Source organism: Scandinavium manionii (assembly GCF_024764775.1).
Lineage (GTDB): Bacteria > Pseudomonadota > Gammaproteobacteria > Enterobacterales > Enterobacteriaceae > Scandinavium > Scandinavium manionii.
The window spans coordinates 115,343-173,013 of record NZ_JALIGC010000033.1 but is presented as its reverse complement, the minus strand read 5'-3'; the positions used below and the strand labels follow the sequence as shown (position 1 = coordinate 173,013).

Sequence of the window (57,671 nt, the reverse complement as noted above, 5' to 3'; positions counted from 1 at the left end):
GTTGTTTGTCTGAAACCCCATCGGCTGGCACCGCTGTTGCTGATTCTGTGCGTTGCACAATTTTTACTCATGGCGGGCGTAGGCCATGCGGCGATGCGCGATGGCATTGTTGGCGGGTTGCAGCGGATGAATCACGCGGTGCACCTTCTGTGCGCGGGTGCCTGGTTTGGTGGCCTGCTGCCGTTCCTGTACAGCCTGCGCCTGGTGCGGGGCCCCTGGCGCACCTCGGCTATCAATACCATGATGCGTTTTTCCCGCTGGGGCCATCTGGCAGTAATTGGGGTGATCCTGAGCGGCATGGCTAATGCATGGCTGATTCAGGGGCAACTGGTGACGGATACGGCCTATGGGCGTCTGCTGTTGGTGAAATGTGCGTTAGTGGTGCTGATGGTGGTAATCGCCCTGGCGAACAGGTATGTTCTGGTGCCGCGAATGGCGACAGACAGACAGCGCATACAGACGCTGTTTGTGCGCACTACGCAGGCGGAAATGATTTTAGGGGCTTTGGTGCTGGCGGCGGTAAGCCTCTTCGCAACCTGGGAACCGTTCTGAATTAAGTGGCAGGATCATGAAAAAACTCGTTTTATCAATGTTGTTATTGGCAACAACTGGAACCGCACTGGCGGCGCCGCAGATTATAACCGTCAGTCGTTTTGAGATGGGTAAAGAACAGTGGGCATTCAATCGTGAAGAGGTCATGCTGACCTGTCGTCCGGGCAATGCACTGTATGCCATAAACCCCAGCACGCTGATGCAATATCCGCTGAATGAAGTTGCTGAGCAGGAAGTGAAGGAAGGGAAGAGTAACGCCCAACCGATTTCTGTGATCCAGGTCGACGATCCGGCGCATGAAGGCCAAAAGATGAGCCTGGCACCGTTTATCGCTCGCGCTGAAAAGCTCTGCTGAGCTGGAACGCTAACTGATTGACATACAATAAAAAACCGCAAGTTTTTCTGATGAAAGCTTGCGGTTTTTGCGTTTTGTGACGCTTTGCTCACGGTTTTTTTCTGACCACTTTTGTCGCGGACTGGAAAACCTGGCATGGTCATCTATTCTTAAAGGGCAAGGCGATTTTAGCCTGCATGAATGCCAACTTTTAGCGCACGGCTCTCTCCCAAGAGCCATTTCCCTGGACCGAATACAGGAATCGTATTCGGTCTCTTTTTATTTGTAAGCCACATCAGCGACTTACAGCATCAGCGTGAAAATTCCCCTCACTTTCACGACCGACCTATTTTCTTTTATATCACATCAAAATCGGTCTTAACATTTTTTTTACACGAAAAATGCAGATCGTCTCGTCCTCGTTTTGCCGTTTATCCAGGCATTGTTTGGTCATATTTTCTGGCTTATGTCCGAACAATGGTTGGGCAAAATCTTTACTACACGCAGGCGTTTCTCCGTTCTGGAGAAAACCTCTTTGTACCAGGAGTGGACCTTACAGATTCGCCTACCACCGCCTCAGTACATCTCTTATGGCAGGGGAATAAGAGTCAGGTAACATTCATCAACATTTCGTTCGCCAACGAAGCATCAATTATTTCTCTCACTATAGTGGGGTCGCTCACAATGAGGAGATAGTTATGATTGCAGTCCTTTTTGAAGCAGAAACAGTTCCAAAACATCAGGCAAGGTATCTACAACTTGCGGATGACCTTCGGCCCGAGCTCGATAATGTAAAAGGCTTCATTTCAATCGAACGGTTTCGGAGCCTGAGTACCGAGGGAAAAGTTCTCTCGCTTTCGTGGTGGGAAAACGAAGAGGCAGTACTCGAATGGAAAAAAAACATGCGACATCAGGCGGCGCAACAAGAGGGACAGCAAACAATCTTTTCCCATTACAGAATAAGAGTCGCGAATGTATTGCGCGAGTATTCGTCAGAAAACAGGAGTGGTCAGAATGTATGATATTCATGTCGTTTTTGACAACTTGCCGGGCGGCCTTGCGTTGTTGGGTTCTACGCTTGGTCAGCACGGGATTGGGCTTGAAGGTGGCGGAGTTTTTACCACAGACCAACAAAGTCACGCTAAGCGCTGTTGCTAACATTGCTCCCTCAACAGCAAGTGCTCACCTGGCAAAACTCCTGCAAAACAAGCTGGTAAGTTGTTTATCTCAGGGGCGTCATCGTTATTACAGGCTGTCTGGACAAGACATTGCTGCACTACTTGAAACCTTGATGGGGGTTTCAATGAAAACAGAGCCAAAGTTGAATACCAGAACTCCGGTACATTTGCGTAAGGCGAGAACGTGTTATGACCATCTGGCGGGTGAAGTGGCGGTAGGTATATATGATTTTATGGTCGAGCAGGCGTGGTTACTACCTGAGCGTGATGTATTGTCATCCTTAGGAATCAAGAAGTTTCAGGGGCTTGGTATCAATTTTATTCCTCAAACCAGGCGCAAGTGTGCGTGCGGGTGTCTGGACTGGAGTGAGCGGAGGTATCATCTTGGCGGAAGCGCAGGCGCGGTGTTGCTGGCGACATTCGAGCAAAATCAGTGGATATCCAGAGTGAGCGGTTACAGAGAAGTTCTCTTTACCGAAAGTGGGATAAAAGCGTTTAAGAACGTCTTTAATCTCACAATATGATGTTTGTGAAAAACCGCTAAAGTGAGTCTCTCTTTCTGAAATATTCCGGCATCCGTACGTATTAGCCCCCCGCCTGGAACTGAGAGTACAATCGCTAAGTTAATGCTTTAGTCCGCTCCTCGCGCATTCGACGCAAGTGCGCTTCATGCTTGAAGCGGAAATCATTCTTCAGGTTAAATCGATAAGATTAATGTGGCAGTACCAACTGTCCATCCCTCTTGTCTCAGGCCTCTGCTAAACTGAATGGTGAATCTCATTATGAGCAGGAGGATGTATGGGTTTAATCAGTTTCGTAAAAGAAGCGGGTGAAAAGATACTCGAGGCGGTCACCGGTACGGCACATGCCGCGGATCAAAACGAACTCCTTAAAGAGCACCTCAAGAAGAATGGATTACAGGATGCCGATAAAATTGATGTGAAGGTTGAAGATGGTAAAGCTGTTGTTACCGGCGAAGGTTTAAGCCAGGAAGCAAAAGAAAAAATTCTGATTGCTGTCGGTAACGTGGCAGGGATTGCAGGAGTGGAAGATAACGTTACGGTAAAAGATACGGCTACAGAAAGTCAGTACTACACGGTGAAAACCGGCGATACCCTGAGTGGCATTTCTAAACAAGTTTATGGTGATGCTAATCAGTACAACAAAATTTTCGATGCCAATAAACCTATGTTGAAAAGCCCCGATAAAATTTATCCTGGTCAGGTTCTTAGGGTACCAAAATAAATTTAACACATCCGCTATCCCTTGCGTTCTGGCAATACAGGTAATGGTTAGCCGTTGCTCTTAAGAAGCTGCTGTCACCCCTGTTGTGTGTAAAACCCACGTTGAGCTTCTGGATAACAGTATGTTAAGTGGTCTGACAGGCAGCGGTTCTCTGCTTAGGTGCATCCGTGTAACGCTGCGATTAATGGGCTCTATTTGAATAGAGCCCATTATTAACTATAAAGCGATTTGACCGTTATCAATATGCCATTCGCTGAACGGCTTCGGTCGCCCATAGTGATAGCCCTGTGCAAGCAGACAACCCATGGCGTGTAATTTATCACCCGTTTCCTGATCTTCAATCCCCTCAGCAACTAAGGGAACGCCAAAGCTTTTTGAAAGACTCAACACGGAATTTATCACCGATTCGCTTCGGCTATCTTCCATTACACCACTGACAAACTGGCGGTCAATTTTAAGTTGATCAAACGGGAGCGTATGCAGATAAGAAAGACTGGAATAACCTGAACCAAAGTCATCCAGGGAGATAGTGACGCCGATTTCACGTAAGACATTCAGATGTCGGCAAGTATTGGTTCCACTGCCAACCAAAACACCCTCGGTAATTTCGATGCAAAGATTATAACCCTGTAATCCATGCTGTCGGAGTGACTCAACCACTACTTCTGCGAACTCATTCGCTTGTAGCTGGATGGGGGAGATATTAATATGCAGTTTGAAATCTTCGCAGTTGCCGCGAGCCATCAGGGCGGCCAGCTCGCGGCAAGCATTGTTAATGATCCATTCACCCAGTGGAATTATGAGGCCTGTATCTTCCGCTATTGTGATAAATTGATCCGGCGGCACATTCCCCAGCACCGGGCTTTCCCAGCGCACCAGACATTCACCTTCGCGACATTCCGTATTTCCATCCAATCCAACAATTGGCTGCATCACAAGATAGAACTCTTCGCGCTCAAGTGCGTGGCTCAGTTGTTCATGTAGCTGAATATGCAGCAGTCCGGAGGCATGCATGTCCGGAGTGAAAAGGGTTACTTTGCCATTACCCTCGCGGCGGGCATGATGCAGGGCGATGCCCGCATAGCGTAAAACTTCATCAAGGTTTTCAGGTGTTAGAGCTTCCTCCGCCAGACCGGCGTTACCTTCGATACGCAATTCATGTTGGCCGATATTTGGCATATCCTTAATACTGAAGAGCGAATGTGCTTTTTGCTTCCATAAGCTGAGTTGCTCCACCGTTTTGACGGGAGGGAGAATAACCACAAGCTTATCCATGCGTTCACGGCAAATGATGATGTCTTCCGGGAAAGTATCCGTGATGCGTGAAATCATATATTTCATTAATGAGCGGCCATAATCCTGGCCCAACAGGTTAGTAAGCGAAGAGTGATTACTAAGATGGACCAGCATCAGAACGCTACGGTTATCCAGGTATTCAGGATGATGGCGCAACCCGGATATCGTCAGAGAGCCGGTTTCGACATCCTTCTCCAGCATAGGGTGCGGAAGCTTTTCAGCCGGTGTGACTTTCTCACGGCTCGGTAGGCGGGTCGGTCGATTCTTCATGACGTATAGCTTTTCGTCGGCGATTTGACAATCCTTGGCAAAATCACCGGTAAATTCCTGGATGCCATATGAGCACGAAATTGGGATAGTAATACTGTCATATTGAAAATGTTTGAGCTTTTTCTGTGCCTGCTGCATTAGCGCACTGGCTGACGAATAGTTACACCATGGCATCAGCAGCAGGAACTCGTCTCCCCCCATGCGAATAATCGTATCAGAAGCTCGCAACGTCCTGATTAGCGTATCAGAGAAATACGCCAGAGAAAGGTCACCGACATGATGCCCGTAGGTGTCATTGATATCCTTGAACAAATCCAGATCCACCGCCACGATTATCCAGGATTCATGTGCGGACATAGAGTTGATGATGACCTCCCCGCCTTCCCGGGAGAATGCACGGGTCAACGAGTCGTAGCTGAGTCGTTTCAACATGTTCATGATATTGCGGTACGCATTTATTGACGAAGCGAAAAAAATCAGCAGGATAAGATTAGTAAAGACGAATCGCCATGGTCTGTGGTGCAGGACATTATATACACCGACCTTCGCGTTGATGATAAAGCCCGCCGTAAATGGTATTTGCACAATTGGGAAAGGGGTATAATCTATTTTTGTAGGCGTTATCGCCAGATCTGGACCACCGCGTCTGCTCTGCAGAGTAAGTTGATAAGAGGAGGGAGTGATACCGGTTTGGATGAAGTATTTATTAAACAACTCAGACAGGTCTTTGGAGGTATAATCGGTGGAGATAATTCCTTCAATGCTGCTTTTATTATAATTTAGATTGTTTGAAATAACAGGCACGCTGAACGTAATAACCGGAAGTCCGGTTAGTGAATCGGTATAAACATCGCTGTAAAGACGTTCTGATACCAGAAATGCTTTTTCAGCTTTAACTTTCCTGGAGACTTCGTCTAAATATGAACTGATTGCCAGGTGAGGTGATGTGAATTTATATCCGTTTTTCTTTACCGCTTCAAAACTGTATGCGTAGTTAAGATTCGCGCTGAAGAAATAAGTCCAGTAAGATGTTTTGTTTTCATCACTAAGGCTATTCCAAAATGAATTGAGAATCGCAGATATTTTTCGATCGTTAACGCTCACCTCACCAGAGGCAAACATTATATGTTTCTGATACAGTGATGGGTCTAATTCATTTTCTTTGAAATTAACGCTGGAACCCAATTTCCCGGCAATATCATTACTGGAAAGAGCAACAAGATCCCCAAGTGCCGTCGAGATATTTTTATTTTTCTCAATATTTTGATTGATTACGACAGCTACGTCAGAGATGGCGAAGCGTGCGCTGCGAATCATGTCAAGATAAGAAAGTAATAGCAGAGCGGCATTGACTATCAAAATGATAGCTAACAAAGAGAAAATGAGAGCTCTTTTCTCGATTTTGAACGCGTTTATAGTTTTCATCAAATGAAGGATACAAACCCAATGGTATTTCACAAAAGATAATGCTAACACTGCAGTAATGTCGCCCCCCAATAAATCCTGTTTATTTCTGGATGGCGACGATAAATTTTACCCATAAATAAATTGTCACAAATAATTCACGCACCCATAAACATTTCGCAATACACCGTTAACACGAAATTAATGCGCTGGAGCGTTAAAACGTAATGAGTTCGAATTCCAACTGCATCTCGTATTTAATGCTCGGTGAGAATTTAAATTCGAATGACTGAGCGGTATTGGAGGGGGGAGCTTTTTTGATCAGGACATGAAATATTAAACAGCATTAAACATGTGGCGTTAGTTGTATCTTGAAATGTATGCTCTTAAAAAACGCAAAAAAAACCCCTTCGCTTCGCAGGGCAAAGGGGAAAAGCTTGCAATGAATATTATATTTTCGGACTCACTTTTGCGGCTTTACAGGGATATGCAGCACCGCGAGGTGGTTTGGTCTGAAAGTTGCGCGTCCAGGGATGTGGAGTCAGTCAGACCTGAAACGTAATACTACGTGCTGTCAGGAAGAAGCAACCCGCCGCACTATGTTTCGCAAAGAATGGTATGCATCAAGGTGATTTGATTCAAATACCATCTTGTTTAATTTTGAATATGCGTAACCGTAGGGATTATTCAGGCGTGACGATATCGGGGTAGAGAAGGGTTTCAAGGTAGCTGACCATGACCCAAATTTGATCGCTCAAAATGAACCAGATGCCCAGCCCAAGTAAAACCAGCACCAGAATTGTCAGGGCAATTTCGATTTTGCTCATAGCCAGGAAGTACCGCCAGCGAGGTATCAGAGGAATACCTCATGATGATAGCGAAACATCATGGGCTTGTGCAATTGCCATGGGCGAAAGCCTCTGCCAATGTACGGCAGAGACCAACGTAAATGTACTTACGCGTGGGGGAAAAGAGCTTTGTACTGAGCGGCCATCTCATCAAGCAGCGCAAAGCGGCGGCGGTACTCTGCACGTTTTTTGCTGGCAATATCTTCAAGAGATTTACGCTCCTGTGCCAGGGGCAGCTGCCAACGGAATGGGTCGCTTTTAACGCCGTCTAACGATGCCCAGAATTCGTCGTAGCTGGCATGGAAATGACGGCCTTTACTGAAGCGGTAGCGAAGGGCGCGGAACACGTGGCCATTATCGCTGACGCCGGAAAGCGTGGTTATCCCGCACTCGGCAGCCATCAGGCCAAAGAATTCAACCAGGATGCGTTTAGGGAAAAGCCCGTAACAGGCGCGGGTGGCGTGCTTAATCACGTCATGAGAAATGCTGCGACGCGGCCCCTGCAGACCACCGACAATAAGCTCCCAGCCATTGTTGCTTCGGGCGACACTGAATGTTGTGCTGGCCAGTACCGTATTGTCTGCGTCACAAAACCACAGCGTGCTTTCCCCTTCTCGTTCGGCCTTACGCGCGCAGGAGGCGTATAGCGTGAATTGCGTACCCTCTTTGCCCTCAAAGCTCAGCAACGCTGTAGGATCCGTGGCGGTTAATGCCGCGGCAAACTGGGTGCTTTTAAGCGAGTCAATAAACTGATAATGACCGATGATAGCTTGCGTCCGCTGCATTGATGATAAACCGCGTGCAAGATACTGGCGGTGTGTTTTGCTGGGCAATGTGACCTGCGCATTCAGCAGGCGCATGAAGTCAGGGCGTTGGCCGAGCGTGTCGAGCATCAGTCGGGTTGAGCGATAAAAAATCATCGTGCGCAGCAAAAACTTCAGACGGTAGTCAGCTTTTTTCCAGATGGGGGCGGGGGCAAGTTTGCCACTGACCAGTTCGGAAATAAGATGCGCGCGCAGTTCAGGTGAATAGGCGGAGTGCAGGGTGTTGTCCGACATGATAATAACCTCATCATTGTTCTGAAGGTATTCTAACGGTCGGTACGGTTAATCTTAATGCGCCCACAGACTTTATTCCGCGCTCGTTTATCCTTGATTTAGGTTTATCAAAAAGCCTAAGGCAATCTGGTGAACCCTCTATACTTAAATCAGGGGGCAATGCTATGTATCAACGAATTGACGGCAAGGCGTGGCGACATATTTGGCTGATTGGCGATCTGCATGGTTGCTTTAATTTGCTGATGCCGAAACTCCAGACCCTGAAATTTAATCCCTGGCAGGATGCACTCATATCTGTCGGCGACCTGATTGATCGTGGGCCCGACAGTCTCAAATGCCTTGAACTCATTCATCAAAAATGGTTTTTCGCTATTCGTGGAAATCACGAGCAAATGGCGATGGATGCGCTTGAACATCAGCAGCTATCGCTGTGGGAATTGAATGGGGGAGAGTGGTTCGAGCACTGCACTGCGAGCGAGCAGGCAGAGGCGCGACGTCTGCTGCAAACCTGTCATCAGTTGCCGTATGTCATCGAAGTGGATACCGAATCAGGCGTGCATGTGGTGGCTCATGCCGATTATCCGGCTATGCATTATCAGTGGCAGCAGGATGTAGACTGGCATCGGGTACTTTGGGACCGGCAGCGCCTGAGCGACCATCTGGCAGGGAATCACGCCCAACTTGATGGTGCGGATCACTTCTGGTTTGGGCACACGCCGTTAAAACACCGTTATGATGCGCTTAATCAGCACTACATCGATACCGGTGCGGTGTTTGGCGGTGAGCTGACGCTGGTCCAGCTTCAGTAATTACAAGTCGCTGTATTCCTGGGCCGGACGCCAGAAACCGTCAATAAAATCCTCAACCGGGAAGCAACCGCCATGTCTTAATCGCTGAACGTCCATAGCCCGTTCGCACTGCGGCTCGGTGTTGTAAACATCCACCACAATATCTTCGCAGCCACCATCGAGATAACAAATAAACAAAACCAGAGCGAACATCGCATCCTCACACTTTTGCGTGGTGTCTTAAGTGTAAGAGAAATAAGCGGAAGGGGAAATAAATAACCCGCCTGTGGGCGGGTTCCTTTTGAATCAGGCTAAGCGCATGACCCAGGCATCGGACTTACTGTCATAGTGTTTGCGGTATAGAACAGAGTGTTCCCCATCGAGAATGGCGGGAACGCTGGTATCGGCATCCCATGCATCGAGTTGCATGCATAAATCAGGGTCAGATTTACAGGGAATGCTTAACGTTCGCTCCCCTTGCTGCTCGCCATGCAGCTCGCCGTCATCAATTTCAAAGGCGCCGATTCGTACGCTGGTTTTGGTCATAATGCTCTCCGGTTGTCTGCTTTGTTGTGGTATGACCAGTTAGGTCTTCCCATTTTTTAGCGTAGACAAGGGCGAGCATTTTGCCAGTCAGAACGTGCTTATTTTTGGCTCCGCGTTACGCTTTGGCAGCGAACAATTTTCCGTCCCGGACCAGTTCACGTGGATAGCTATTCTTGAGGCGCGACCCGACTTTTTTCGCCAGTCCCAGCGGATGTCCCTGAAAGGTCACAATAACATCATCACGTGTTGGTGGCGTTTCCGGCCAGACATCGCGTCCGCGATACCACTCTTCGGCTTCCGTCTGCGTCAGTTCGAAACGCGCACTTTTTTCGCTCGCCAGAGCGATAACGGCTTCGTGCTGCCAGCGGAATCCTTTGTTGAAGGTTTCGGCCAGACGCAGGCCGATGCGAGAAAAACGCACTTTGCCCAGCAACGGCTCAATCTCTGCCGGGAACAGCCAAATCTCTTTATCGCGCTGCCAGAGATTCAGATTTTCTTCCCAGTGCAACCCTACGGCGGCGGCAGCTTGCTTCACCGCCAGAGATTCGCGAGTCCGCATCGGCATAAAGGGGAATTTGCCGACTTTGTAGCCCGGTGCGGGCAGGGCTTCAATGGCCGCGGTTTTTTTCAATCGTGCGACAAAGAATCCTTCGCAATCGAAAATCTGTGGGAAGACGTGCAGGAAACCTTCGGGCGTCAGCGCCTGGGTTGCGCCGTCGAATAGCGTGTCGAGTGGCATGATTTCGACCGCCTGGGGATAGCGTGCCAGCAGCCAGCTCATTACGTCCTCGTTTTCGTCACGGTTCAGTGTGCAGGTGGAATACACCAGCGTGCCGCCGGGGCGTAGCGCATGAAACGCGCTGTCGATGAGCTCGCGCTGGGTCTGGGCTATTTCGAGATTGCTTTCCTGGGACCAGTTTTTCAGCGCATCGGGATCTTTGCGCACCACGCCTTCACCGGAACAAGGGGCATCGAGCAAAATGGCGTCGAAGCTCTCTGGAAGCGCAGCGCCGAATACCCGGCCATCAAAATGGGTGAGGGCAACGTTGTTGATCCCACAGCGGCTAATATTGGCGTGCAGGACTTTAACCCGGCTGGCGGAAAACTCGTTGGCCAAAATAGCCCCTTGGTTCCCCATTCGCGCGGCAATCTGCGTGGTTTTTGAACCCGGTGCGGCGGCAACGTCCATCACCCGTTGAGGCTGATTGTCATCAGCAAACAGCGCGGTGACCGGCAGCATTGAGCTTGCTTCCTGAATGTAAAACAGGCCGCTCAGGTGTTCGGCCGAGCTACCAAGCGGTAGGGCATCTTCGTCTTCGCGCTCAATCCAGAAACCTTCTTCGCACCACGGTATGGGCGTAAGTTGCCAGCCGTACGGTGCAACCAGCTGCAGAAAATCCGGGACAGAAATTTTGAGTTTATTAACACGGATACTGCGGCGCAGCGGGCGCTGGCAGGCGGCGATAAAATCGTCGAAGGAGAGATGAGTCGGCATTGCTGCACGCATCACCTCAAGAAAGGAGTCAGGAAGATAAGCCACTAAACGCACCAGATTCATAAACGGGTGCGCAGTTTAGCACAGCGACTCCGGCTTCTTACAGCCGGAGTCGCTCCGCGTTTAGCGCGGTAGTGCAGTGCCCCACTCACGCCACTCTTTCGGTTCCGCGTCCTGCAACAGGAAGTGTTTATTTTCCTGCGCTTTCGGCGCGAGAGGCGTGCCTGGCGGCGTGGCAAAGGCTATGCCACCGCGGATGAACTGATTGAAGGTCCCGGTTTTCACTACGCCGCCGATGATACCGAAATCGAGGCTGTAACCTGACGCCAGCCAGAACACCGAGTTATTGCGCACCAAATGTTGATAGCGTTGGCTGATACGCAGGCCCACCATCACGCGGTCTGAGAGTGAACCCAGATGCAGGCCGGTTACCGTCCCGACTTCGATGCCGCGGAACAGAACCGGCGTGCCGATGCTCAACGATCCGGCTTCCGGCGCTTCGACGATGATGCTCAGGCCGTCGAGGTAACGGGAATCGGTGATGGTTGCTTCCTGCAGCTCAAAATCGCGGCGTGGATTGCTGCCCCGGCCCGGTTCAACGTTGATGTACGGCTGCAAAATGGTGTCCAGATGCTCAACGCCTGCCGCTGAAATCTGCGGCGTGACTACTGAGAACCGAGTGCCGCTGCGGGCAAAGGTGTTCACATATTCCGGATACAGCACCGCTTTGGCCTGCACTTCGTTGCGGGCAGTAATCAGCGTCAGGGTTTGAATCTGACCGATATCAATGCCCAGATAACGAATCGGCATACCTTCGGCAAGCTTACCGGCATCGAAAGTGTGCAGGGTAATTTGCCCACCCACGGCGCGGGCCGCAGTTTCAGAAGGATACAGAATACGTTTATCGCCTTTACGCGCGCCGGCACCTGCGCCGGTCAGATTGTCGAAGCTGATAGCGCCGCGCAGCGCACGGGAGAGTGGGGCGGCCTGAACCGTCAGCCCGCTGCCGTTCAGCTGTACTTTTGCACCACCTTCGGCCCAGAACACGCTGTTTTGCGTCAGAAGCTGACGGTATTCCGGTTTGACGTGCAGGTCGATATCAAACGCGTTTGCACGTGGGCGAACGGTGATTACTTCACCGACCTCAAATTTACGATACAGCACGACAGAACCGGCCTGAACGTCTGGCAACGTGTCGGCAGTGAGCGTCATCGTCGTTGTCGGCAGTTCGCCCAGACTGTTTTCAATCGCTTTCTCAAGATTGGCAAACAGCGGGTAGTTCTGTTTCATTGGGCCTTTTTCGCCCGGCAGAACACGAATGCCACCGCTTATCCATTCGCTGGCGCTGGCACCGAGGAATTCAATACCGTCGAGGCCGACTTTGACGTCTACGCGGCTGTTGACCACGAATTTGCTGTCGCCGTGTACCAGGTCGCGATATTGCGGATCGATGGCGACAGAGAAAGAGACTCCTTTGTTGTTCAGTGTGCGCTCAAGCACCTGACCAATTTTTATGCCGTGCAGAATAATGGGCTGCCCGGCCTCGACGCCGTAAGACTCCGGCGCATTCAGGGTGAGCGTGGCAACACCAGGTTCCTGCAACAGCGTTTTATCGGCAGGAACGACCACGAAATGACTGCGCGGTTCGCCTTCACCAGGCACCAGTTCAAAGGTGCTGCCGGTGAGCAAGGCGCTGAGATTCGTATTCTCAAGTGACAGTTTAGGATTACGCAACTCAATGCGGGTTTTGTCGCGCAGTAAATTCACCACGCTCGGATCGACGGTCATTTCACCGCTCACCGCACCGCCCGGATTGAGATCCAGTTTGGTCAACTGTCCGACTTCCAGGCCCTGATACATCAAGGCAGTTGAACCCGCTTTCAGGCCAGCGCCGTCAGGAAGGTCTAGTTTGACGATCACGCCTCGCTGGCTGTGGGCCAAATCGGCGTACAGGCCAAACTCATCGTTCTGCGCAGCGGCTTTTGAATCTTCGGGGGAATCAAAGGCAATCGCGCCATTAACTAATGCTGCCAGACTTTCAAGCTGCACCTTCGCGCCGCTCAGGCTGACATCGGCTTTAATTCCAGAGACGTTCCAGAAACGGCTACCTTTTTTCACCAGATTGGTGAAGCGGCGGTCGATCAGGATATCGATTGTGACGCCCTGTTTATTGGCGTTAATCGCGTAATCATATACGCGCCCGACCGGAATTTTACGGAAGTACACCAGCGAACCGCTATTGAGCGAGCCCAGATCCGGAGCATGAAGATGGATCATCAGCTCGCCATTGTTCAGGCGATATTTCGGCTGCGTATCCAGCGCCGTAAAGTGATCTTTCTTCGCCCCTTTACCGGGCATCATGCCGATATAATTGCCGCCGACCAGCGCATCCAGACCGGACACGCCCGCCAATGACGCTTTGGGTGTGACGAGCCAAAACTGCGTTTCTTCACGCAGCGCATCTTTCATATCGCCTTTTATGCTGGCCTTCACCTCAATGCGATTGAGATTTTTGGCCAGGCTAATTTCCTGAACGGTCCCCACTTCGACACCCTGATAACGGACAGGGGTGCGACCGGGGACAATACCGTCAGCTGAGATGAAATCAATAGTGACCGTTGTGCCACGATCTTCAAAACTGTTCCAGATAAGCCAGCCAGCAATGAGCAGGGCGATTACCGGCAACAGCCAGAAAGGGGAAATACGGCGTTTTGTTTTAATTCTCGCCTCAGTCGGTGAAGCGGGCGTTTCCTGACTCATGTGCATCCCAAAGTAAGCGGCTGTCCAGCCATTCAACAGCAAGAATAGTCAATATTACCGCAGCACCGAAATAAAACGCAGCGGGTCCCATTGTAAAAGCAAGTAACTGATCGCGATTGATAAGCGACATCATCAGCGAGATGACGAACAGATCAAGCATCGACCAGCGACCAATCCAGGTGACAAAGCGCAACAGAAGTATTCGGGTTCTGAGTCCCTGTTCACATTTGAAGTGAATCGACAGCAACAGGGTAAGCATCACCAGCACTTTGGTAAAGGGCACAAGAATACTGGCGATGAAAACCACGGCCGCAACCGGAATGTTACTGCTCCCAAGCGAAATGATGCCGGAAAGAATGGTGTCTTCCTGACGCGCGCCGTTTACGTAGATGATGGAAATCGGGAGCAGGTTCGCCGGAAGCAGGAAAATTACCGAGGCAATCAGCGCGGCCCAGCACTTCTGCAGACTGTTAGCCCGACGGTGGCGCAACGGGATATGGCAGCGGCGACAACGCCCACGAGAATCAGCGAATCCGGTATGGTGGCAGCCGAGGCAAACCTGTAAACCAGGGTCTGCACGCTGGGCTGGGCGCTGCGGATAAAAACGGTCCCAAAGCTGTTCCACGTTAAGGTGGATGAGCGTCAGAATACTCAGCAGCACCAGCGATATGAAAGCAATCAGGCCAACACCGGGCTGGAGAAACGCGTAGTCCTGAACTTTGATGGAAGCAACGCCCACGCCGACCAGGTAGATATCGAGCATCACCCACTCTTTGAGCTTTTCGAGCATCAGTAGAACCGGGCGAAGATTCATACCGAGAATATTACCCAGCCATAAATAGGCAATGGCGATAACCAGCACCAGCGGTGCGCCGACGCTGCAAAACAGCACCATCGCAGCGGGAATGGGGTCGCCCTGACCGGTCATTTGCCAGATGCCCTGCAACAGGTTCGCATCGATACGCACGCCGAGCAGATGTAAACGCAGCAGCGGCTCGCTCCATGCGAAGGGCATCAGCAGCAGCATGGTCACCGCCATTGCCGCCAGACGCGTTAATGACCAGTCACGCCCGTCACGAATTTTTGCGTCACAGCGTGGGCAATATGCGCTTTGTGACGCTTTGACCACGGGGAGGGTAAAAAGCATGTCACATTGCGGACACCGGTGATATTCCACGGGCGCAAGCGGGTTGCCAATCGCGTGGACGGTGATTTTTTTGCCCGGCGAAATTTGAGAAGCTCTTAGTGCCATTTATTAGCTTTTGAAATGAATGTATAACTCTATCTTAACCTATGAACGGATTCATCTTGAGCCCGAACGCATTTAATGCTTATTTTATTAGGCTATGCGTCGGCATTGACCGGCTTCGAACTAAGTACATAAGTGATTGAATAATGAGCGAATCAGAATTTTACGCGGATCTTAACCGCGATTTTAAGGCATTAATGGCAGGTGAAACCAGTTTTTTAGCCACACTCTCTAATACCAGCGCGCTGCTGTTTGAGCGTCTGACCGATGTTAACTGGGCCGGTTTTTATCTCCTTGAGGGCGAAACGCTGGTTTTAGGTCCATTCCAGGGAAAAATTGCCTGCGTTCGTATCCCGGTTGGCCGCGGGGTTTGCGGTACGGCGGTGTCGGAAAATCGCGTTCAGCGTGTGGAAGACGTCCACGCCTTTGCCGGTCACATCGCCTGTGACGCAGCAAGCAACTCCGAAATCGTGCTTCCTTTGGTGGTTAACGGAAAAATTATTGGCGTGCTGGATATCGACAGCCCGGAGTACTCCCGTTTCAGCACTGAAGATGAACAGGGGCTCCGTGAGCTGGTTGCTCACCTCGAAAAGCTGCTTGCGGCCACCGATTATCACAAATTCTTTCAGCCTGTCGCAGGATAATCAACGGATAACGTAGCATTTACCGATGGCGTCATTATAATGACGCCTGTTCATGCCCGCGGTATGTTGGCTACGTCCGTTGTAATCAGGAAATTTCATGGAAAATCAACCTAAGTTGAATAGCAGTAAAGAAGTTATCGCATTTCTGGCCGAACGATTCCCACAGTGTTTCAGCGCTGAAGGTGAAGCACGCCCACTGAAAATTGGTATTTTTCAGGATCTGGTAGCGCGCGTTGAGGGTGAAATGAACCTCAGCAAAACCCAGCTTCGTTCCGCCTTACGTCTTTATACGTCCAGCTGGCGCTATCTGTACGGCATCAAAGCGGGTGCAACCCGCGTTGATCTCGACGGGAACCCGTGCGGCGAGCTGGATGAGCAGCATGTGACTCACGCGCGTCAGCAGCTTGAAGAAGCGAAGGCGCGTGTGCAGGCACAGCGTGCAGAACAGCAGGCTAAAAAACGTGAAGCTGCCATTGCGGCAGGTGAGCCAGTTGATGCCCCACGTCGTGAGCGCAAACCGCGTCCAGCTGTACCACGCAAAGATGCAGGGGCTAATAAACCGCGTCAGGCTGCTAAACCCGCTGCGGCAAAAGCACCACGTCCGGCACGTGAAGAGCGTCTTACACCGGTATCTGACATTTCTGAACTGACCGTTGGCCAGTCTCTGAAAGTCAAAGCGGGTAACAACGCAATGGACGCTACTGTACTGGAAATCACCAAAGATGGCGTTCGTGTACAGCTGACTTCTGGTATGTCAATGATTGTACGCACAGAACATTTGATGTTCTGAAACGGAGGCCGGGCCTGGCATGAACAACTTTTTTAAGGTCACCGCGCTCGCTGGCATGCTGTTAATGGCAGGCCAGTCGTTCGCCGTGGACGATATTACACGTGCTGACCAGATTCCAGTTCTTAAGGAAGAGGCCCAGCATGCAACGGTAAGCGAGCGTGTAACGTCTCGCTTTACCCGCTCCCACTATCGCCAGTTCGATCTCGACAACGCGTTCTCGGCGAAAATTTTCGACCGTTACCTTAATCTCCTGGACTACAGCCACAACGTGCTGCTGGCCAGCGATGTTTCCCAGTATGATGCCCGTAAATCGCAGGTCGGTGACGAACTGCGCAGTGGCAAACTGGATGTTTTCTACGATCTTTATAATCTGGCGCAAAAACGCCGCTTTGAGCGCTATCAGTACGCGCTCAAAGTACTTGAGCGTCCGATGGATTTTACTGGCAACGATACCTTCAATCTTGACCGCACCAAATCGCCGTGGCCAAAAGATGACACTGAGTTGAACGCGCTGTGGGATGGCAAAGTCAAATATGACGAGCTGAGCCTTAAGCTTGCCGGTAAAGACGAAAAAGAAATTCGTGAAACGCTGACCCGTCGCTACAAGTTCGCGATTCGCCGTCTGGTTCAGACCAACAGCGAAGACGTGTTCTCTCTGGCGATGACCGCGTTTGCACACGAAATCGATCCGCACACCAACTACCTTTCCCCGCGTAACACCGAGCAGTTCAACACCGAAATGAGTCTTTCTCTGGAAGGTATCGGGGCTGTGCTGCAAATGGATGACGACTATACCGTGATTAATTCCATGGTGGCGGGTGGTCCTGCGGCGAAGAGTAAAGCCATTAGCGTTGGCGATCGTATCGTCGGCGTTGGCCAGACCGGTAAAGGGATGGTTGATGTTATCGGCTGGCGCCTGGATGACGTTGTCGCCCTGATCAAAGGGCCGAAGGGTAGCAAAGTGCGCCTGGAAATTCTGCCTGCCGGTAAAGGAACGAAAACCCGCACCATCACGCTGACTCGCGAGCGCATTCGCCTCGAAGATCGCGCCGTGAAGATGTCGGTGAAAAACGTCGGCAAAGAGAAAGTTGGCGTGCTGGATATTCCTGGTTTCTACGTGGGTCTCACCGATGATGTGAAGGTGCAGCTGCAGAAACTGGAAAAACAAAACGTTACCAGCGTCGTTATCGATCTGCGTAGCAACGGCGGTGGAGCACTGACCGAGGCGGTATCGCTTTCTGGTCTGTTTATCCCGTCTGGCCCGGTAGTGCAGGTGCGTGATAACAACGGCAAGGTACGCGAAGACAGCGATACCGACGGCGTTGTGTATTACAAAGGCCCACTCGTCGTGCTGGTTGACCGCTTCAGCGCGTCTGCATCTGAAATCTTCGCGGCGGCTATGCAGGATTATGGGCGCGCTCTGATTGTCGGTGAGCCTACCTTCGGTAAAGGCACCGTGCAGCAGTATCGCTCGCTGAACCGCATCTACGATCAGATGCTGCGCCCAGAGTGGCCAGCGCTGGGTTCTGTGCAGTACACCATTCAGAAGTTCTACCGCATCAACGGCGGCAGTACTCAGCGTAAAGGTGTGACGCCAGATATCATGATGCCAACCGGCAGCGAAGAGACAGAAACCGGTGAGAAGTTTGAAGATAACGCTCTGCCGTGGGACAGCATTAATGCTGCGACCTACGTCAAAACGGGCGATATGATGCCGTTTGGTCCAGAACTTCTGAAAGACCACAATGACCGTATCGCGAAAGATCCGGAATTCCAGTACATCGTCAAAGATATTGCCCGTTTCAATGCGCTGAAAGAGCGCCGCAATATCGCTTCACTGAATTACGCACAGCGTGAGAAAGAGAATGAGGAAGATGACGCGACGCGCCTGGCCCGCATTAACGATCGTTACAAACGTGAAGGCAAGCCACCGCTGAAGAAACTGGACGATCTGCCGAAGGATTATCAGGAGCCCGATCCGTATCTGGATGAAACGGTCCATATCGCCAATGACCTGGCAAATATGGAAAAAGACCGGCCCGCGGTAACACCAACCGCCAGCAAATAACCCCCCAACAGGCACATGAAATTGTGCCTGTTTTTTTTCTTTCTAAAGCGTGCGTCAGCGAGATGCAACACAATGTAAAGTTGTGTTTTTCTCGTGACTTAGCGACCTCTGATAGTTGAAAATTGGCGTAAGACCCATACCATATGGGTAATCGCATAGTGCGTTTTGTTACAACGAGGTTAAAGAAAATTATGATGCGAATCGCGCTCTTCCTGATGACCAACCTGGCGGTTATGGTCGTGTTTGGGCTGGTGCTAAGCCTGACAGGAATTCAGTCTAGCAGCATGACGGGCCTGCTTATCATGGCGCTGCTTTTCGGTTTTGGTGGCTCGATTGTGTCGCTATTAATGTCGAAATGGATGGCGCTGAAATCGGTAGGTGGTGAGGTTATAGAACAGCCGCGCAATGAAACTGAGCGCTGGCTGATGAACACCGTCGCGCAGCAGTCTCGCCAGGCGGGTATTGCCATGCCGCAGGTTGCAGTGTATCACGCGCCGGATATCAACGCCTTCGCGACCGGTGCACGCCGTGATGCGTCGTTGGTTGCCGTGAGTACGGGCTTGTTGCAGAACATGAGCCGTGATGAGGCCGAAGCAGTCATCGCGCACGAAATCAGCCACATCGCCAACGGTGACATGGTGACCATGACCCTGATTCAGGGCATCGTGAACACTTTTGTTATCTTTATTTCTCGTGTTATTGCGCAGATTGCGGCCGGTTTCCTGGGCGGCAACCGTGATGAAGGTGAAAGCAGCAACGGTAACCCGCTGATTTACTTTGCGGTAGCGACAGTGCTGGAGCTGGTGTTCGGTATTCTCGCCAGCATCATCACCATGTGGTTCTCCCGTCATCGAGAGTTCCACGCCGATGCCGGTTCAGCCAAACTCGTGGGCCGCGAGAAAATGATTGCGGCGCTTCAGCGCCTGAAAACCAGTTACGAACCGCAGGAAGCCAGCAGCATGATGGCGTTTTGTATCAATGGCAAAGCGAAGTCCATGAGCGAACTGTTCATGACGCACCCGCCGCTGGACAAACGTATCGAAGCGCTGCGTAGCGGCGAGTACCTGAAATAACGAATTCACAGCACGACCCTTAAAGCAAAGCGCCGCTCAGCGGCGCTTTTTTTACGCCTGGATCAGGGGACAGCCCGAGGCTGGGCGACGCGAAGGCCACTGAAAATGGCGGCGATAACCGCAAGGGATCCTGCCAGTAAAAGCGAAGTGTGCGTCCCGTGCGTGCCAAACAGATTAAACATTAACGCCACCAGTGCTGCGCCAGTACTTTGCCCCAGCAGACGAGCAGTACCTAACATTCCGCTTGCGCCACCGCTGCGATTACGCGGCGCAGACGACACAATGGTGTGATTGTTCGGAGACTGGAATAACCCAAAACCGGCCCCGCACAGCATCATGCGCCAGACAATGTCGATATCCTGTGGCGAAGAGGGCAGCAGTGCCAACGCGAACAGCCCGCATGCCATTACCGCCAAACCCAATGCACCGAGGAAACCGGCGTGAACCTTTTCGATGAGATAACCTGCAATTGGGGCCATTACCATGGTGGCCAACGGCCACGGCGTCAGCAGCAGACCGGTTTCAACTTCACTGCGGCCCATAACCGATTGCAGGAAGAAAGGCAGTGAAACCAGGGCCAGCATTTGAGCGCAGAAAGAACAAATCGAGGTACAGATAGACAGTGAAAATAGCGGAATACGTAGCAAATCAACCGGCAGTAGCGGCACCGGCAGCTTCAACTGGCGACGCACAAAGAAAAAGCCGATAACCAGCATTGCCACCACTTCACTCAGCACCAGTAGCAGAGACTGCCCTTGGGCAAAGCTGCTGAGTGCCGTTATCAGTAAACCGAAGGTTAAAGCGTTCATGACCGCACTCGGCAGATCGAAACGTGATGCCTGGCTGCGGGCACCGTTAGACGGCAGATAACGCATGGCCAAAACAAACGCCACGATCCCGATCGGGACGTTAATCAGGAACAGCCACTGCCAGGATGCCACGGATAAAATTGCTGCGGCAATAGTTGGTCCTGCGGCAGAGGAAACGGCCACAATAAACGAGTTGATTCCCATCCCGCGACCGAGAAAGCGCTGCGGATAAATGAGGCGTATCAACGCCGTGTTGACGCTCATCAACGCAGCGCCTCCCAGACCCTGCGCCACGCGGGCTAGCGTCAGCATTTCCAGGGAGTGCGAAAGGGCGCAAATCAGCGACGTGCAGGTGAAGACCACCAGGCCGCATTTGTAAATTCGGCGATAGCCGAACATATCGCCGAGAAATGCCAGGGTCAGCAGCGAGATAACAATCGCGATTTGGTAGGCGTTAACTATCCAGATAGACGCGGCGGGAGAGGCGTTAAGGTCGGTAGCAATAGTGGGAAGGGCGACGTTGGCAATGGCACCGTCAAGGACGGCCATCGAAATACCAAGCACGATCGTCAGAATGGCGCCATAGCGTTGCGGCAATGGCAAACCATCAGGAGCTGTTTTTTCCATGTGAAAAATGCGTCTTTAATGAAATCATTATGCAGATAATGATTTTAGCATTGATTATTCGGCAGTATGTCGCAGATTTGTAACGAAGATGCAGAAGAGTGATTGCGGCGGACGGCGCGCGAAATTATAATAAAAAACAGTTCTGAATTTTATAAAACAGTCGCGATGAGGTGATAAATGGCAGTTGCAGATTTGGATAAACAGCCAGATTCTGTCTCTTCGGTGTTGAAGGTTTTTGGCATTTTGCAAGCGCTTGGCGAAGAGCGTGAGATAGGGATAACTGAGCTTTCACAGCGCGTAATGATGTCAAAAAGCACGGTTTATCGCTTTTTACAGACCATGAAATCGTTGGGCTACGTGGCACAGGAAGGCGAATCAGAGAAATACTCTTTGACTCTGAAACTGTTTGAGCTGGGTGCGCGCTCGCTGCAAAACGTCGATCTCATCCGCAGTGCGGATATCCAGATGCGTGAACTTTCTCGTTTGACGAAAGAAACCATTCACCTGGGCGCGCTGGATGAAGACAGCATCGTCTACATCCATAAAATTGACTCAATGTATAACCTGCGAATGTACTCCCGCATTGGCCGTCGCAATCCACTGTACAGCACGGCAATTGGTAAAGTGCTGTTGGCGTGGCGTGACCGTGAGGAAGTAAAACAGATCCTCGAGCACGTTGAGTATAAGCGCAGCACCGAGCGGACTATCGCCGATACTGAAGAGCTGTTACCGCTGCTGGATGTGGTGCGTGAGCAAGGTTATGGCGAAGATAATGAAGAGCAGGAAGAGGGGCTGCGTTGCATCGGTGTGCCGGTGTTTGACCGCTTCGGCGTGGTGATTGCGGGGCTGAGCATTTCCTTCCCGACTCTGCGTTTCTCTGAGGAGCGTCTGCACGAGTACGTCAGCATGCTGCACACGGCGGCGCGTAAGATTTCTGAGCAGATGGGTTACAACGACTATCCATTCTGAGAAACGCGTCCATAAAAAACGCCGCAATAAGCGGCGTTCTATGTTTGTGGTGTACGATTATCCCTTATCGACAACCGTTGTGCTTTTACGCAGGAGAGGGCAGTCAGTAATGCCAATAATCCCGCTGTCAGTGTGAACATATTGCGCGGTGCTGGTACCACGTGCGGTGAGATATTTACACTGTAATCCTAATCCGCCTACGTTTTCAGTGCTGCCCATCAGCACACCGTAGCCGGTTGAAAGCAAAGCAATCCAAATAATAGCCAGTACAATAATTGCACGAATCGTAAAACGCATCATATGCCTCGTTTTTGTTTCTTCCTGTACAATAGAGTAGTTCGTTCATGCCCTGAAACAAGTCGATGATTCCTAAAATGAAGCGACTCCATTACAGTTAGCCGCGGTTTAAGGTTAGCGTGCTAATCTGTTAACAAATATGGTTACCCGGAGAGTGGAGTGAAAAAGTTACGGTGGGTCATCCTGGCGGTTATCTTTCTGATTGCCTGTCTATTACTGTGGACTCAGATGATTAACGTGTTGTGCGATCAGGATGTGCAATTTTTCAGCGGTATTTGCACCATCAATAAATTCATTCCCTGGTAAAGATTTTCTCATAGGAGATTTCCTTCCTCATGCCGCCGAGTGGTAGAATGATGGCTCCAATTTGAGGTGGTGAAATGGTTGATTTAATGAATTCCGGAATGCTGAATTTGGCCTCGCTGGCAATCTCCTTGCTGGTACTGGTCATCGGGCTGGCCCTGTGGTTTTTCGTAAACCGCGCCAGTTCGCGAGCAAACGAACAGATAGAACTTCTGGAAGCGCTGCTGGATCAGCAAAAGCGTCAAAATGCATTACTGCGTCGCCTGTGTGAAGCAAATGAACCGGAGAAAGAAACGCCGGTGAAACCTGCAGAACAAGTCCAGGTAGAGCCGCAGGACAGCGATGATGATTTTATCCGTCTGGTGGCGGAACGCTGATAGCCTTCCCGGTGGTCGAACAGATTGACTGCCGGGATGCTCAATTTCGTAATGCATTGCTATAACTTATTATTATGCTTTATCACTTTTTGGTCTCATACCCTTCTTGCTATTTGTCCATGCTCTCCTTCAAAAGTTTTTAATTCTTTTACGTTATCCATTAAAGCGTTATCACAATTTATCGAAACGTTTTTATTACCCCATCATGAAGCGCTGTCATCAAATTTTCATTATTACGGTGCAGCATCAATAATATTTAATATTGATGATTAGTCTGCGCTTTATATGTGAGAGTGGCCAGGATTGAAGCATATTTATGCACAAAAATGTCTAACTATAGGAAAATGTTGCGTTTGCACGCAGACAGACTGGCAGAAGTAAACACGTTGAGCTATGGTAAAAAAGTCGTAAAAATACGCAGTCTGACGGGCTTGTGACGGTATGGTCGATGGTCGGATAAGTGATGAAACTTCGCATAATTGTGCAGATGATCATCGCTTAATGCGATGTTATGTGCGACCGATCGAGACATGTTTAAAAATGGCTTGCCATTATTTACGTAGTATGTGATAACACGTTTTGGGTTAAACGAGGTACAGTTCTGTCTATGTGTGGCATTTTCAGTAAAGAAGTCCTGAGTAAACACGTTGTCGTTGAATACCGCTTCTCTGCCGAACCTTATATTAGTGCCTCATGCAGTAATGTCTCAGTTTTAGCTATGTAAGTGCCCTCGGGCGAAGAAAACACTCTAAGGAATTTTGCAAATGGCAAAGATTAAAGGTCAAGTTAAGTGGTTCAACGAGTCTAAAGGTTTTGGCTTCATTACTCCTGCAGACGGCAGCAAAGATGTATTCGTACATTTCTCTGCAATCCAGGGTAACGGCTTCAAAACTCTGGCTGAAGGCCAGAACGTTGAGTTCGAAATTCAGGACGGCCAGAAAGGCCCAGCTGCAGTTAACGTAACTGCTATCTGATTCGAATACACTGATCTCATTTGACATCAGCCATAAAGCCTCGCACTAGCGGGGCTTTTTACATTTGTTTCTGAGTATGTCCGTCAGACCCCCGCAGTCGCGCTTTGTTGCAAAACCACATCGTTATTAGCATTGTTTATCGCTCATCCCGACCCCTTTTCACGTTAAATCATTGGGTTGTAAATCATAATCGGGAGCCGGAGTGCAAAACCATCGCCGTCACTTCACCCCAGTCCGTTTTGGCCTGGTGTGTTTAGGTATTTGTTGTTGTCTGGGGCTGCTGTTGGCCCGCGTAGGTTGGCTACAAATAATTTCGCCAGATAATCTGGTAAAACAAGAAGATATGCGTTCTTTACGTGAAGAACCCATCGATGTTCCTCGTGGGATGATCATCGACAGAGAAGGGCGCCCGTTGGCGGTGAGCGTACCCGTTAGCGCAATCTGGGTTGATCCACAAACGCTGCTCTCGAAAGGTGGCGTCGGTTACAGCGCGCGCTGGCAGGCGCTGGCTAATGCCTTACACACCTCATTGTCTGATCTGACTTCTAAAATCACTCAGCATCCGCATTCCCGTTTCCTTTATCTTGCGCGTCAGGTCGATCCGCAGCAGGCAGCCTGGATTGATAAACTCCATCTACCAGGCATTAATCTTCGTGAAGAATCACGCCGTTTTTATCCTGCCGGTCACGTTGCTGCCAATCTTATCGGCTTCACCAACATTGATGACCAGGGCATTGAAGGCGTTGAAAAAAGCTTTAACGCGCAAATGCAGGGCAAACCAGGTCTGCGACTGGTGCGAAAAGACCGCCATGGGAACGTGATTGAAAATCTGACTGAACAGGCCGCGGTCCCTGCGCATAACCTACAACTCAGCATTGATGAGCGTTTGCAGACGGTCACTGAAGATGCGCTGGACAACGCCGTGCGCTGGAATAAAGCTGAATCCGGTGCGTCTGTGTTGATTCGAATTGATACCGGCGAAATTTTGGCGATGGCAAGCTATCCGGATTTCAACCCAAACAACCGTGAAAAAGCCACGCTGGATGATTTCCGTAACCGCGCGATCAGCGACACCTTTGAGCCGGGCTCAACGGTTAAACCTTTGGTCATCATGACCGCATTGCAGCAGGGTATTGTTCGCCCTGACAGCGTGGTTGATACCCATCCGTACACCCTGGATGGTCACCGCATTCGTGACGTGGGCTACTACCCTGAGCTGAGCCTCACCGGCATTCTGCAAAAATCGAGTGATACCGGCGTGTCGCATCTTTCTCTGGCGATGCCGATTCAACGCCTGCTTGATACCTACAAAGGCTTCGGCTTTGGCCAACCGACCGGGTTGGGCTTAACCGGTGAAAGCCAGGGTTTTCTGCCGAATCGTCGTTCCTGGGGAAAGCTCGACAGGGCGACATTTTCCTTCGGCTACGGTCTGATGATCACGCCGCTTCAGTTGGCGCACGTTTACGCGACGATCGGTGGCTTCGGGATCTCTCGTCCCTTGTCTATTACGCGTATCGATCCGCCAGTGATGGGCCATCGGGTCATGTCTGATGAAATTGTGCATCAGGTAGAGCACATGATGGAAAGCGTGGCGCTGCCCGGCGGCGGCGGAATCAAGGCCGCAGTTAATGACTATCGCGTGGCGGTGAAAACCGGGACGGCGAAAAAAATCGGTCCGGATGGTAAATATATCGACAAATATATTGCTTACACGGCAGGTGTCGCCCCGGCCAGTAACCCGAAATATGCGCTGGTGGTGGTGATAAACGATCCTGAGAATGGTAAATACTACGGTGGTGCGGTTGCCGCGCCGGTATTCAGCCAAATCATGGGCGACGTTTTGCGTCTCGAAAACGTGATGCCAGACGGACTGGCTCCTGGCTCACCGAACTTAATCGTCACGCATCACAACGACACACTCGCTCCCGCGCGGTAATCCATTCACCTGAAGGGCGAATAGCGTTACACTTTCGCCCTTTCAATGATATCGGAGTCATCATGTCCTGGAGTTGTCCTCTTTGTCATGCGCCGCTTGAGCGCCACAACAACAGCTACATTTGCCCTCAGCGTCACCAGTTCGACCTGGCGAAAGAAGGGTACATTAATCTGTTGCCGGTGCAGCACAAGCGGTCGCGCGATCCGGGTGACAGCGCGGAAATGATGCAGGCACGTCGCGCCTTTCTTGACGCGGGCCATTATCAGCCGCTGCGCGATGCCATCAGCGACATTCTCAAACATTCTTCACCAAAAAACATTCTCGATATTGGCTGTGGCGAAGGCTATTACACGCACGCCTTTGCGGCGCTCGCCGAGCACACCTGGGGCCTGGACGTATCCAAAATCGCCGTGCGTTACGGCGCGAAGCGCTATTCTCAGGTGGAGTTTTGCGTGGCCTCCAGCCAACGTCTGCCTTATAGCGATGCCTGCATGGATGCGGTCGTGCGAATTTACGCCCCGTGTAATCCACAGGAGCTGGAACGAGTTGTGAAGCCGGGTGGCGTGGTGATCACCGCGACGCCAGGACCACGACATCTGATGGAACTGAAAGGGCTTATCTACGACGAGATTCGTTTGCATGACGCGAACAGCGAAGCGTTACCGGGTTTTGAGAAAGTGGAGCAGAAACAACTGGCGTATCCGATGACCTTATCGGGAAGCGAAGCCGTGGCGCTGCTGCAAATGACCCCATTTGCCTGGCGCGCAAAACCGGAAGTGTGGGAAGAACTGGCAGGGCTTGAAACATTTGACTGCCAGACTGATTTTCTTATTCAGGTCTGGCAGCGGAACGATTAACCCGTGAAGTGGCTCCAGAGGATCTGGACGCCAATGCCAATCAGCACGATACCGCCGAGCATCTCGGCGCGTTTGCCCAACAGGGGCCCAATAAAGCGGCCGACCATCATTCCAATCGTCGTCATCACCAGCGTTGCACAGCCAATGGCCAACGCGGTGTAAATGATATTCACCTGTAAGAAGGCAAGACCTACACCCACAGCCATCGCATCGAGGCTGGTGGCAATTGCCGTCGTCACCAGCAGCCAGAAACCGTGGCGAGTCGGGGCTTTTTCTTCGCTATCTTCATTCCCACGCCAACCTTCAATCAGCATTCGACCGCCAAGGAAAACTAACAGTACGAAGGCAATCCAGTGGTTCCATTCGAGCACGAACTGGCTGGCGAGCATGCCCATACCCCAGCCAACAAGCGGGGTGATAGCTTCAACGCAGCCAAAAATAAGACCGGTACGCAGTGCTTCAGAGAACTTTGGTTTGTGCAGAGATGCACCTTTGCTTATCGAGACGGCAAAGGCGTCCATCGACATACCAAAGGCGAGTAGGATAGTGGCTGAGAGATTCATCGCTTGTCCTGACCGGGGAAATATCCATATGACATACCGCTGCCCCCAGTAAACATACGTCATTCCAACGTATAGCAGTGATATGTCTATGGTCTCGCCTGTCCATCATGCTGATAAACCGTACGCACCACGTTTTGCAACGAGTATGTTGACACGTACATTTCCGGGAAAGGAAATCGGCTACTCCCCAACGACGGGCGCAACCTTAACATAATTTGAGAAAATAAAACAATAACAAAAAATCGTTATATAAATCACTAATTGATAACGATTTTCATTTGGGTTTATGGGTGATAAAAACGTTAATAAATATGAGGTGAAAATCGTTGGAATATAGCCAGTGCTATAAAATCATTTGTCTAAAATAACTTCATGTATAGCAATGGCTATAATTGTAACTTATTGAGATGTCGACACAAGTTTGTAGATGCGTTCAAGATCGTCGATATTTCGCACGCGTACAAGAAGGCGACGTTTTTCTAATTGCATTACCAACACCCCATCTTCAGATAAATTCATCTCTTTAATCCGGGGCCAGGCAATCCATACATTGGTAAAGAAAAAGCCTTCTGGTTTAAAAATAATTTTTGGGGTTCGGATCCAAAACAGATATAAGCCCATTAACGCCAGCGCACATAATAACCATGTGGTTATTAATTGGCCATTGGCATTAACGTTTTGATAAATAAGAATCGCCACCAGGCCCACGAAGATTATCCCATCGACACGTCCACGGCGGAGCAGGGGGATAGCGAGCAGCACGGGGCCGTTCAGGTGCGGCATGATGAATTGATCGTAAATCGCATAGGCCAGCAGGGCCACAATGAACAGCACCAGCACCCAATCCGTGATAGCCATTAAACCTCCAGAAATAAAAACCGGGGGCAAGCCCCCGGCGTCATACGAGTCATAATCGTGTAATTACAGGCCCAGCAGGCCAACCGCATAACCGGCGATACCGATGACGAAGAAGCCAACGATGATCCACAGCGGGTTAACTTTCTTACGCAGCAGCCACATACAGGCGAAGGTCAACAGCAGTGGCACCAGACCTGGCATCAGCTGGTCAAGGATAGTCTGCACGGTGGTAACGTGAACCTGACCGTCGGAACCGGTGATTTTCGACACCACCAACGGAATGTTCACGTGCGTCCACTTGTTAACCAAGGCCCCCATGACAAACAGGCCGAGGATTGACGCCCCCTCTGTCAATTTCTGCAGGAAGCCGCCGCCCATGTCCTTAACGATGTCCACACCTTTGCGGTAACCGTAAGCGACGCCGTAGTAACGGGTTGCCAGACGCACGGCGTTGAACAGGATGAAGAACAGCAGTGGACCGAGCAGGCTACCGCTCATGGCGATGCCCGCACCAAGGGCTGCGAATACCGGACGAACAGTACCCCAGAAAATTGGGTCACCAACACCGGCCAGCGGACCCATCAGACCAACTTTGATACCGTTGATGGCACCATCGTCGATCTCTGCGCCGTTAGCACGCTGCTCTTCCATCGCCAGCGTTACGCCGAGAACCGGAGCCGCAACGTATGGATGGGTGTTGAAGAACTCCAGGTGACGTTTAATCGCCTGACGGCGTGCTTCGTTGTTTTCCGGATACAGGCGTTTAATTGCCGGCACCATGGAGAAGCAGAAGCCCAGCGCCTGCATACGTTCGAAGTTCCATGAACCCTGGAACAGGTTCGAACGCAGGAATACAGCACGGATGTCGCTCTGAGTGAGTTTTTTCTCTTGAGTTGTTTTTGTAATATCAACCATTTCGCTCACCTGTTAGTCCAGTTGGTTATCGAGATCGTTGTTAGCAGCCTGTACCTGGCCACCCGCAACACGATTGTATTTAGGGCTCAGCTGGATATACAGAATTGCCATAACTGCACCAATCACACCCAGGGCGACCAGGTTGAAGTTGGTGAATGCTGCGGTAACGAAGCCAAGATAGAAGAATGGCATCAGGTAGCCAGCACGCATCATGTTGATAACCATCGCGTAACCAACAACCACGATCATGCCGCCAGCGATATTCAGACCGCCGGTCACCACTTCAGGGATTGCGTTCAGCATGCTCTGTACTTCGCTGGTGCCTACAGAGATAGCCACGATAACCGCTGGGATTGCGATACGCATTGCTTGCAGGAACAGAGAAGAAACATGCAGCCAGGAGAGCGCCGTCAGGTTGCCTGTATCAGCCGCCTTATCTGCCGCGTGCTGGAATGCCACGGTGATAGTACGAACGATGATGGTCAGAACCTGGCCCGCTGCTGCCAGTGGGATTGCCAGTGCGATACCGGCGCCGATGCTTTGATGGCCCGCGATAACCAGAACGGTAGAAATGATAGATGCCAATGCCGCATCAGGTGCAACAGCCGCACCGATGTTCATCCAGCCCAGGGCGATCATTTCCAGGGTACCACCGATGATAATACCGGTTTTCATGTCGCCGAGGACTGCACCAATCAGGGTACAAGCCACCAGCGGACGGTGGAACTGAAATTCATCGAGTACGGATTCCATACCCGCGATACACGCGACGATGAACACCAGCACAATCTGAAGAGTGGTAATCTCCATTGTACTTCTCCTATAACATAAGCCTTAAGTGTGAAAATTCAGTGATCAGCAGGGTGGGGGGTTATTTCCCGACTTTGCTGATCAAATCCATCATTTTCAGTCTCTGGTCGGTAGAAACTTTACGTGCTTCCAGTTCAATACCGCGTGCATTCAGTTTATTGAAGGCTTCGATATCTTTTTCGTCGACTGAAATCGCGTTGTTTACCTGTGTTTTACCCTGACGGAAGGCCATACCACCGATATTCACCGTGGTAATTTTCACGCCTTGTTCAACGATGCGTTCAACGTCCGTTGGGTTGGTAAACAGCAGCATCACACGATCACCGGCATATTGCGGGTTGTTGTAAACGCGGATCATTTTTGCCACATCGACAACGTGCGCGGTAACCCCCGGAGGTGCAACCTGAGTCAGCAGGGTTTTACGAACGGTATCTGCTGCGACCTCGTCACTGACGACAATGATGCGGGTAACGTTGGTTTCTTTAGTCCAGCGGGTTGCGACCTGACCGTGAATCAAACGGTCATCGATACGCGCAAGGCCGATAACCATATAGTCATTCGGGCCCATCGGTTTTGCCGGAACATTGGCTTTCGGTGCTTCGGCCACAGCGACCGGCGCGGCTTTCTCGGCAGGTTTCGCTTTCAGCGCTTTCACGCCTTCGCGACCTGTTTCAACGGCCACTGCGACCAGTTCATCAAAGCTCGGGTTATCGTCACGGCCCATGAAGGTTTCGACCAGCATCGGAACGTTGACCCCGGCGATAACTTCATAATGCTCTTTATCGACGACAATGCGGCTGGCAGCATTGAACGGGCTACCACCCCATGTATCGACGAGAAATAGCACACCTTTAGTGGTGTCTAGTTTCGCAAGCTGTGCGTTGTACTTTTCGATAAGCGTTTCTGCATTCTCGCCTGGCACGAAATCGATCCAGCCGACGTTTTCCTGCTCGCCCAACAGCATTTCTGCTGTTTTCAGCAGCTGTTCTGCAGCCCAACCATGTGTGCCTATTACAATAGCAATCGTCACTTGCTACCTCCTTTATTATCGTTACGACAAGACCACTGCCGTTTTATGAACCGTCGATTTTCACCGAATCGATTCAGATGGGGGTTAGAGTTAAAATTCTAATAACTTCCGTGAATTATTTTAGATAGTGAAAAAATAATTAATGTGATGAAGATCCGTAATTTACTCATCCACACGGAATAATTTTGGGGCGCAAAAAATCATCTAAAAAGTGCAAAGAGACGTAAATTTTTGCCAGATGGCTTTTGTCTCTGATATGTTTATTTCCCGTTTAATTACTCAGGAGTATAGGGCATAGCCCAAGTATGGACCGTCACCGACGTCAGTTCACCCCCTGGCACTTTGCTGCCGCCACTTCCCCACTTTTTTATCACCCCGAGAGAGTCTCGCCGGTCTTTGACATGGCGAAGACAGACTGTGCCGTTTGCAGGAGCTGCTCATGGAACTCTTAATGGATCCTTCGATCTGGGTCGGTTTACTGACGCTGGTCGTGCTTGAGATTGTTCTCGGTATTGATAACCTGGTATTTATCGCGATTCTTGCGGACAAACTGCCGCCAAAACAACGTGATAAAGCGCGTCTGATTGGTCTGTCGCTGGCGCTGTTTATGCGTCTGGGACTGCTGTCGGTTATCTCGTGGATGGTAACGCTGACTCAGCCGTTGTTCAGCATAATGGAATACGCATTCTCCGGGCGTGACTTGATCATGCTGCTGGGGGGGATCTTCCTGCTGTTCAAGGCGACGACTGAACTGCATGAGCGGCTTGAAAACCGTCAGCATGACGACGGCCACGGGAAAGGCTATGCCAGTTTCTGGGTAGTGGTGTTGCAGATTGTGGTGCTGGACGCGGTGTTCTCCCTCGATGCGGTGATTACCGCCGTGGGGATGGTGAACCATCTGCCGGTGATGATGGCGGCGGTAGTTATCGCGATGGCGGTGATGTTAATGGCGTCGAAACCGTTGACCAACTTCGTCAACCAGCATCCGACGGTGGTAGTACTGTGTCTGAGTTTCCTGCTGATGATAGGCCTGAGCCTGGTCGCGGAAGGCTTCGGCTTCCATATTCCTAAAGGCTACCTGTACGCCGCGATTGGCTTCTCGATTATCATCGAGCTGTTTAACCAGATTGCCCGTCGCAACTTCATTCGCCATCAGTCGAATGTCCCGCTGCGTGCCCGTACCGCCGATGCAATCTTGCGTCTGATGGGGGGCCGCAAGCAAAACGTGGTTCAGCACGATACCGAAAATCCGGTTGCTGTCCCGGTGCCGGAAGGTGCGTTTGCGGATGAAGAACGTTACATGATTAACGGCGTGCTGACCCTGGCATCGCGTTCGTTGCGCAGTATCATGACCCCGCGCGGCGAAATCAGCTGGGTGGATGCGAACCTTAGCGTAGATGAAATCCGCCAGCAGCTGCTGTCATCCCCGCACAGCCTGTTCCCGGTGTGTCGCGGAGAGCTGGATGAAATCATCGGCATCGTGCGTGCCAAAGAAATGCTGGTGGCGCTGGAGTCCGGTGAAGACGTGGCGGCGATGGCCTCAGCTTCCCCTGCGATTGTGGTGCCAGAAACGCTTGACCCAATCAATCTGCTGGGGGTGCTGCGTCGTGCTCGTGGCAGCTTCGTCATCGTGACCAACGAGTTTGGCATGGTGCAAGGGCTGGTCACGCCGCTGGACGTCCTGGAAGCGATTGCCGGTGAATTCCCGGATGCCGACGAAACGCCGGAAATCATTGCCGATGGCGATGGCTGGCTTGTGAAAGGCTCCACCGATCTGCATGCATTGCAGCAGGCGCTGGGCCTGGAAACGCTGCTCATCGGTGATGATGATGATATTGCCACGGTGGCCGGACTGGTGATTGCGGTTAACGGCCACATCCCGCGGGCCGGCGACGTGCTGCATGTTCATCCGCTGGATATCACCATTGTCGAAGCCAATGCGTATCGCGTGGACCTGGTTCGGGTCGTGAAACAACCTTCGATTCAAGACGAAGACGAATAATCCTCACAGAATAACGGGCAGTACATGCCCGTTATGTTCTTTTGGTGGAGGGGTTCCCCCTGACAGCCAGTGCGGAAATTCAGCCAGCGGCATCGGCTTTGCGTACAAATAACCCTGTAAAAAATGTACCCCGTGACGACGCAAATATTGCGCCTGCTGCGGGGTTTCCACGCCTTCCGCCACCAGTTCGATGTTCAGCCGTTGCCCCAGCGCGATAATAATGTCCGTCACCGTTGAATTCACCGCATCGGTGCCGATGGCGTTGGTGAAGGATTTATCGATTTTCAGAATGTCCGGATGCAGCTGTTCAAGCCAGGAAAGGGTGCTGCTGCCGGTGCCAAAATCGTCAATCGCCAGCCTAACGCCTTTGCGATGCAGTTCGCGCACTAGTCGGTAATCCACACCCTGCAAATTGTCCCGTTCGGTGATTTCAAGCACCAGCTGCTGCTGTGGACGTGCAGAGAACCAATACTGGTTCACATCTCGCAGCAGCGCGCCCTGCAGGAAATGTCTGGAAGAAACGTTAATGCTGATATGAAACTGCTGGCTGGCCGGGAAATAATCAATCTGACGGATGGTTTCGGTGAGGACATAACGCGTCAGCGGCGCGATAAGATTTTCCCGCTCGGCCACCGGAATAAACACTTCGGGTGAAATCCGCCCTAGCCGCGGGTTATTCCAGCGTAATAAAATTTCAACGCCGGTGCATTGCTGCGTGCGCGTATCGAGCAGTGGCTGACAGTAAAGCTCAAACTCACGGCGGGCCATACCGAGGGTGATTTCACGTGAAAAACTCATGCGCCCGGCGGTGGCAATCCACGCGACGGTAGTCAGTACCAGCGTCAGGATCACCGCCAGCGGGGCCTGGGAAGGCAGATCTTTCAGCGCCAGACTGGATGCACCCGGCGTAGAGACGCTGATGCTGAAAGGGAAAAGTTCGGAACGTCGGCTGACAAGTCTTTCATCGCCGGCAAGCTGAAGGTTATCGCTGATGCCCTGCGATTCGCTGTAATAACGGTTCCCGACGGAGACAACAACCCGCCGGATCAGAGGCTCCTGCGCCTCCAGCAGCAGCGAGCTGAGTAAATCAATATTGATCGTCAGCAGCACGCCGTCTTCGCCGTCCTGCGACGCGGGATACCATTGAATCAGAATTGGTGAGCCTTTCAGTAGGGTTTGGTCCGTGGACAGCATCAGCTGCGGCTGAGGGGCGGGAAGCGAAGACAGACGCTGACGTAAAACCACATCCCTGTCGCCGAATACGCTGGAACAGTACAGAACCCCGGATTTAACCAGGGCGATGGAGCGCAGCGTCTGCAACGCAGCGGCCTGTTTGCGAATAGGCAAATGCGCTACTTCGCAAGGCTGGCCCACGAGGTTGATCAATTCATACTGCTTTCCGGCCAGGGGGATTAAAATTTTATCGAGACTTTCTACCGCATGAATCGCGTAGGCATCGATGCGTTGCTGATTTAAGTTGCGCTGTGAAATAAATCGCAGGCCGAAGGTCAAAAGGAGGGTAGCAACAGCGACCATCAGACAGACGATGATCCGCTTGCGGCGGTATCTCTTAATCAGATTTTGGGCTGTTTGCATGACTGACGCTCACCAGGCGATCGCCAACCAGAATGTTAGCGACAACAGAGCAAGTGTAGTGCCCTGTGGATAAAATGCGGTCAGAACAAGAAAAAATCGCCCATCAACAGGAGATGGGCGAGAGAGTATTAATCACATTGTACTTTTATGGCCAGACCGCCCCGCGATGTTTCACGGTATTTAGCGTTCATGTCTTTGCCAGTTTCGTACATGGTTTCAATCACTTTATCGAGAGAAACGCGCGGCTCGCTGGTACGGCGCATTGCCATACGCGTGGCATTGATAGCCTTCACCGAAGCGATGGCGTTACGCTCTATGCACGGCACCTGAACCTGACCGGCAACCGGGTCGCATGTCAGACCAAGGTTATGCTCCATACCGATTTCCGCCGCCACGCACACCTGCTCAGGACTTGCGCCCAGCAGTTCGGCAAGACCAGCGGCCGCCATGGAACAGGCCACGCCGACTTCACCCTGACAGCCCACTTCCGCACCTGAAATCGACGCGTTCATTTTATACAGGGCGCCAATCGCACCGGAAGCCAGGAAGTAACGAATATAACTTTCCGGGCTCACCGGTTCGATGAAGTGATCGTAATAGGCCAGCACCGCCGGAACGATACCGCAGGCACCGTTGGTTGGGGCAGTGACTACACGCCCACCGGCAGCGTTTTCTTCGTTAACCGCCAGCGCGAACATGTTTACCCAATCCACCACCGTCATCGGGTCGCTGTTGGTTTTGTCCTGGCTCACCAGCATACGGCGCAAAGCAGCAGCACGACGCGGAACGCGCAGTGGGCCAGGCAGCACGCCTTCGGTGTTCATTCCGCGATCGATACAGGCGCGCATGGCCTGCCAGACGTTGGCAAAATAGTCTTCAATCTCTTTTTTGCTGTGCAGCGCCAGCTCGTTCTGCATCACCATGCCGGAAAGTGACAGGCCAGTTTCTTTGCAGTAGTCGAGCATCTCTTTCGCCGATTTGAATGGATAGGGGACGCTAACGTCACCGCTCATGTCCTGGCCGAAATGCTCCTCATCGACGATAAAACCGCCGCCGATGGAGTAATAGGTTTTGCTGTAGATGACGGTGTCACCGGCAAACGCATGGATGGACATCCCGTTCTCATGCAGTGACAGATTGTCGCTACGAAAACGCATGCCGTCATCCTGCGGGAAATCGACTTCGCGGCGACCTTGCGCCAGCAGCAGACGTCCGCGAATTTGTACGTCGCGGATAAAGGCCGGGATCGCGTCGATATCGACGGTATCCGGCATATTGCCCGCCAGACCCATGATGATCGCGATATCGGTATGGTGACCCTTACCAGTTAATGACAGTGAACCATAAACGTCCACCGCCACGCGGGTCACATCATCGATCATTCCCTTTTCGACCAGGTCATCGACGAACTGCTTACCGGCCTTCATCGGGCCTACAGTATGGGAGGAAGAGGGACCAATCCCCACCTTGAACATGTCGAATATACTAATCACGCTAACACTCCTGACAGGGTTACCGGAAAGTTCCGATAACGATGTTAAAACTGCGCATAGTGTAAGAGGGAACTTGTAACGCAGCTTAACTATTCACATGAATTAAACTAATGCTTCACCTCGATTTTACTAATAGCGTGAAGTGAAGCACAGCATCTTTAACCCAGAGTATAGCTAAGGCTTCACGCCAATTTGTAAGGCCAGCTCACGAATAATGCCTGCGGTCATTCCCCAGACAAAATAATGCTGATACCAGGAGAGCCACACGCGGTGCGAATTCCCGCGACGGTGGATATCAAGCGGATGGTAGCGCCCCAGGCGTAGGGCTTCGGCCAGCGGCATTTCAAACACCGCCGCGACCTCATCAACACTTGCGTGATAGTGCAAATCGGGAGGAATAATGCCGACCACCGGCGTCACCTGAAAACCGGTCACGCTATCGACGGGCGGTAACATACCGAGGATTTCAACCGAGGACGGCGGAATAGCCACTTCTTCCTGCGCTTCACGCAGTGCGGCGGCAATCAGTGAAGCATCACTGCTGTCGACTGCACCGCCGGGAAACGCCACCTGACCGGCGTGTTTGCGTAGGCGAGGGGAACGTTTTGTCAGCAGCAAGCCGGGTTCATCACGACGCACAATGGGGATAAGCACCGCCGCCTGCCGCTGATTCAGCGCCGCGCGCGTCGGCTGAGGGCGTAAAAGCTGAAATCGTGAGATGAAATCGTCAAGATTAATGTCCGGGTGCTGCATCGGTTAACGCTCCAGTTGCTGCAGGATTCTGTTCACTTTATCAAAGGTTTCCTGATATTCCGCCTGTTCGTCGCTGTCGGCAACAACGCCACCGCCCGCGGAACAGACAATTTTTCCGCCCGCCGCCGTGAGTGTGCGGATGGTAATGCTGGTGTCCATATTGCCGCACAGGCTGATATAGCCAATGCTGCCGCACCAGGCGTTGCGGCGATGCGGTTCCAGTTCGTCGATGATTTCCATCGCTCGTACTTTTGGCGCACCGGTTATCGAGCCGCCGGGAAACGCCGCGCGCAGCAAATCGGTGGCGTGCAGGCTGGTGGGCAGTTCGGCCGTAATGGTACTCACCAGGTGATGCACCGCCGGGAACGGCTCAACCACGAACAACTCAGGCACGCGCACGCTACCCGGCACCGCCACGCGGCCAATATCATTGCGCATCAGGTCAACTATCATTAAATTTTCCGCTCGGTCTTTGGGTGACGTGCGGAGCTTTTCGGCCTGCGCTGAATCCTGTTGCGGATCCACGAGTCGCGGCAGCGTGCCTTTGATGGGCCGGGTCTGAATGTTATTCCCATTGAGCTGGATAAAGCGCTCAGGCGACAGGCTCAGCACAGCGCTCTCTTTCAGGCGAATGAATGCGCTGAACGGCGCGCGATTGGCCTGGTTGAGCTGGCAAAACGCCTGCCACTCATCGCCGGAATAACGGGCCTGAAAACGCTGAGCCAGATTGACCTGATAACAGTCGCCGCTGTGCAGATACGCCTGCACCTGGCGGAATTTCTCGCCGTACTCTGCGCGCGTCATGTTTGAGCGCCACGGAGCCGTCAGGGTAAACGGTTCGCTGGCCGCGGCCTGTTGGGCTTCAAGCCATTCAAGTCGCTGATGCGGATTGTCATGGCTCACCAGCGAAACGCTTTGCCGCTGATGGTCGACGATCAGCGCCCAGCGATAAATCCCCACAGCCATATCCGGCACGTGAATATCTTTAAGCGCGCATTCTGGCAGCGTTTCAAAGCGTCGCCCGAGATCGTAACCAAACAATCCTAATGCGCCGCCCTGAAAAGGCAGGTCAGGATGCGTGGCCACCGTCAGGTTACAGTCATCTAAAGTCTGCTTAAGCAATGTGAGCGGGTCGCCATCTGAGTCGAAATCACCGTAGGGACGACAGATTCGCGTGGTTTCGCCTCTGGTTTCCAGAGTAACGGCTGGGTCGGCGACCACAATATCAAAGCGATTATGGGTGTGTTCGGCAAAACCGGAGTGCAGTAGCATCGCCCAGGGGGCGGCGGAGAGGGGAGTGAAATAGTGTTCAGCGGCGTCAACACGCCAGGGCAGCGTAATCACAGCAGGGGACAACTTCGACCTCAATCTGTCTGAAGCCGCCCGCTGGCTAATGTGCAGGCGGCGTGAAATAATAAGCGCCCACAATGTAGCAGGAGTTCACCATGATTTCAGGTTTACCTTCACTGAGCCACGACCAGCAGCAAAAAGCGGTCGAGCGTATTCAGGAATTGATGACGCAAGGCCTGAGTAGCGGGGAAGCAATCCAGCTGGTAGCCAAAGAAATTCGCGCCAGCCACACCGGCGAAATGATCGTAGCCCGATTCGAGGATGAAGACGAAGAAGAATAAACCCGTCCTGATTCGAGCCGCAGGTGCAATTCCTGCCACCCGAATGATTCAGGGTTTATACCCGTCATACTTCAAGTTGCATGTGCGTTGGCTTTCCTCGCTCACCCCGGTTACTTACTGGAGTAAGCTCCCGGCGATTCACTGCGTCGCCGCCTTCCTGCAACTCGAATTATTTTGGGTATATATCGATTAAACTGCAGCGACGATTTTAATCTCAACTTTATACTGCGGCTTCATCAGTCCGGCCTGCACGGTGCAACGCACCGGCGCATGTCCGGCAACCACCCACGCATCCCAGGCTTTATTCATCGCAGCAAAATCAGCTTTATCGGCGAGGAAAATCGTGGCATCGAGAATGCGTGATTTGTCGCTGCCCTGTTTTTCCAGAATCGCGTCAATCTGTGCCAGAGTATTGGCGGTCTGCTCAAACGCGTCGGCATCCAGATTTTCCGGCACGCCGGTGTAGTAGATTGTCTGGTTGTAGATAACCACATCTGACCAGCGGGCTTCAGCATCAATACGAACGATTGTCATCTCAGTTTCCTCTATTGCAATCCATTTAAGGCGGCAAGAGTGCCATATTGTCGACGGCTCGTCATCACTTTGGCTGGCACAACGCCCCCCGCACTGACATAATCACTGTCCAGATTTACAGGGGGTAGTGTGACGGACGATTTTGCAACAGACGGGCAGTTAGCCAAAGCGATACCTGGGTTCAAACCCCGCGAACCGCAGCGCCAGATGGCGCACGCGGTGGCGAAAGCCATCGACGAAACGCGGCCGCTGGTGGTGGAAGCCGGTACCGGCACGGGCAAAACGTACGCCTACCTGGCCCCTGCGCTACGCGCAAAGAAAAAGGTCATCATCTCAACCGGGTCGAAGGCGTTGCAGGATCAGCTTTACAGCCGGGATCTACCGACTGTCGCCACCGCGCTGAAATTTACTGGCCGACTGGCGCTACTGAAAGGGCGTTCCAACTATTTGTGTCTTGAACGTCTCGAACAGCAGGCAATTGCCGGCGGCGACCTTCCGGTTCAAACCCTCAGTGACGTAATTATGCTGCGCAGCTGGGCCAATCAAACCGTTGATGGCGATATCAGTACCTGCGTCAGCGTGGCGGAAGATTCACACGCCTGGCCGCTGGTCACCAGCACCAACGACAACTGTCTCGGCAGCGATTGCCCGTTATACAAAGACTGTTTCGTGGTTAAAGCGCGTAAAAAAGCGATGGATGCCGATGTGGTGGTGGTCAACCATCACCTGTTCCTCGCCGATATGGTGGTGAAAGAAGGCGGTTTCGGTGAGCTTATCCCGGAGGCGGAAGTGATGATCTTCGATGAAGCCCATCAGTTGCCAGATATCGCCAGCCAGTATTTCGGCCAGTCGCTCTCCAGTCGTCAATTGCTGGACATGGCGAAAGACATCACCATTGCCTACCGTACCGAACTGAAAGACACCCAACAATTACAAAAATGTGCCGACCGACTGGCGCAGGCGACACAGGATTTTCGCTTACAGCTTGGCGAACCAGGCTATCGCGGCAATCTGCGCGAACTGCTGGCTGACAACGGCATTCAACGCGCGCTACTGCTGCTCGATGATGCGCTGGAGCTGTGCTACGACGTGGCGAAACTCTCCCTCGGGCGTTCGGCCCTGTTGGATGCCGCGTTTGAGCGCGCGACAATTTACCGCGGTCGACTGAAGCGACTGAAAGAGATCAACCAGCCGGGCTTCAGCTACTGGTACGAGTGTACTTCTCGTCACTTTACCCTGGCGCTGACTCCGCTGACTGTCGCCGATAAATTCAAAGAAGTCATGGCGCAGAAGCAGGGCAGCTGGATTTTCACCTCGGCCACGCTGTCGGTGAATGACGACCTGCACCACTTTACTGCGCGTCTGGGCATTGAAGAAGCCGAATCGTTGCTGTTGCCTAGCCCGTTTGATTACAGCAAACAGGCGCTACTCTGTGTGCCGCGTAACCTGCCGCTGCCGAACCAGCCTGGCGGTGCGCGTCAGCTGGCAACCATGTTGCGTCCGATGATTGAAGCCAACAACGGCCGCTGCTTTATGCTTTGCACTTCGCACGCCATGATGCGTGACCTGGCCGAACAGTTCCGTGGAATGCTCGATCTTCCGGTGCTGCTGCAAGGCGAAACCAGTAAAGGCCAGCTGCTACAGCAGTTTGTCAGCGCCGGGAACGCCTTGCTGGTGGCGACCAGCAGTTTCTGGGAAGGGGTGGACGTGCGCGGCGATGCGTTGTCACTGGTCATTATCGACAAGTTACCCTTTACCTCGCCGGAAGATCCGTTGTTAAAAGCGCGAATGGAAGACTGCCGTCTGCGCGGCGGAGACCCGTTTGATGAAGTTCAGCTACCGGATGCGGTGATCACTCTCAAACAGGGCGTCGGGCGACTCATTCGTGACGTCGACGATCGGGGCGTGCTGGTGATTTGCGACAACCGTCTGGTGATGCGTCCTTACGGTGCGGTGTTCTTATCCAGCCTGCCGCCGACCCCGCGCACCCGTGATATCAGCCGGGCCGTGCGTTTTCTTGCAGGGCTGTCACTGACGTAATTTGTGACGAACTGTGGTAAGATGCGCGCCATTTTGTTGACCCCCTATTGCAAGAGCGCAACCTCCTATGCGAATTCTGGCTATTGATACCGCCACAGAAGCCTGTTCTGCGGCTTTGTGGAACGACGGTACGACGACGTCTCATTTCGAGCTTTGTCCCCGCGAACATACCCAACGTATTCTGCCGATTGTGCAGGATATTCTGACCGAAACCGGCACCACGCTGACTGAGCTCGACGCGCTGGCGTATGGCCGTGGGCCAGGCAGCTTTACCGGCGTGCGTATCGGAATTGGTATTGCGCAGGGGCTGGCACTGGGTGCAAATCTGCCAATGATCGGTGTATCGACGCTGGCCACCATGGCGCAGGGTGCATGGCGTAAAACCGGTGCAACATGCGTGCTGGCGGCGATTGACGCGCGTATGGGCGAAGTTTACTGGGCCGAATATCAGCGCGATGCGCAGGGTATCTGGCACGGAGAAGCGACGGAAGCGGTACTGAAACCCGAAGCCGTTAACGAACGGTTGAAGCAGCTCGACGGTGAGTGGGCTACTGTGGGTACGGGCTGGCAGGCATGGCCGGATATGGCAAACGATACACCGGTGACACTGGTCGATGGCGATGTGCTGTTGCCTGCCGCAGAAGATATGTTGCCGCTGGCGTGTCAGCTGTACGCTGCGCACAAAACCGTTGTCGTAGAGCAGGCTGAACCGGTTTATTTGCGTAACACCGTGGCATGGAAGAAACTTCCTGGCCGGGAATGAATCTTAGTTTATATAACTGAGAATTAAGGAGTCGCTTCATGGCGAGTCGCAAACAGGTCGTACAAGGTTTACTGGCTGGACTGGTCATCGCCGCGCTGAGTGGATGCGTCACGGTTCCGGACGCCATTAAAGGCAGCAGCCCAACCCCGCAGCAGGACTTATCCCGCGTGATGGCTGCGCCGCAGCTGTACGTCGGCCAGGAAGCCCGTTTTGGCGGCAAAGTGGTTAGTGTCAAAAACGAGCAGGGTAAAACCCGCCTCGAAATTGCGACCGTGCCGCTGGATGAAGGCGCGCGCCCAAGTCTGAGCGACCCTTCCCGGGGCCGTATTTACGCCGATGTGAATGGCTTCCTCGATCCTGTCGATTTCCGTAACCAGTTAGTAACCGTCGTCGGGCCGATTACCGGCACCGCGAAAGGGAAAATTGGCGACAGCAATTACACTTACATGGTGATGCAGGCTAATGGTTTTAAACGCTGGCGGGTGACCCAACAGGTTGTGATGCCGCCGGAACCGATTGACCCGTACTGGGGCGGCCCACATCCGTGGCGTCATGGTTATGGCTACGGCGGTTGGGGGTGGTATAACCCAGGCCCGGCTCAGGTGCAGACTATCGTCACCGAATAACCTGTTGTTTTACAAAATTAAATTAACAGCGGCGAGTCCGCTGTTTCTTTTTGTCGGAAAGGACTTCCGAGAGTCATAAAAATAAATAGTGACGCGCTTCGCAACCTTAAATTCGTATAATTAATAAACTGGTACGATAAGTTAAGATGTTGTTAATAACTTGTTTATTGACAGGGGTTGTGATGACGACGAATTCTCATTTCAGAGGTGATCCATTGAAAAAGGTTTGGCTTAACCGCTATCCCGCCGATGTTCCGGCGGAGATTGATCCTGACCGTTATCAATCCCTGGTAGATTTGTTCGAACAGGCGACAACCCGCTACGCAGACCAGCCCGCGTTTATTAACATGGGTGAGGTGATGACGTTCCGTAAGCTCGAAGAGCGCAGTCGCGCCTTCGCCGCGTATCTCCAGCAGGGCCTGGGCCTGCAAAAGGGCGACCGTGTCGCACTGATGATGCCTAACCTGTTGCAGTACCCGGTGGCATTGTTCGGCATATTGCGTGCGGGGATGATTGTGGTCAACGTCAACCCACTGTATACGCCGCGCGAGCTGGAGCACCAGCTCAACGACAGCGGTGCCAGCGCGATTGTGATTGTCTCCAACTTTGCCCACACGCTGGAAAAAGTTGTCGAGAAAACCCAAGTGAAGCACGTAATCCTCACCCGCATGGGCGATCAGCTTTCTACCGCCAAAGGCACATTGGTTAACTTTGTCGTCAAATATGTCAAACGTCTGGTGCCGAAATACCATCTGCCGGATGCGCTCTCTTTCCGCAGCGCATTACAGCAGGGTTACCGGATGCAATACATCAAACCGGTTGTGGTGTCAGACGATTTAGCCTTCCTGCAATATACTGGCGGCACTACTGGCGTTGCCAAAGGCGCGATGCTAACCCACCGCAACATGCTGGCGAACCTGGCCCAGGTACACGCCACTTACGGGCCGCTGTTCCGGCCGGGCAAAGAAGTGGTGGTCACCGCGCTGCCGCTGTATCACATTTTCGCACTGACCATGAACTGTCTGCTGTTTATTGAACTCGGCGGCCAGAACCTGCTGATAACCAACCCGCGTGATATTCCGGGGCTGGTAAAAGAGCTGGCGAAATATCCGTTCACCGCCATGACCGGGGTAAATACCTTGTTCAACGCGCTACTGAACAATAAAGAGTTCCAGCAGCTGGATTTCTCCACCATGCGCCTGTCGGCGGGCGGTGGGATGCCAGTGCAACAAGCGGTTGCCGAACGCTGGGTCAAACTCACCGGGCGTTATTTGCTGGAAGGTTACGGCCTGACCGAATGTGCGCCGCTGGTGAGCGTGAACCCACACGACATCGATTACCACAGCGGCAGCATTGGTCTGCCGGTGCCGTCCACAGAAGTGAAGCTGGTGGATGACGATAACAACGAAGTCGCACCGGGTGAACCGGGCGAGCTGTGCGTAAAAGGCCCGCAGGTGATGCTCGGCTATTGGCAGCGCCCCGACGGCACCGATGAAATCATCAAAGACGGCTGGCTGTACACCGGTGATATCGCGGTAATGGACGAAGAGGGCTTTCTGCGCATTGTCGATCGTAAGAAAGACATGATTCTGGTCTCTGGTTTTAACGTCTATCCGAATGAAATCGAGGACGTGGTGATGCAGCATTCTGGCGTACAGGAAGTGGCTGCGGTCGGCGTGCCGTCCGGCAGCAGCGGCGAAGCGGTCAAAATCTTCGTGGTCAAAAAAGACCCGTCGTTGACCGATGAAGCGCTGATTACCTTCTGTCGTCGCCACCTGACCGGTTACAAGGTGCCGAAGCTGGTGGAGTTCCGCACTGAGCTGCCGAAATCGAACGTCGGAAAGATTTTGCGACGAGAACTACGTGACGAAGCGCGCGGTAAAGGCGACAATAAAGCCTGAACTACGCGTGAGTCGCCTCCAGACGCCGGTTAAGCCGGCGTTTTTTATGGGCGCAAACCATAGAGAATACAGATTGAATTATCAGATGATCACCGAGGACGCTGCGCTCAAGGCCGCCTGTGATGCGGCCCGCAACGCTCATGCCATTGCGCTGGACACCGAATTTGTCCGCACCCGAACCTATTACCCGCAGCTTGGCCTGATCCAGATGTTCGATGGCGAAACGGTGGTGCTGATTGACCCACTAACCATCACCGACTGGCGTCCATTCAAAGAGCTGATGCTCGACAAAAATGTCACCAAATATTTGCACGCGGGCAGCGAAGATCTCGAAGTGTTTCTCAACACCTTCGGCAAGCTGCCTGAGCCGCTCATCGACACGCAAATTCTGGCGGCGTTTTGCGGTCGTCCAATGTCATGGGGCTTTGCGGCGATGGTCGAGGAATACACCGGCATTGCGCTCGATAAGAGCGAATCCCGCACTGACTGGCTGGCGCGCCCGTTGACAGAACGTCAGTGTGACTATGCGGCGGCTGACGTCTGGTATTTGCTGCCGATCGCCATCAAACTGCTGGCAGAAACTGATTCCAGTGGCTGGCTGCCTGCGGCGTTAGACGAGTGCCGCCTGATGCAGCAGCGCCGTCAGGAAGTGGTTGACCCGGCAGAAGCCTGGCGCGATATCACCAATGCCTGGCAGCTGCGTACGCGCCAGTTAGCCTGCCTGAAGCTGTTGGCGGACTGGCGTCTGCGTAAAGCGCGCGATCGCAACATGGCGGTGAATTTCGTGGTGCGTGAAGAACATTTGTGGGCCGTGGCGCGTTATATGCCGGGCAGCATGGGTGAACTCGACAGCCTTGGACTTTCGGGCAGCGAGATCCGTTTCCACGGTAAAACGCTGGTGAGCCTGGTTGAAAAAGCCAAAGAGCTACCTGAAGACGCACTGCCGGAGCCGCTGCTGAACCTGATGGATATGCCGGGCTACCGCACGCTGTTCAAAGAGATTAAAGCCCTGGTGCAGGAAGTGAGCAAAGAGAAGGGCGTCAGCGTCGAGCTTATGGCGTCTCGTCGTCAGATTAACCAACTGCTGAACTGGCACTGGCAGTTGAAACCGCAGAACGGATTACCTGAGCTGGTGTCCGGCTGGCGTGGCGAAATGATGACTGAAAGTCTGAAACCGCTGCTGGAAAAGCACCCACGCGCATAACGCCTATGCCCCCTCCCATGGCGGGAGAGGGCATCAGCCGATGTAAAACCGAAATCGAACCCAATAAAAAACCCCGAATTTCGGGGTTTTCTTTTTTACCGCATCGTACTTACGATTTCGATTCTTCCGCTTCTGGCAGCGTCACGTTGAGCTCAAGTATCGAGATATCCCCATCTTTTTGCTCAAGCTGTACCGTCACCATTTCGGGATCGATCTGAATGTATTTGCAGATAACATCAAGAATATCCTTCCTGAGCTGCGGCAAATAATGTGGTTCAGCGTCACTGCGGCGACGTTCCGCAACAATAATCTGTAAACGTTCTTTCGCGATGTTGGCGGTGTTCTTTTTTCGTGAGAGAAAAAAGTCGAGTAATGCCATAACTTATCCTCCGAACAGGCGTTTGAGGAAACCTTTCTTCTCTTCTTCGATGAAGCGGAAAGGACGTTCTTCTCCCAGCAGACGATCTACCGTGTCGGCGTAGGCTTTGCCCGCGTCGGCTTCGGCATCCAGAATAACCGGTTCCCCCTGGTTTGAGGCGCGAAGTACTGACTGATCCTCCGGGATCACGCCAACCAGTTTAATGCGCAGAATTTCCAGCACATCTTCCATGCTAAGCATGTCGCCTCTGCTGACGCGGCCCGGATTGTAACGGGTCAACAGAAGATGTTCTTTAATTGGGTCTTCACCTTTCTCCGCACGGCGAGATTTCGACGCCAGAATACCGAGAATACGGTCGGAGTCACGTACGGACGAGACTTCCGGGTTAGTGGTGATAACCGCTTCGTCAGCGAAGTACAGCGCCATCAGCGCACCGGTTTCGATACCCGCCGGGGAATCGCAGACGATGAAGTCGAAGTCCATCTTCTTCAGCTCATCCAGCACTTTTTCAACACCCTCGTAGGTCAGGGCGTCTTTGTCGCGGGTCTGAGAAGCCGGAAGAATATAGAGATTTTCGGTACGCTTATCTTTAATCAGTGCCTGATTAAGCGTGGCATCGCCCTGAATCACGTTCACGAAATCGTAAACCACACGGCGTTCGCAGCCCATGATTAAGTCAAGGTTACGCAGGCCGATGTCAAAATCGATAACGACAGTTTTCTTTCCCTTCTGGGCCAAACCAGTAGCGATGGCCGCGCTGGAGGTGGTCTTGCCAACGCCCCCTTTACCCGAAGTCACAACAATAATGCGTGCCATAAAAATTCCTTGTTAAAAGGGATTAGTTTAACGGTTCAATTGTCAAAGCGGCGTCGTCCAGTCTCAGACGCACCGCTTTGCCATAATATTCGGCGGTGATGTTCTCACTCAGCCAGTATTCCCCTGCGATAGACACCAGTTCTGCCGCAAGATGGGTACAAAATATTTGTGCCTCTCTGTCGCCACTGGCACCTGCCAGCGCACGTCCACGCATCATGCCATAGATGTGAATGTTCCCGTCGGCGATGAGTTCAGCGCCCGCACTCACATGACTTGTGACAATCAGATCACAGTTTGGTGCATAAATGCGCTGACCGGAACGAACCGGCGTATCAATCAATCGCGTTTTTGTGACAGGGGTAACAATTGGAGAGGGAACAGGGGCTTCGACAGGGGCGACACGGGTGGCTTTCTCTTTCCCTTCAGTCAGTAAGGGAATGCCCGCGCGGTCGATCTCCGCTTTTAATTCCGGATTTTTACAGCCGCTTACGCCCATGATGCGTAAACCGGTGGAAGCAATTGCCTGCTGCAGCGGTTTCCATTGGGTGACCTCAGCCAGACTGCTGATATTCACCACCACCGGAGCGTGTCGCAAAAAAGCAGGAGCCTGGGCGATTTTGTCTTCTAACGCCTGACGAATAACCTCGGGTTTTGCCTCGTGCAAATGAACCACTGATAACGTGAAGCTACTGCCTTTAAGTTCGATTGGCGTGTTTGACATCCTGGCCTTACTCAATTTTCAATTTATCGGCCGCACAGCTGCGGTGATATTCCGAAGACTACAGGGCATGTTATAGTCACTAATATAGAGAGGCAAGTCGCCGCAGTCTAATTCAGAGTAAAAGTCATGTTTTGTGTTGTCTATAAAAGTACCAAGCGCGATCAAACTTACTTATATGTCGAAAAAAAGGACGATTTCTCCCGGGTACCGGAAGAATTAATGAAGGGATTTGGTCAGCCGCAACTTGCAATGATTCTCCCCCTGGATGGGCGTAAAAAACTGGTCAATGCCGACCTGGAAAAGGTCAAGCAGGCCTTAGTCGACCAAGGCTATTATCTGCAAATCCCCCCTCCGCCGGAAAATTTACTCAAGCAACATCTCCAGGCGAGCGGGAAACAATAACGCAACGACAGGAGCAGGCATGTATCAACATCATAACTGGCAGGGCGCGCTACTGGATTACCCGGTCAGTAAAGTGGTTTGTGTAGGCAGTAATTACGCGAAGCATATTCAGGAAATGGGCAGTGCCACGCCGGAAGAGCCGGTACTGTTTATTAAGCCCGAAACCGCGCTGTGCGATATCCGCCAGCCGCTGGTGTTACCGGAAGGGCTGGGTTCTGTGCATCATGAAGTTGAACTGGCTGTGCTGATTGGCGGCACGCTGCGTCAGGCGACTGAAGAACACGTATTGAAAGCGATTGCCGGTTATGGCGTAGCGCTGGATCTCACGCTGCGTGACCTTCAGGGCAAGATGAAGAAAGCAGGGCAGCCGTGGGAAAAAGCGAAAGGGTTTGATAATTCCTGCCCAATTTCCGGATTTATTCCGGCGAGCGAATTCCACAGTGACCCGCAAAACACGCCGCTGGGCCTGAAAATTAACGGTGAAGTTCGCCAGCAGGGCACAACGGCTGACATGATCCACAAAATTGTGCCGCTGATTGCCTACATGAGCCGCTTCTTCACCCTGAAAAGCGGTGACGTTATCCTGACCGGCACGCCGGAAGGCGTTGGCCCATTGAACAGTGGTGATGAGCTGGACGTTTCCTTTAACGGTAATTCCCTCACGACCCGCGTGCTGTAAGCATCAATTGCCGCCCCTCTCGGGCGGCAAAACTTGCATCCGTCTGCCAGACTGGTTATAAGGTGCACCCTGGTTTTCAATGGCGGACATTCCTATGAGCGACACACCCTTCTGGCAAAGCAAAACTCTCGAGCAAATGACCGACGTCGAGTGGGAGTCTTTGTGCGATGGCTGCGGTCAATGCTGTCTGCATAAGTTGATGGATGAAGACAGTGATGAAATCTACTTTACTAACGTCGCCTGTCGCCAGCTGAACATCAAAACCTGCCAGTGTCGCAACTACGAGCGTCGTTTCGAATATGAAGCGGATTGCATCAAACTGACCCGCGATAATCTGCCGACCTTTGAGTGGCTGCCGCACACCTGCGCGTATCGACTGTTGGCGGAAGGTAAACCGTTGCCGACGTGGCACCCGCTGTTGACGGGGTCAAAAGCGGCGATGCACGGTGAACGTATTTCGGTGCGCCATATTGCGGTGCAAGAATCGGAAGTGCGCGACTGGGAAGATCATATTCTGAATCACCCAAATCGCGGCTAACCATCAGAATATGAAAACGCCACCCGCAGAGATGCTGGCGGCGTTTTTTTGTGGGTATCAGAAAAGTACCGAGTAATTCAGGCCAAAGGTACGACCGCGGCCTTTGTAGGTGTACAAACCCGGTGCGCCATAGGTTGGGCTGTACAGTCCCGGAGCGCGCTGGCCCCACACGGTGGTGTACTCCTCATCCAGCAGGTTTTCCACGCTGAAGCTGACTTTCCCGACAGGCAGGGTGTAGCTCCCGATGAAATCGACGGTGTTGTAGCCGTCAATTTTATTGCCGTCGTTGTCCGATACGTCAAACGTCTGGGTGCTCTGCACGCGTAAACCCCAGTCTCCCGGCGCCCAGTTTACCCATGCGCTCACCTTCGACGGGCTGGCGCTGTCTACCGTCAGTTTCTCCCATTTGCCGTTTTCACGGGTTTCCGACTTGATGGCGTTAAAGTTCGAACCGAGACTCCAGTCGCTGGCGGTGAAGAAGTAATCCACCTGACCTTCCACGCCATAAATCCGACGCTTGTCGTCCTCAAGGCTAATGGTCATGTCGGATTTATTGATGTTGATGGTTTTATCGGACAGCGAGTAATAGGCCGCGACCTGAGTGCGTAGGTTGTCGCCGGTCAAACGCCAGCCCAGCTCGTACGCGTTGACTTTAATGCCGTCGAGCGTCGAATCATTGACGTTCACGCTGTTGTTCAGGCGGTAATGGCCGTCAACCAGCGTGTAATTCCCGGAGCCGTAATACTTCGCCAGGTCAGGGATTTCAAAGCCCTGAGAGAAGTTAAACCACAGCTGCTGGCGTTCGGTGAGATGACCGAGGATCCCGGCGTTGAACAGCAGGTTGTTGTAGTCCGTTTTGCCGCCCGGCACCGCATCCGCTGAGGTGGCTTTCCCGTTAGCGATCGCCTGTTGCTGCGTGTAGCCGATAAAGTCATCGACCTTGTTTTCAGTGTACTGATAACGCATACCGCCGGTTAACGTGATGGCGCTAATGTCATAGCTCGCCTGCAGGAACGGCGCGAGATTAGTGATGCTGTAACCTGGATAACGGCCGACATTATAGGCGTTTTCGAGCGTCATACCGCCGCTGGCTGCGGCTTTGTCGAGATCGAAGAACTGCTGGTTTGCGTTAAACGATTCATGATCGACATCGACGCCCCAGGTCAGATTCAGGTCATCCATCGGCTTGCTGTTCAGCGTGAGCTTCCCGCCGTAAAAATCGGTTTTTTGCTGGGACGCGCCAATGCTGGTGACGGTGCCTTTGCTCAGCGTCGGGAAGGGGTAAAACGTCAGGCTTTCGTCGCGATAGTAAATTTGTGCCACCAGATCCTGACCCCAGACGTCGGTATTAGAGTACTGCAGGTTAATCAGATGGCGTTCCGTGCCCGGCAGGCGATCGGAATCAAGATTGCTCTTGTTATATGCGTCAGCGTCACCGGTTACCGCCGAGAAGTTATCTCCGAGGAAAAGGCCGTGTTTACCGTCGGACTGGCTCTTGTAATACTGCGTCGTCAGCTGGAGTTGCTGGTGGTCATCAATGTTAATCGTACCGGTGCCCATGATGTCCAGACGGTCGGAATACTGCAGGCCGGTTTGGGTGTTATCGATAATCACCTCATCGCCATTTCCGTCATACCAGCCGCCATAACGCTGATATGCCACGGACAGACGACCGGAGGCGTTATCGTTGCCGCCGCTCACCGCTGCCGCGATATTTTCGTCATGATCGTTATGGCTGTTAAACCCACTTTTCCCACCGGCCTGGAATTCCACTTCAGTTTCCGGCTGGCCTTTTTTGGTGACGATATTAATCAACCCGCCGGTGCTGCCGCCGCCGTACAGCGAAGTGGCGCCGGAAATGACTTCGATGCGCGAAATGTTGAACGGATCGATGGAATCCAGCTGACGGCTGTCGCTGCGGGAAGAGTTCAGGCGCACGCCATCCACCATCACCATCATCGAGCGCCCGCGCATATTCATGCCGTAGTTGGTGCGCCCCTGGCTGCTGACGTCCATACCCGGGATCAGCTGCGCCAGCACCTCTTTCAACTCTTTGCCGCCCTGAACCTGCTGCTCAATGTCCGCTTGTTCAATGACCCACGTGGTTTGTGCCATATCAGCAACGGTGTGATTGGCCCGGCTGGCGGACACCACCAGCGTGTCTTCCTTTTGCGTTTCAGCCCAGGCCGAGGCGGAAAGCATGGCCAGTAAACAAGGGTTCAACATCCAAAGAGTGCTGCGCTTCATTGTTATCAATTTCCCAGTAGTCGTAACAGAAGGTAAGAATGTGTCAATATTGATAATAGTTATCGTTATGATATTCATTCTGTTTACACTGGCAACTCATTTTGTCATATTTGTTTTCATTATCTCTATGATTTACCCACACTTTGTGGCGGTATTCCGTGCGCAGTCAGTCAGCGCCGGAATGCCGTTTTCCCTCGACAGGAGCCGGAACATGGCCGCGGGCTATCGTATTTTTAACGTCGTTTTAGCGAGACGGATTCAGGTTTCACCCTCTCTTTTGCGCTGCGTGTTTACCGGGCCTGAAGTGGCGCAGATGAAACATGAATCGCCGGATCAACGCATCAAACTGCTCTTCGCCGAAGACGGGGAAGACACGGCCTCCATGGCGGTGAGCGACACCTGGTATCAGGATTATCTGGCACTGCCGAAAGCGAAACGCCCGGTAATGCGCACCTACACGCTGCGCGAACTGCGGGTGGATGCGCAGGAAGTGGACGTGGAATTCGTGCTGCACGGTGACGGCGGGCCGGCTTCGCGATGGGCAACGCACGCCAGGCCGGGTGATGCGCTGCAAATGGTGGCCCCGAATGGTGCCTCTGACGAGAACAGCGGCGGGTATGAATGGCTGGATAACGATAGCGTGCGCCAGGCACTGCTGATTGCCGACGAAACGGCGCTGCCTGCGGCAATGGGGATTCTGGAACAGCTGGCGAAAAAAACGAATCCGCCGCGCGTGCAGGCCTTTTTCACCGTACCGCATGAGGCTGATTTTCAGCTGCAGGATTTCCCTTTCGCCGACGTACACTGGCTGGCGCGCGACAGGCAGGACGATTTACTGAGTGTGGTAGAGCGCGAGGTGACGATCCCGGCGTATGCGTTGGCGCGAGAGCAGTCGACGGAAGAGAACAGTCTGGATGGAGAGTTGCTGTGGGAAAGGGCGCGCGAGGCCGCGGGCTTTCAGGCCTGGGTGGCGGCAGAATCAACGCTGGTGAAAAACCTGCGTCGCAGCCTGATTGAGAAACAGCAGCTCAACAGGGACTGCGCGAGCTTTATGGCATACTGGGCGCAGGGAAGGGCTTAAGGATGTGGTGCCGCCTGATGCCTTCGTCCTGATCCGCTCCTGCAGGGAGAGTGAGCAAGCATTAAAAACGGCAACCGAGGTTGCCGTTTTACGTCTATCTTCCTGAACCACTTTGCTTTTACCTACCGAAGAGGTCGCGTTTTTTCGGTTTGACTGGCTGGGCAATCAACACCAGCAGACCGATGACCAGGAAGACCACAAAAATCCCTACCAGCCACTGTGGCATTTCCAGAGTCAGGAATGACCACTGACGTTCGGCACAATCGCCAGACGCAACAAACACCTGCGGCAACCACTTATCCAGCGGCAACCAGCTCGGGAAGCGAGCGGCAAAGTCGCAGGTCTGGAACGGGGACGGATGCAGCTGGATCATGGTGTGTTCCCACGCCAGCTGAACGCCACGCCAGGCGCTGTAAATCCAAATCAGAATACCGGCATAACGCAGCGGTGATTTCGGGGCAATGGCACCGACAATACCTGCACCCATCACGCCGAACAGCGCAGAACGCTCATAGATACACAGTACGCATGGCTTCAGCAGCATCACGTGCTGGAACCACAGCGCGACCATCTCCAGCGCAAAAGCGGCCAACGCCAGCAGTAACCACGCTCCGCGACCGCGTGAGCACTGGTTTAAAAATCGCAACATAATCATTTCCCTGGAACATGCTAAGACACCGCAGTGTAAACGAAAACATTTACCGCGCCACTATGCAGGCGTGAATAATTACGTAAAAGGGAATGAATCGCCCGGAAAAGGTTCCGGGCATTAATCGGAGGACGTTTAATGGACAGGCAAAGGGGCGCTCATCAGCCAGCCTTTGGCGGTCATCCACTCGGTATAAGGCATCAGTGTCAGCTCCACGCACAGCAGGCCAACAATCGTCAGCACGATGGTGTACGGCAGCGCCATCCATACCATCCGACCATACGAGAGGCGAATCAGCGGTGCGAGGGCAGACGTCAGCAGGAACAGGAATGCCGCCTGGCCGTTCGGTGTCGCCACCGATGGCAGATTGGTGCCGGTGTTAATTGCTACCGCCAGCATTTGAAACTGCGGCAGAGAAATCGCCCCGTGCTCCAGCGCGGATTTCGCCTCGTTGATATACACCGTGCCGACAAACACGTTATCGGAAATTGACGAGAGCAAGCCATTGAACAGATAAAACAGCGACAGCTGCGCGTGCGGAGACGCCTGCAGTACATAGCTGATAATCGGTGCAAACAGATGCTGGTCGATAATCACCGCCACCACGGCGAAGAATACTGTCAGCAGCGCGGTAAACGGCAGCGCTTCGGTAAACGCTTTGCCGATGGCATGTTCATCGGTGACGCCGGTGAGGGAGGTGGCAAAGATGATAACCGTCAGGCCAATCAGCCCCACTTCCGCCAGATGCAGCGCCAGCGCGATAACCAACCAGAGGCCGATAACGCCCTGAATCACCAGTTTGAGCGTTTCCTGACGCGTTCGCTGCTCACTGCTTTTCACGTCAAAATCTTTCAGCACGGCGCGAACGCTGGTCGGCAGCTGTTCGCCGTAGCCAAACAGTTTGAATTTTTCGACCAGCAGGCAGGTCAATAACCCGCAGAACAACACCGGCAGCGTGACCGGCAGCATACGCAGGAAGAACTCGCCAAAATGCCAGCCTACTGCTTTGGCGATGATCAGGTTTTGCGGCTCGCCGACCATCGTCATCACGCCACCCAGCGCCGTACCCACTCCGGCGTGCATCATCAGGCTGCGCAGGAAACTGCGGAACTGCTCGAGCACTTCTTTATTGTGGATGTCGATATGGCTGTCATCGAGCATGTCGCTCTCGGTCGGACGCGAAGATGCGACCCGATGATAAATGCCGTAGAACCCGACCGCGACGCTGATGATCACCGCCACGACCGTCAACGCATCCAGGAACGCCGATAAAAATGCGGCGGCAAGGCAGAAGGCTATCGAAAGCAGCATCTTGCTTTGAATTGTCAGCAACAGGCGGGTGAAAATGAACAGCAGCAGTTGCTTCATAAAATAGATGCCCGCGACCATGAAAATCAGCAGCAACAGCACTTCGAGGTTGCTGGCAATTTCTTCACGCACATGCTCGGCGCTGGTCATGCCAATCATCACGGCTTCGATCGCCAGCAGGCCGCCAGGAAGCAGAGGATAGCATTTCAGCGCCATCGCCAGAGTGAAGATAAACTCCGCCACCAGTAACCAACCCGCGATAAACGGATCAATGAAGAAGACGACAGGGTTGATAACCAAAAACAGCAAGAGGGTCAGTTTGTACCAGTCCGGTGACTGACCGAGAAAGTTGCGCCACAGCGCACGAGAGGTTGATATATCCACGACAGATTTCCGATCCCGTCAAAAGTAAGCCATTTACTGAAGGTGAATCTCGAAGTATCCGCTCTGAAGCCGCTGCAAGCAAGCAAAGCCGGGGTGAACTAAATTTTTAAAATAAAACAGCGATCCCCTTTTAATTATGGAGATGCGCTATCTGCCCCTTATCGGCTCTGGTATGATGAGTTCAATATTAGCAACGCTGTGTAATGGAAATCTCACTATGGTCATTAAGGCGCAGAGCCCGGCGGGTTTCGCGGAAGAGTACATCATTGAAAGTATCTGGAATAACCGATTTGCCCCAGGCACTATTCTCCCCGCAGAGCGTGAGCTTTCTGAATTGATCGGTGTCACACGCACCACCCTTCGCGAAGTATTACAGCGTCTGGCTCGCGACGGCTGGTTGACCATTCAGCATGGTAAACCGACCAAAGTGAACAATTTCTGGGAAACTTCGGGCTTAAACATTCTCGAAACGCTGGCGCGTCTGGATCATGACCGCGTGCCACAGCTGATCGACAATCTGCTCTCTGTGCGTACCAACATCGCGACCATCTTTATCCGCACCGCGTTCCGTCAGCATCCTGAAGATGCGCTGAAAGTGCTGGCTACCGCCCGCGAAGTGGAAGACCACGCCGATGCGTTTGCTGAACTCGATTACAGCATATTCCGCGGTCTGGCGTTTGCCTCCGGCAACCCGATTTATGGCCTGATCCTCAATGGCATGAAAGGGCTGTATACCCGCATTGGTCGTCACTATTTTGCCAATCCGGAAGCGCGCAGTCTGGCGCTGGGCTTCTACCATCAGCTGACGAAAGTGTGTGAGCAGGGCGATCACGAACAGGTTTATGAAACCGTGCGTCGTTACGGCCACGAGTCCGGCCTGGTCTGGCATAAAATGCAGAAAACACTGCCGGGTGATTTGGCCATTCACGGCCGCTAAGCTAATCACAGCGCAGTCAGTAAAAAGCCGGGTGAAAACCCGGCTTTTTACTGTGCTGACAAAGAAGGAAAAAGCGTGGTTTTTCCTTCTTTGTGGTTATCAGCCGAAAATCAATGAATTGATTTTCCTTGTTTTTTATCTGGTGCGATCGGTTCGACTTTCAAACGTTTTAGGTTTGTCATCAGTCAGAAAAGCCGGGTGAAAACCCGGCTTTTGCATTTATGTCACAGGAGATTTTGTCGCGGCGGGCAGCGTTCCAGCAGCTCTACACTGCCATCGGCATTCTGCTGCTCCAGATGTACGTCAAAGCCCCACAGGCGATGCACGTGTTTAAGCACTTCCCGACGGCCCATATCCAGCGGCGCACGGTTATGCGGCACATAGCGCAGTGTCAGAGAGCGGTCCCCGCGCAGATCCACGTTCCACACCTGGATATTTGGCTCCAGATTGCTCAGGTTGTACTGGGACGACAGCCGGTTACGAATTTCCCGATAGCCTTCCTCATTGTGGATCGCCGCAATTTCCAGATAGTTATTATGGTCGTCATCGAGCACGGTAAACAGGCGGAAATCACGCATCACTTTCGGCGACAGGAACTGGCTGATGAAGCTCTCATCTTTAAAGTCGCGCATCGCAAAATGCAGCGTCTCAAGCCAGTCGGAGCCAGCGATGTCCGGGAACCAATATTTATCCTCTTCCGTCGGCGTCTGGCAAATACGTTTGATGTCCTGGAACATCGCAAAACCGAGCGCATACGGGTTAATGCCGCTGTACCACGGGCTGTTATATGGCGGCTGGAACACCACGTTGGTGTGGCTGTGTAAAAACTCCAGCATAAACCGCTCGGTCACTTTCCCTTCGTCATACAGATGATTCAGGATGGTGTAGTGCCAGAATGTCGCCCAGCCTTCGTTCATCACCTGAGTCTGTTTCTGCGGATAAAAATACTGGCTGACCTTACGCACAATGCGCAGGATCTCACGCTGCCAGGATTCGAGCAGTGGCGCATTTTTTTCCATAAAGTAGAGCAGATTTTCCTGCGCTTCGGACGGATAACGCCGGGCCTCTGCCACGGTTTTCTCTTCTTCTTTCTTCGGCAGGGTACGCCACAGGGTATTCACCTGGCTTTGCAGATATTCCTCGCGGCTTTTCTGTCGCGCCTTCTCTTCCTGTAGCGAAATTTTCTGTGGACGTTTGTAGCGGTCGACGCCGTAGTTCATCAGCGCATGGCAGGAATCGAGCAGTTTTTCTACCTCGTCCACGCCATAGCGCTCTTCACATTCGGTAATGTATTTACGCGCGAAAATCAGGTAATCGACAATCGAACTGGCGTCGGTCCAGCTGCGGAACAGGTAGTTATTTTTGAAGAAAGAGTTATGCCCATAGCATGCGTGCGCCATGACCAGCGCCTGCATGGTCATGGTGTTCTCTTCCATCAGATAGGCGATACACGGGTTGGAGTTAATGACGATTTCGTATGCCAGCCCCTGTTGACCGTGTTTGTAGAGCCGCTCGGTTTCAATGAACTTTTTGCCAAACGACCAGTGGGTATAGTTGATAGGCATCCCGACGCTGGAATAGGCATCCATCATCTGTTCGGAGGTAATGACTTCGATTTGATGAGGATAAGTGTCGAGCCGGTAAAGCTTCGCCACCCGGTCTATTTCCGCCAACCAGGTCTCCAGCAGTTCGAAGGTCCAGTCGGGTCCATCGCTCAGACGTGTGGTGTCCTTATTCATGGAGTCAATCGTAGCCATTAGCGCGCCCTCATTGTTGGCGGCCCTCTCTGTGTGGAGAGCCTCACTATCAAGAATAGAACACCGCCGCCTGAACGCGCGAACAGCAAATATTTTTCTTCGATATTTCCCTGCGTCAACGGCGACAAAACTTCTAACTATCAGAATATTATTCTGACGAAAATAACGCCGCAGCAGGAGATTTCAAATCCGCGCATACCTTTCTGGTACGGGTATGTGTGAGGTAAGTCACCATAAAAAAAGCGTATGTTGAATAATATTTTCGTCTGGGTTATCAATTTGTAATCAGAAGATTGTTCTTTTACGA

55 protein-coding genes and 1 pseudogene (1 of these 56 cut by a window edge) are annotated in these 57,671 nt (G+C 52.4%); 29 read left to right on the top strand and 27 right to left on the bottom strand.

Annotation, left to right across the window (positions count from 1 at the left end):
• The 5 genes from copD to lysM form a co-directional block, all read left to right on the top strand.
• A protein-coding gene (gene copD / locus MUU51_RS04750; protein ID WP_258967223.1) for a copper homeostasis membrane protein CopD crosses the window boundary here: on the top strand, positions 1 to 552 show its 3' portion. Its footprint begins 318 nt before the window's first position; the window shows 552 of its 870 coding nt (coding positions 319-870); its start codon lies off the left edge, out of view; it ends in the stop codon at positions 550 to 552.
• A 16-nt stretch (positions 553 to 568) separates the two neighbouring features.
• Complete coding sequence (locus MUU51_RS04745; protein WP_200849731.1) at positions 569 to 907, top strand: YebY family protein; 339 nt, start codon at positions 569 to 571, stop codon at positions 905 to 907.
• A gap of 677 nt (positions 908 to 1,584) precedes the next feature.
• Entirely contained in the window at positions 1,585 to 1,908 is a 324-nt protein-coding gene (locus MUU51_RS04740; RefSeq protein WP_258967222.1) for an antibiotic biosynthesis monooxygenase family protein, read from the top strand.
• Entirely contained in the window at positions 1,905 to 2,588 is a 684-nt protein-coding gene (locus MUU51_RS04735) for an ArsR/SmtB family transcription factor (protein WP_258967221.1), read from the top strand. Before MUU51_RS04740 ends, MUU51_RS04735 begins: the two co-directional genes overlap by 4 nt.
• Positions 2,589 to 2,862: 274 nt before the next feature.
• Positions 2,863 to 3,309, top strand: coding sequence for a peptidoglycan-binding protein LysM (lysM, locus tag MUU51_RS04730; RefSeq protein WP_159776119.1), 447 nt, complete (start codon positions 2,863 to 2,865; stop codon positions 3,307 to 3,309).
• A gap of 216 nt (positions 3,310 to 3,525) precedes the next feature.
• Here the strand turns inward: lysM and MUU51_RS04725 are convergent, their stop codons facing one another.
• The 3 genes from MUU51_RS04725 to MUU51_RS04715 all read right to left on the bottom strand — a co-directional run bounded on the left by MUU51_RS04725 (position 3,526) and on the right by MUU51_RS04715 (position 8,185).
• Entirely contained in the window at positions 3,526 to 6,351 is a 2,826-nt protein-coding gene (locus tag MUU51_RS04725) for an EAL domain-containing protein (protein ID WP_258967220.1), read from the bottom strand.
• A 611-nt stretch (positions 6,352 to 6,962) separates the two neighbouring features.
• A complete protein-coding gene (locus MUU51_RS04720; RefSeq protein WP_159776115.1) occupies positions 6,963 to 7,106 on the bottom strand; it encodes an Ecr family regulatory small membrane protein in 144 nt (47 codons plus the stop codon).
• A gap of 128 nt (positions 7,107 to 7,234) precedes the next feature.
• The gene (locus MUU51_RS04715) at positions 7,235 to 8,185 is read right to left on the bottom strand and encodes a VirK/YbjX family protein (RefSeq protein WP_159776113.1); all 951 of its coding nucleotides are present in this window, start codon (positions 8,183 to 8,185) and stop codon (positions 7,235 to 7,237) included.
• Between the two features lie 164 nt (positions 8,186 to 8,349).
• On the opposite strand from MUU51_RS04715, the gene pphA reads away from it, so the two are divergent.
• Positions 8,350 to 8,994: a protein-serine/threonine phosphatase gene (gene pphA, locus MUU51_RS04710; RefSeq protein WP_159776111.1), complete on the top strand. Its 645-nt coding sequence runs from the start codon at positions 8,350 to 8,352 to the stop codon at positions 8,992 to 8,994.
• Here the strand turns inward: pphA and MUU51_RS04705 are convergent, their stop codons facing one another.
• From MUU51_RS04705 to yebS, 5 genes are all read right to left on the bottom strand, one after another.
• Complete coding sequence (locus MUU51_RS04705; protein WP_159755460.1) at positions 8,995 to 9,186, bottom strand: YdfD/YebW family protein; 192 nt, start codon at positions 9,184 to 9,186, stop codon at positions 8,995 to 8,997. It abuts the gene before it with no gap.
• A 93-nt stretch (positions 9,187 to 9,279) separates the two neighbouring features.
• Positions 9,280 to 9,519, bottom strand: a complete 240-nt coding sequence (locus MUU51_RS04700) for a YebV family protein (RefSeq protein ID WP_159755463.1) — start codon at positions 9,517 to 9,519, stop codon at positions 9,280 to 9,282.
• A 115-nt stretch (positions 9,520 to 9,634) separates the two neighbouring features.
• Positions 9,635 to 11,059: a 16S rRNA (cytosine(1407)-C(5))-methyltransferase RsmF gene (gene rsmF / locus MUU51_RS04695; RefSeq protein ID WP_258967219.1), complete on the bottom strand. Its 1,425-nt coding sequence runs from the start codon at positions 11,057 to 11,059 to the stop codon at positions 9,635 to 9,637.
• A gap of 78 nt (positions 11,060 to 11,137) precedes the next feature.
• The gene (locus MUU51_RS04690; RefSeq protein ID WP_159776107.1) at positions 11,138 to 13,774 is read right to left on the bottom strand and encodes a PqiB family protein; all 2,637 of its coding nucleotides are present in this window, start codon (positions 13,772 to 13,774) and stop codon (positions 11,138 to 11,140) included.
• The gene (gene yebS, locus MUU51_RS04685) at positions 13,743 to 15,026 is read right to left on the bottom strand and encodes a membrane integrity lipid transport subunit YebS (protein ID WP_159776105.1); all 1,284 of its coding nucleotides are present in this window, start codon (positions 15,024 to 15,026) and stop codon (positions 13,743 to 13,745) included. Before yebS ends, MUU51_RS04690 begins: the two co-directional genes overlap by 32 nt.
• A gap of 143 nt (positions 15,027 to 15,169) precedes the next feature.
• Here yebS and msrC point away from each other — a divergent pair, with 143 nt between their 5' ends.
• The 4 genes from msrC (at position 15,170) to htpX (ending at position 19,598) form a co-directional block, all read left to right on the top strand.
• A complete protein-coding gene (gene msrC, locus MUU51_RS04680) occupies positions 15,170 to 15,667 on the top strand; it encodes a free L-methionine (R)-S-oxide reductase MsrC (RefSeq protein ID WP_258967218.1) in 498 nt (165 codons plus the stop codon).
• Between the two features lie 97 nt (positions 15,668 to 15,764).
• Positions 15,765 to 16,457, top strand: a complete 693-nt coding sequence (gene proQ, locus MUU51_RS04675; RefSeq protein ID WP_258967217.1) for an RNA chaperone ProQ — start codon at positions 15,765 to 15,767, stop codon at positions 16,455 to 16,457.
• 19 nt (positions 16,458 to 16,476) lie between these two features.
• Complete coding sequence (prc, locus tag MUU51_RS04670) at positions 16,477 to 18,525, top strand: carboxy terminal-processing peptidase (RefSeq protein ID WP_258967216.1); 2,049 nt, start codon at positions 16,477 to 16,479, stop codon at positions 18,523 to 18,525.
• Positions 18,526 to 18,716: 191 nt separating this feature from the next.
• Positions 18,717 to 19,598: a protease HtpX gene (gene htpX / locus MUU51_RS04665; RefSeq protein ID WP_125353820.1), complete on the top strand. Its 882-nt coding sequence runs from the start codon at positions 18,717 to 18,719 to the stop codon at positions 19,596 to 19,598.
• 62 nt (positions 19,599 to 19,660) lie between these two features.
• On the opposite strand, the gene MUU51_RS04660 is transcribed toward htpX, so the two are convergent.
• Entirely contained in the window at positions 19,661 to 21,034 is a 1,374-nt protein-coding gene (locus MUU51_RS04660) for an MFS transporter (protein WP_258967215.1), read from the bottom strand.
• Positions 21,035 to 21,211: 177 nt separating this feature from the next.
• On the opposite strand from MUU51_RS04660, the gene kdgR reads away from it, so the two are divergent.
• Positions 21,212 to 22,003, top strand: coding sequence for a DNA-binding transcriptional regulator KdgR (gene kdgR, locus MUU51_RS04655; RefSeq protein ID WP_159776095.1), 792 nt, complete (start codon positions 21,212 to 21,214; stop codon positions 22,001 to 22,003).
• A 57-nt stretch (positions 22,004 to 22,060) separates the two neighbouring features.
• Here the strand turns inward: kdgR and MUU51_RS04650 are convergent, their stop codons facing one another.
• Positions 22,061 to 22,300 carry a YobH family protein gene (locus tag MUU51_RS04650; RefSeq protein WP_125355144.1) on the bottom strand — a complete coding sequence of 80 codons (240 nt, stop codon included), beginning with the start codon at positions 22,298 to 22,300 and terminating at the stop codon, positions 22,061 to 22,063.
• A gap of 159 nt (positions 22,301 to 22,459) precedes the next feature.
• Between MUU51_RS04650 and mgrB the strand changes: the two genes are divergently transcribed.
• The 6 genes and pseudogenes from mgrB to rlmA all read left to right on the top strand — a co-directional run bounded on the left by mgrB (position 22,460) and on the right by rlmA (position 26,747).
• The gene (mgrB, locus tag MUU51_RS04645) at positions 22,460 to 22,606 is read left to right on the top strand and encodes a PhoP/PhoQ regulatory lipoprotein MgrB (protein ID WP_125355142.1); all 147 of its coding nucleotides are present in this window, start codon (positions 22,460 to 22,462) and stop codon (positions 22,604 to 22,606) included.
• Between the two features lie 74 nt (positions 22,607 to 22,680).
• Positions 22,681 to 22,980, top strand: coding sequence for a YebO family protein (locus tag MUU51_RS04640; RefSeq protein WP_258967214.1), 300 nt, complete (start codon positions 22,681 to 22,683; stop codon positions 22,978 to 22,980).
• A gap of 607 nt (positions 22,981 to 23,587) precedes the next feature.
• Positions 23,588 to 23,732, top strand: a pseudogene (locus MUU51_RS04635) (DUF2627 domain-containing protein).
• Between the two features lie 12 nt (positions 23,733 to 23,744).
• Positions 23,745 to 23,954, top strand: a complete 210-nt coding sequence (gene cspE, locus MUU51_RS04630) for a transcription antiterminator/RNA stability regulator CspE (RefSeq protein ID WP_001062678.1) — start codon at positions 23,745 to 23,747, stop codon at positions 23,952 to 23,954.
• A gap of 202 nt (positions 23,955 to 24,156) precedes the next feature.
• Positions 24,157 to 25,890: a peptidoglycan DD-transpeptidase FtsI2/PBP3(PARA) gene (ftsI2, locus tag MUU51_RS04625; RefSeq protein ID WP_159776091.1), complete on the top strand. Its 1,734-nt coding sequence runs from the start codon at positions 24,157 to 24,159 to the stop codon at positions 25,888 to 25,890.
• A 62-nt stretch (positions 25,891 to 25,952) separates the two neighbouring features.
• Positions 25,953 to 26,747, top strand: coding sequence for a 23S rRNA (guanine(745)-N(1))-methyltransferase (gene rlmA / locus MUU51_RS04620; protein ID WP_258967213.1), 795 nt, complete (start codon positions 25,953 to 25,955; stop codon positions 26,745 to 26,747).
• On the opposite strand, the gene mntP is transcribed toward rlmA, so the two are convergent.
• The 5 genes from mntP to manX all read right to left on the bottom strand — a co-directional run bounded on the left by mntP (position 26,744) and on the right by manX (position 30,923).
• Positions 26,744 to 27,310, bottom strand: a complete 567-nt coding sequence (mntP, locus tag MUU51_RS04615; RefSeq protein WP_159776087.1) for a manganese efflux pump MntP — start codon at positions 27,308 to 27,310, stop codon at positions 26,744 to 26,746. The genes rlmA and mntP overlap by 4 nt on opposite strands.
• Before the next feature lie 399 nt (positions 27,311 to 27,709).
• Positions 27,710 to 28,168, bottom strand: coding sequence for a DUF986 family protein (locus tag MUU51_RS04610; RefSeq protein WP_159776085.1), 459 nt, complete (start codon positions 28,166 to 28,168; stop codon positions 27,710 to 27,712).
• 63 nt (positions 28,169 to 28,231) lie between these two features.
• Positions 28,232 to 29,083: a PTS mannose transporter subunit IID gene (locus MUU51_RS04605; protein ID WP_159755514.1), complete on the bottom strand. Its 852-nt coding sequence runs from the start codon at positions 29,081 to 29,083 to the stop codon at positions 28,232 to 28,234.
• Between the two features lie 12 nt (positions 29,084 to 29,095).
• Complete coding sequence (locus MUU51_RS04600) at positions 29,096 to 29,893, bottom strand: PTS mannose/fructose/sorbose transporter subunit IIC (RefSeq protein ID WP_110512219.1); 798 nt, start codon at positions 29,891 to 29,893, stop codon at positions 29,096 to 29,098.
• 61 nt (positions 29,894 to 29,954) lie between these two features.
• Positions 29,955 to 30,923, bottom strand: a complete 969-nt coding sequence (gene manX / locus MUU51_RS04595) for a PTS mannose transporter subunit IIAB (RefSeq protein ID WP_258967212.1) — start codon at positions 30,921 to 30,923, stop codon at positions 29,955 to 29,957.
• A gap of 439 nt (positions 30,924 to 31,362) precedes the next feature.
• Between manX and yoaE the strand changes: the two genes are divergently transcribed.
• Positions 31,363 to 32,925: a CNNM family cation transport protein YoaE gene (yoaE, locus tag MUU51_RS04590; RefSeq protein ID WP_258967211.1), complete on the top strand. Its 1,563-nt coding sequence runs from the start codon at positions 31,363 to 31,365 to the stop codon at positions 32,923 to 32,925.
• A 3-nt stretch (positions 32,926 to 32,928) separates the two neighbouring features.
• Here the strand turns inward: yoaE and pdeD are convergent, their stop codons facing one another.
• From pdeD to pabB, 4 genes are all read right to left on the bottom strand, one after another.
• On the bottom strand, positions 32,929 to 34,521 hold the full coding sequence (pdeD, locus tag MUU51_RS04585) for a cyclic di-3',5'-guanosine monophosphate phosphodiesterase PdeD (RefSeq protein ID WP_258967210.1): 1,593 nt from the start codon (positions 34,519 to 34,521) through the stop codon (positions 32,929 to 32,931).
• Positions 34,522 to 34,649: 128 nt separating this feature from the next.
• Entirely contained in the window at positions 34,650 to 36,014 is a 1,365-nt protein-coding gene (gene sdaA, locus MUU51_RS04580; RefSeq protein WP_258967209.1) for an L-serine ammonia-lyase, read from the bottom strand.
• A 174-nt stretch (positions 36,015 to 36,188) separates the two neighbouring features.
• On the bottom strand, positions 36,189 to 36,767 hold the full coding sequence (locus MUU51_RS04575; protein ID WP_159776075.1) for a CoA pyrophosphatase: 579 nt from the start codon (positions 36,765 to 36,767) through the stop codon (positions 36,189 to 36,191).
• 3 nt (positions 36,768 to 36,770) lie between these two features.
• A complete protein-coding gene (pabB, locus tag MUU51_RS04570) occupies positions 36,771 to 38,123 on the bottom strand; it encodes an aminodeoxychorismate synthase component 1 (protein WP_258967208.1) in 1,353 nt (450 codons plus the stop codon).
• 89 nt (positions 38,124 to 38,212) lie between these two features.
• Here pabB and MUU51_RS04565 point away from each other — a divergent pair, with 89 nt between their 5' ends.
• Positions 38,213 to 38,398: a YoaH family protein gene (locus MUU51_RS04565; protein ID WP_159755532.1), complete on the top strand. Its 186-nt coding sequence runs from the start codon at positions 38,213 to 38,215 to the stop codon at positions 38,396 to 38,398.
• A 189-nt stretch (positions 38,399 to 38,587) separates the two neighbouring features.
• Here MUU51_RS04565 and MUU51_RS04560 read toward each other — a convergent pair whose 3' ends face one another.
• The gene (locus tag MUU51_RS04560) at positions 38,588 to 38,932 is read right to left on the bottom strand and encodes a RidA family protein (RefSeq protein WP_159776073.1); all 345 of its coding nucleotides are present in this window, start codon (positions 38,930 to 38,932) and stop codon (positions 38,588 to 38,590) included.
• A 129-nt stretch (positions 38,933 to 39,061) separates the two neighbouring features.
• On the opposite strand from MUU51_RS04560, the gene yoaA reads away from it, so the two are divergent.
• The 5 genes from yoaA (at position 39,062) to rnd (ending at position 45,466) form a co-directional block, all read left to right on the top strand.
• Positions 39,062 to 40,972 (top strand): DNA repair helicase YoaA, encoded by a 1,911-nt coding sequence (gene yoaA, locus MUU51_RS04555; protein WP_159776071.1) that lies wholly within the window; start codon positions 39,062 to 39,064, stop codon positions 40,970 to 40,972.
• A 67-nt stretch (positions 40,973 to 41,039) separates the two neighbouring features.
• Positions 41,040 to 41,735, top strand: a complete 696-nt coding sequence (tsaB, locus tag MUU51_RS04550) for a tRNA (adenosine(37)-N6)-threonylcarbamoyltransferase complex dimerization subunit type 1 TsaB (RefSeq protein ID WP_258967207.1) — start codon at positions 41,040 to 41,042, stop codon at positions 41,733 to 41,735.
• Between the two features lie 38 nt (positions 41,736 to 41,773).
• Positions 41,774 to 42,361 carry a Slp/YeaY family lipoprotein gene (locus MUU51_RS04545; protein ID WP_159776067.1) on the top strand — a complete coding sequence of 196 codons (588 nt, stop codon included), beginning with the start codon at positions 41,774 to 41,776 and terminating at the stop codon, positions 42,359 to 42,361.
• Between the two features lie 215 nt (positions 42,362 to 42,576).
• A complete protein-coding gene (fadD, locus tag MUU51_RS04540) occupies positions 42,577 to 44,262 on the top strand; it encodes a long-chain-fatty-acid--CoA ligase FadD (protein WP_159776065.1) in 1,686 nt (561 codons plus the stop codon).
• An 85-nt stretch (positions 44,263 to 44,347) separates the two neighbouring features.
• On the top strand, positions 44,348 to 45,466 hold the full coding sequence (gene rnd, locus MUU51_RS04535; protein ID WP_258967206.1) for a ribonuclease D: 1,119 nt from the start codon (positions 44,348 to 44,350) through the stop codon (positions 45,464 to 45,466).
• A gap of 109 nt (positions 45,467 to 45,575) precedes the next feature.
• Here the strand turns inward: rnd and minE are convergent, their stop codons facing one another.
• Genes minE through minC form a run of 3 tightly spaced genes read right to left on the bottom strand, consistent with a single transcriptional unit; the run spans position 45,576 to position 47,382 of the window.
• Positions 45,576 to 45,845, bottom strand: coding sequence for a cell division topological specificity factor MinE (gene minE / locus MUU51_RS04530; protein WP_110512271.1), 270 nt, complete (start codon positions 45,843 to 45,845; stop codon positions 45,576 to 45,578).
• 3 nt (positions 45,846 to 45,848) lie between these two features.
• Entirely contained in the window at positions 45,849 to 46,661 is an 813-nt protein-coding gene (minD, locus tag MUU51_RS04525; protein WP_110512272.1) for a septum site-determining protein MinD, read from the bottom strand.
• Positions 46,662 to 46,683: 22 nt separating this feature from the next.
• The gene (minC, locus tag MUU51_RS04520) at positions 46,684 to 47,382 is read right to left on the bottom strand and encodes a septum site-determining protein MinC (protein ID WP_159776061.1); all 699 of its coding nucleotides are present in this window, start codon (positions 47,380 to 47,382) and stop codon (positions 46,684 to 46,686) included.
• 126 nt (positions 47,383 to 47,508) lie between these two features.
• On the opposite strand from minC, the gene MUU51_RS04515 reads away from it, so the two are divergent.
• The 3 genes from MUU51_RS04515 (at position 47,509) to ycgN (ending at position 49,001) form a co-directional block, all read left to right on the top strand.
• Positions 47,509 to 47,784 (top strand): YcgL domain-containing protein, encoded by a 276-nt coding sequence (locus MUU51_RS04515; RefSeq protein ID WP_159776059.1) that lies wholly within the window; start codon positions 47,509 to 47,511, stop codon positions 47,782 to 47,784.
• A gap of 19 nt (positions 47,785 to 47,803) precedes the next feature.
• Positions 47,804 to 48,463: a fumarylacetoacetate hydrolase family protein gene (locus tag MUU51_RS04510; RefSeq protein WP_159776057.1), complete on the top strand. Its 660-nt coding sequence runs from the start codon at positions 47,804 to 47,806 to the stop codon at positions 48,461 to 48,463.
• Between the two features lie 94 nt (positions 48,464 to 48,557).
• Positions 48,558 to 49,001: a cysteine cluster protein YcgN gene (ycgN, locus tag MUU51_RS04505; RefSeq protein WP_168713814.1), complete on the top strand. Its 444-nt coding sequence runs from the start codon at positions 48,558 to 48,560 to the stop codon at positions 48,999 to 49,001.
• 57 nt (positions 49,002 to 49,058) lie between these two features.
• Here the strand turns inward: ycgN and MUU51_RS04500 are convergent, their stop codons facing one another.
• Complete coding sequence (locus tag MUU51_RS04500; RefSeq protein WP_258967205.1) at positions 49,059 to 51,248, bottom strand: TonB-dependent siderophore receptor; 2,190 nt, start codon at positions 51,246 to 51,248, stop codon at positions 49,059 to 49,061.
• Between the two features lie 211 nt (positions 51,249 to 51,459).
• Here MUU51_RS04500 and MUU51_RS04495 point away from each other — a divergent pair, with 211 nt between their 5' ends.
• Positions 51,460 to 52,329 carry a siderophore-interacting protein gene (locus MUU51_RS04495; RefSeq protein WP_258967235.1) on the top strand — a complete coding sequence of 290 codons (870 nt, stop codon included), beginning with the start codon at positions 51,460 to 51,462 and terminating at the stop codon, positions 52,327 to 52,329.
• A 118-nt stretch (positions 52,330 to 52,447) separates the two neighbouring features.
• Here the strand turns inward: MUU51_RS04495 and dsbB are convergent, their stop codons facing one another.
• Positions 52,448 to 52,978, bottom strand: a complete 531-nt coding sequence (gene dsbB / locus MUU51_RS04490) for a disulfide bond formation protein DsbB (protein ID WP_159776052.1) — start codon at positions 52,976 to 52,978, stop codon at positions 52,448 to 52,450.
• Between the two features lie 135 nt (positions 52,979 to 53,113).
• Positions 53,114 to 54,670, bottom strand: a complete 1,557-nt coding sequence (nhaB, locus tag MUU51_RS04485) for a sodium/proton antiporter NhaB (protein WP_159776050.1) — start codon at positions 54,668 to 54,670, stop codon at positions 53,114 to 53,116.
• 217 nt (positions 54,671 to 54,887) lie between these two features.
• Between nhaB and fadR the strand changes: the two genes are divergently transcribed.
• Positions 54,888 to 55,607, top strand: a complete 720-nt coding sequence (fadR, locus tag MUU51_RS04480; RefSeq protein WP_110512281.1) for a fatty acid metabolism transcriptional regulator FadR — start codon at positions 54,888 to 54,890, stop codon at positions 55,605 to 55,607.
• A 224-nt stretch (positions 55,608 to 55,831) separates the two neighbouring features.
• On the opposite strand, the gene MUU51_RS04475 is transcribed toward fadR, so the two are convergent.
• Positions 55,832 to 57,364: a SpoVR family protein gene (locus tag MUU51_RS04475; protein WP_159776048.1), complete on the bottom strand. Its 1,533-nt coding sequence runs from the start codon at positions 57,362 to 57,364 to the stop codon at positions 55,832 to 55,834.
• Positions 57,365 to 57,671: the final 307 nt, after the last annotated feature.

Bases quoted from the DNA above. Each gene is read 5' to 3' on its own strand.
- MUU51_RS04745 (WP_200849731.1), top strand. From the start codon at position 569: ATGAAAAAACTCGTTTTATCAATGTTGTTATTGGCAACAACTGGAACC.
- MUU51_RS04740 (WP_258967222.1), top strand. From the start codon at position 1,585: ATGATTGCAGTCCTTTTTGAAGCAGAAACAGTTCCAAAACATCAGGCA.
- MUU51_RS04735 (WP_258967221.1), top strand. From the start codon at position 1,905: ATGATATTCATGTCGTTTTTGACAACTTGCCGGGCGGCCTTGCGTTGT.
- lysM (WP_159776119.1), top strand. From the start codon at position 2,863: ATGGGTTTAATCAGTTTCGTAAAAGAAGCGGGTGAAAAGATACTCGAG.
- MUU51_RS04720 (WP_159776115.1), bottom strand. From the start codon at position 7,106: ATGAGCAAAATCGAAATTGCCCTGACAATTCTGGTGCTGGTTTTACTT.
- MUU51_RS04715 (WP_159776113.1), bottom strand. From the start codon at position 8,185: ATGTCGGACAACACCCTGCACTCCGCCTATTCACCTGAACTGCGCGCG.
- pphA (WP_159776111.1), top strand. From the start codon at position 8,350: ATGTATCAACGAATTGACGGCAAGGCGTGGCGACATATTTGGCTGATT.
- MUU51_RS04705 (WP_159755460.1), bottom strand. From the start codon at position 9,186: ATGTTCGCTCTGGTTTTGTTTATTTGTTATCTCGATGGTGGCTGCGAA.
- MUU51_RS04700 (WP_159755463.1), bottom strand. From the start codon at position 9,519: ATGACCAAAACCAGCGTACGAATCGGCGCCTTTGAAATTGATGACGGC.
- MUU51_RS04690 (WP_159776107.1), bottom strand. From the start codon at position 13,774: ATGAGTCAGGAAACGCCCGCTTCACCGACTGAGGCGAGAATTAAAACA.
- yebS (WP_159776105.1), bottom strand. From the start codon at position 15,026: ATGGCACTAAGAGCTTCTCAAATTTCGCCGGGCAAAAAAATCACCGTC.
- msrC (WP_258967218.1), top strand. From the start codon at position 15,170: ATGAGCGAATCAGAATTTTACGCGGATCTTAACCGCGATTTTAAGGCA.
- proQ (WP_258967217.1), top strand. From the start codon at position 15,765: ATGGAAAATCAACCTAAGTTGAATAGCAGTAAAGAAGTTATCGCATTT.
- prc (WP_258967216.1), top strand. From the start codon at position 16,477: ATGAACAACTTTTTTAAGGTCACCGCGCTCGCTGGCATGCTGTTAATG.
- htpX (WP_125353820.1), top strand. From the start codon at position 18,717: ATGATGCGAATCGCGCTCTTCCTGATGACCAACCTGGCGGTTATGGTC.
- MUU51_RS04660 (WP_258967215.1), bottom strand. From the start codon at position 21,034: ATGGAAAAAACAGCTCCTGATGGTTTGCCATTGCCGCAACGCTATGGC.
- kdgR (WP_159776095.1), top strand. From the start codon at position 21,212: ATGGCAGTTGCAGATTTGGATAAACAGCCAGATTCTGTCTCTTCGGTG.
- MUU51_RS04650 (WP_125355144.1), bottom strand. From the start codon at position 22,300: ATGCGTTTTACGATTCGTGCAATTATTGTACTGGCTATTATTTGGATT.
- MUU51_RS04640 (WP_258967214.1), top strand. From the start codon at position 22,681: ATGGTTGATTTAATGAATTCCGGAATGCTGAATTTGGCCTCGCTGGCA.
- cspE (WP_001062678.1), top strand. From the start codon at position 23,745: ATGGCAAAGATTAAAGGTCAAGTTAAGTGGTTCAACGAGTCTAAAGGT.
- rlmA (WP_258967213.1), top strand. From the start codon at position 25,953: ATGTCCTGGAGTTGTCCTCTTTGTCATGCGCCGCTTGAGCGCCACAAC.
- mntP (WP_159776087.1), bottom strand. From the start codon at position 27,310: ATGAATCTCTCAGCCACTATCCTACTCGCCTTTGGTATGTCGATGGAC.
- MUU51_RS04610 (WP_159776085.1), bottom strand. From the start codon at position 28,168: ATGGCTATCACGGATTGGGTGCTGGTGCTGTTCATTGTGGCCCTGCTG.
- MUU51_RS04605 (WP_159755514.1), bottom strand. From the start codon at position 29,083: ATGGTTGATATTACAAAAACAACTCAAGAGAAAAAACTCACTCAGAGC.
- MUU51_RS04600 (WP_110512219.1), bottom strand. From the start codon at position 29,893: ATGGAGATTACCACTCTTCAGATTGTGCTGGTGTTCATCGTCGCGTGT.
- yoaE (WP_258967211.1), top strand. From the start codon at position 31,363: ATGGAACTCTTAATGGATCCTTCGATCTGGGTCGGTTTACTGACGCTG.
- pdeD (WP_258967210.1), bottom strand. From the start codon at position 34,521: ATGCAAACAGCCCAAAATCTGATTAAGAGATACCGCCGCAAGCGGATC.
- MUU51_RS04575 (WP_159776075.1), bottom strand. From the start codon at position 36,767: ATGCAGCACCCGGACATTAATCTTGACGATTTCATCTCACGATTTCAG.
- MUU51_RS04565 (WP_159755532.1), top strand. From the start codon at position 38,213: ATGATTTCAGGTTTACCTTCACTGAGCCACGACCAGCAGCAAAAAGCG.
- MUU51_RS04560 (WP_159776073.1), bottom strand. From the start codon at position 38,932: ATGACAATCGTTCGTATTGATGCTGAAGCCCGCTGGTCAGATGTGGTT.
- tsaB (WP_258967207.1), top strand. From the start codon at position 41,040: ATGCGAATTCTGGCTATTGATACCGCCACAGAAGCCTGTTCTGCGGCT.
- MUU51_RS04545 (WP_159776067.1), top strand. From the start codon at position 41,774: ATGGCGAGTCGCAAACAGGTCGTACAAGGTTTACTGGCTGGACTGGTC.
- rnd (WP_258967206.1), top strand. From the start codon at position 44,348: ATGATCACCGAGGACGCTGCGCTCAAGGCCGCCTGTGATGCGGCCCGC.
- minE (WP_110512271.1), bottom strand. From the start codon at position 45,845: ATGGCATTACTCGACTTTTTTCTCTCACGAAAAAAGAACACCGCCAAC.
- minD (WP_110512272.1), bottom strand. From the start codon at position 46,661: ATGGCACGCATTATTGTTGTGACTTCGGGTAAAGGGGGCGTTGGCAAG.
- minC (WP_159776061.1), bottom strand. From the start codon at position 47,382: ATGTCAAACACGCCAATCGAACTTAAAGGCAGTAGCTTCACGTTATCA.
- MUU51_RS04515 (WP_159776059.1), top strand. From the start codon at position 47,509: ATGTTTTGTGTTGTCTATAAAAGTACCAAGCGCGATCAAACTTACTTA.
- MUU51_RS04510 (WP_159776057.1), top strand. From the start codon at position 47,804: ATGTATCAACATCATAACTGGCAGGGCGCGCTACTGGATTACCCGGTC.
- ycgN (WP_168713814.1), top strand. From the start codon at position 48,558: ATGAGCGACACACCCTTCTGGCAAAGCAAAACTCTCGAGCAAATGACC.
- MUU51_RS04500 (WP_258967205.1), bottom strand. From the start codon at position 51,248: ATGAAGCGCAGCACTCTTTGGATGTTGAACCCTTGTTTACTGGCCATG.
- MUU51_RS04495 (WP_258967235.1), top strand. From the start codon at position 51,460: ATGGCCGCGGGCTATCGTATTTTTAACGTCGTTTTAGCGAGACGGATT.
- dsbB (WP_159776052.1), bottom strand. From the start codon at position 52,978: ATGTTGCGATTTTTAAACCAGTGCTCACGCGGTCGCGGAGCGTGGTTA.
- fadR (WP_110512281.1), top strand. From the start codon at position 54,888: ATGGTCATTAAGGCGCAGAGCCCGGCGGGTTTCGCGGAAGAGTACATC.
- MUU51_RS04475 (WP_159776048.1), bottom strand. From the start codon at position 57,364: ATGGCTACGATTGACTCCATGAATAAGGACACCACACGTCTGAGCGAT.